Origin of the sequence: Paenarthrobacter sp. NPDC089675 (genome assembly GCF_044749185.1) — a bacterium.
In the GTDB taxonomy this organism is placed as follows: domain Bacteria; phylum Actinomycetota; class Actinomycetes; order Actinomycetales; family Micrococcaceae; genus Arthrobacter.
On sequence record NZ_JBIVHM010000005.1, the window covers coordinates 111,816 to 169,188 of the forward strand.

Here is a 57,373-nt window from a genome sequence, read left to right on the forward strand (position 1 = left end):
TACGACGTCGGCACCCGGCTGGGTGCCGACGTCGGCCTGGGCTACACTTTCGGGCAGGTTCTGCCGGGTAGACTGCAGAATGCGCAACGAGTCGCGCCTCGAGGAACATCCGAAGGAATCAACCCATGGCCCAGCCCGACATACCGTGGCCCCTGCTGCGCTCGATAGCGGCGCTGGGAGAGGCGCCACTCGCGGACATCGCCGAACGGCTCCGGGAATCCCTCCTCCCCTACGTTGGCAACAGTGCACTGGTGATTTTCACCGAGGACTGCACCGGACGACCACAAAAGAAAGCCGGGGCGGAAGAGATCACTTCGCGGGTTTCGATTTCCGAACTCGATCGGCTGCGCGCTGACCTCGCAGATGCCGGGCCGCACGTTACTGAGGCGGTGGTGGCCCGGGAGACCCGGAGGATCCTCGCCATGAAGCACCTGCCCAGTAACGCCCTCCTTGTGCTCACGGACCCAGCGCCTGCGGATTCTGGCGAAGAGCCTGGCATGGAGTTGTTGGCCTACCTGTGGCGGATCACCGCCACGCGCATCCAGGAAAAAGTCTCGGATGCACCGCCGTCATACTTGCTGGAGTCCCGCGCGGCCTCAGCCGAGCGCATTCGCGTGACGGCCGAATTGACCGACCTGCACTCCACCACGCTGGAGACGTTGCTGGCGGCTTTGCGGTCGCCGGGCCTGGACGACAAGACGGCCCGGACAACAGTCACGGACCTCGCGGCCAAGGCCTTGGTTGGCCTCCGCAGCCACAGCGACAGGACCACGGACCTTGTTGAAGAACCGGTGTCGAAAGCCTTCGAGCGATTGCGCGAGGACCTTCGGCCCCTTACGAACTTCAGCGGCATCGAAGTCCAGTTCATCGAACCGCCGCTGAACGGCAGGGCCCTCCCCGGCGAGGTGGCCCATGCCGCCCGCGCCATTGTCCGCGGGCTGGTCCTGGTGATGATGGAACAGCCTGAAGTCCGCCGCATCCGCACCCAGTGGGACTGCGACGGCGAGAACCTGTTGATCAACGTCCGCGACGACGGCGGAGGCGCCGTCACGCCCGACGAACCGAGCATCAGCCGCATGGATAAGCGCGTCCAAGCGTTGGATGGGCAGTTCCGAATGGACGTCATGTCCGGGTGGGGTGCCGACGTCTTCGTCTCGCTCCCGCTCGACCCGCCAAACCCGCCCGCAGGCGACGTGACGGGATGGAACCTGGCTGCGCGGGAGCTTGAAGTCCTGCAGCACCTGGCCGCGGGGCAGCGCAATCGAACCATTGCCTCGTCCTTGGGAATCAGCGAGAACACAGTCAAGTTCCATGTGCGGAACCTTTTCAGAAAGCTCGACGTCGGCTCACGCACCGAAGCCATTGCGCTGGCCCACAGCCACGGGTTCCGGCAGGGCTAGGAGATCGCCGCGCGGAGTTTCTTGGCTGCCAATGCAGGGTCTTCGGCACCGTAGATAGCGCCACCGGCTACTGCGACGTCCGCTCCGGCCTTCTGCACATCCGCAATCGTTTCAAGCTTTACGCCGCCAGCAACGGAGAAGGGAACCTGCGACTCGGCTCCGGCCAGGAGGAGCCCGTTGAGGTCGAACCCGGGCTTGGCCTGCTCGTCCAAACCGGCGTGCATTTCCACGAACTTTGCACCCAATGCCCGAACTTCCTTGGCCCTGCTTACCTTGTCTTCTATACCGATGAGGTCAACTACAACGCCCTTGTTATGTGCCTCACCGGCTTTCACTGCGCCGGCGATGGTGGAGTCATCGGCAGCACCGAGGACTGTGACCAGGTCGGCGCCGGCCTTGAATGCGATGTCGGCTTCAAGCTCCCCGGCATCCATGGTCTTGAGGTCGGCGAAGACGATCTTGTCCGGGTGGGCGTTCTTGACCGCGGTGATGACCGGCAGGCCCTCAGCCTTGATCAGGGGCGTGCCGAGCTCAATGATGTCGACGTATTCGGCCACCTGTCCAGCCAGTTCCAGGGCTGCTTCAGTGGTGAGGAGGTCAATGGCGACTTGGAGTTTCATAGTGCTGCTTTCTTTCTGTAGTGAACTGCCTGAAAGTTGGATCCGGGTGTTGCTACTCGAGGTTCGCGTGCCGCAACCACAGCTCTTCGGCCGGTTGTGGGTCGTTGTCCCAGAGCGACTGGAAGATGGCTTCGGTAGCCAGGAAGAGCGCCTGCTCGAATAGTGATCCGGAGTACTGGCGTGTTACGGATGAGCCATGATCGGTCTTCTGCGCGGCCGGTACGACTACCAATGAATCGGCGAGGCCGGCGAGTGGCGAATCCGGGTTCGTGGTGAAGGCCGCCACCCTGGCTTCCACCTTGGTGGCCGTCTCCGCGGACTTGACCACGCCGAATGTGGTGCCTGAGCCCGAAGCGACCAGCAGGAGGTCGCCCGAGGTGATGGCCGGCGTCGTGGTTTCGCCTGCAATATGGACGGTGAGGCCGAGGTGCATGAGGCGCATCGCGGCCATCCGCAGGACCAGCCCGCTGCGCCCGGCGGCCGCAACGAAGACGCGCCTGGCGTCAAGGATTTCTTCGGCAACGCGGACAAGCTGCTGCGGGTCAATCTTGGCTATGGCACCACTGACTTCGTCCCTCACAAGGGAGAGATTGCGAACGACGTCTGACGCGTTGGCGTAGGCGGCCGTATTCACGCTGGCAGTCGGATTCACGGATCGTTCCCTTCTACTTCCGTCCGGTACCTGCGTTGGCAGCGGAGTGCTTCGGTATCCACAATGTTTCCGGAGGGAAGGGGGTAGGGGAACGCTGTTTTCTGACGGTTGCTACCACCCATAAGGATGGGTGGGGTTCAGGGGTCGCGCCGGTTCAAGGGCGATGTGCGGTCACCAGCGCATCGGCGTACGCCATCCGAACGCCGGACGCGGTTTCCACGGGTAAGCCATTCCGGATCCAGTACTCGATGCCACCGATCATTTCCTTCACCGCATATCCCAATTCGGCGAAAGCAAGAGCGGCGAATGTACTCCCGTTGCAGCCCGGCCCCCACGAATAGACCACTACTTGCGCATCTCCCGGAATCCGCTGTTCCGCAAGCTTCGGAATTTCGGCGGTGGGAAGGTGCAGCGCCCCAGGAATATGGCCGTGGTCCCAGGATGACTGCCGGCGGGTGTCCACCAGGACCAGGGAACCCGGGGGCGCGTCGGCCACATCCATCACGTCAATCTCGAAATTCAGTTTGGAGCGGAAGTAGGCCGCTGGGTCGTTACTGCCGGAATTGTTCTTTTCCTCGCTGCTCATGTCCAGAACTATACCCCCGGGGGGTACTTGCGGCATACCCCCCGAGGGTATATGTTGATTTCATGAGCACGGTAGATTTCAACCACGCTGGTGCGGACCTTCCGATCGTCGAGGTCGATCTGGAACAGGCCGCACCGCACGGCTACACCAGCAACAAGGACGCCTACCTCCGCCGCCTCAAACGCATCGAGGGGCAGGTCCGCGGCATCGCCCGAATGGTGGAAGAAGATAAGTACTGCATCGACATCCTTACGCAGGTCGCAGCAGCCACCAAGGCTCTCCATGCCGTAAGTCTCGGGCTTGTCGAGGAGCACATCGGCCACTGTGTGGTCGGCGCCGCCTCCGAACCCGATCCGGCGCTTCGCGCCGGGCAGATTGACGCGAAAGTGAAAGAAGCGACCGACGCCATCGGGCGCCTGCTGCGGTAACTACGCGAACACACAAGCCCCAAACCCACACCAAGGAGCACATTATGGGCCAAACCATCCAGACCAACGTCAGCGTTTCGGGCATGACCTGCGGTCACTGCGTCTCCAGCGTCAGTGAAGAGCTTGAGGCCCTCAACGGCGTTGAGGAAGTCTCAGTCGATCTAAACCCCGGCGGACTCTCCACAGTAACCATCACCTCAACTAATGAGCTGTCCCCGTCCGAAATCGGAGAAGCAGTCGCAGAAGCAGGCTACGTAGTGGTAGCCAACGAAGCATAGGAGTCCTTTTGACCAGCCAGGAGATCTTCAACCAACCCGGAACCCGGGTGGTTGAGCTGGATATCGAGGGCATGACCTGCGCCTCATGTGTCCAGCGCGTGGAACGGAAACTCGGCAAGCTTGAGGGCGTCGAGGCCACCGTCAACCTTCCCCTGGAATCAGCCCATGTCACCGTCCCGTCGACCGTCACGGATCAACAACTCGTAGATACGGTCAACGCCACGGGCTATAAGGCCACAGTCCGACCCAACCCAACCGCGCATGCCCACCACCACACCGTGACTGCAGAGGACGCCGAACCTACAGGGCACGGCACCGGCGGGACTGAGCATGCAACCCACCAAAACCACATGGAGCACGGCCCGGCGGCATCCACGCTGCTCCCCCGACTGATCACAGCAGCGATACTTACTGTCCCGGTCTTCGCCATTTCAATGGTTCCGGCTTTGCAGTTTCCCAACTGGGGCTGGGTTGCAGCCGCCCTGGCCCTGCCGGTGGTGAGCTGGGCTGCATGGCCGTTCCATAGGGCCGCAGCCATCAACGCCCGCCACCTGGCCTCCACCATGGACACCCTCGTGTCCATCGGCGTGATTGCCGCGTACCTCTACTCGGCCTGGCAGTTGTTTGCTGACCCGCAGATGACCGAGCACCCAGGCATGGAAGGGATGTCCGGCGGCCTGTACTTCGAAGTGGCCGCGGTGGTCACCACGTTCCTGCTGCTGGGCCGGTACCTTGAGGCGAACGCCAAGGCCAAAGCAGGCAACGCACTTAAGGCCCTGCTCAACCTCGGCGCCAAGGACGCCACGGTCCTCGTGGACGGACAGGAACAGAAGATCCCCGCCGATCAGTTGTCGGTTAGCGATGTCTTCGTGGTCCGCCCCGGCGAGAAGATCGCCACGGATGGCGTGGTCACCGATGGCGCCTCAGCAGTCGACGCTTCCCTGGTGACCGGCGAGTCCGTGCCCGTGGAGGTCGGTCCGGGGAGCCAAGTCACCGGCGCCACGATCAACACCTCGGGCAGGCTGCTGGTCCGCGCCACCCGCGTCGGAGCCGACACCACGTTGGCACAGATGGGTCGGCTTGTCAGCCAGGCCCAGACGGGCAAAGCCCCCATCGCGCGGCTGGCAGACCGCATCAGCGCAGTGTTTGTGCCGATTGTCCTGCTGATCGCATTCGTTACCTTCGTCCTTTGGCTCTTCTTCTCGGGCGACCTCAATGCATCCTTCACCGCAGCAGTGGCGGTCCTCGTCATTGCGTGCCCATGCGCCCTTGGTTTGGCCACTCCGGTGGGGCTCCTCACCGGCACGGGTCGCGGCGCGCAGTTGGGAATCCTCATCAAAGGCCCGCAGGTCCTTGAGGACACCCGGCACGTCGATACGATCCTGCTGGACAAGACCGGTACCGTCACCACCGGGAAGCTGGCAGTAGACCACACAGTGACGCTCAAAGGACACACTCCCGAGGATGTCCTTACGCTGGCCGGGGCCGTCGAGGCGGCGTCCGAGCACCCCATTGCCCATGCGATTGCTGCGGCAGCAGGCAAAGCCTTGGCCGACGCCGGAACCTTACCGGCAGTGGAAGGCTTCACGTCCGCACCCGGCGGCGGAGTCCGCGGAATGGTTGCGCTCAACGGCACCCCCAAAACAGTGGTTGTTGGCCGGTCTGGATGGCTGGAAGAAAACGGCGTGAAGCTCCAAGCCACGCATCGGAGAACCCTGGAGGATCAGGAACAGGGCGGCGCGACTGCGATTTGGGTTGCAGTGGATGGCGAACCCGCCGGAATCATCAGCCTGAGCGACACCATCAAGCCGGGGTCGGCCGCCGCGATCCGGAGGCTCAAGGAGCTCGGCATCCGCCCCATGCTGCTGACCGGCGATAACGCGGCCGTTGCCGCGCAGGTAGCTGCCGCCGTCGGGATTTCACCGGACGATGTCTTTGCCGGAGTCCTGCCGGAGGGGAAGGTCGAGGCCGTGAGGAGGCTTCAGGAGAAGGGCGCCACGGTTGCCATGGCCGGCGATGGCGTCAACGATGCTGCCGCCCTGGCACAGTCGGATCTCGGGATCGCCATGGGGTCCGGCACGGATGTCGCGATCGAAGCCTCGGACCTGACCGTCATGGGCAACGACCTGAATCAGCTCGTCCAAGCGATCGAGTTGTCCCGGAAGACCTTGTCCACCATCAAGACAAACCTGTTCTGGGCGTTCTTCTACAACGCAATCGGAATCCCGGTGGCAGCACTCGGCTTGCTCAATCCGATGATCGCCGGTGCGGCCATGGCGGCGAGTTCGGTGTTGGTCGTCGCGAACTCCTTGAGGCTCCGCTCGTTCGGCAAGTAAACCCAACCAAGTAGCAGCAGATGCCGGTCTAATAACGCCATCTGCTGCTACCAGGTTCTGAAGTAAGAACCTCAGCGCAGCTAAGCCGCTCCGAAACGGACAGCCGCCCGGGCTTTCGCCTTGGCTGCCTCCTCATCGCGGTTCTTCGCCGGTGCATGGCTCACCAACGAATCCAGCAAATGTTGAGTGATGTGGGCGATCTCGTGAACGGCCTCGGCGAACGCTTCCTCGTTGGCCTTGGACGGCTTGGTGGCTCCGCTGATCTTGCGAACGTATTGCAACGCAGCGGCCTCCACCTCCGCCGATGTGGCACGAGGTTCAAAGTTATGCAGGGTCCGGATATTGCGGCACATAGACCCATGCTAACTATGGGCAGACCTCTATGGGGAGGGGTGCCCATCGACGGTCTTTGGAATCCCGGGATAGGTTTTAGTCATGGATCTTCCGGATGAGCCGGAGGCCGCTGGGGATGCCGAAGAGCTCGGGTCCGATGAATTGAAGGAGATATCTCATGGCTATTTGGGGTGCAGACGTTGATCAGCTTCGCCAGCTCGGTAACAAGCTGAAGGCCGGTGCCGAGAGCATCGAACAGCAGCGCTCTCAGCTGAAGGGCGCCCTGGACGGCACCGACTGGAAGGGCCCGGACGCTGACAAGTTCCGCAGCGAGTGGGACAGCCAGCACGCTTCCAGCCTCAAGAAGGTCGCCGACGCTCTCCGCGACGCCGGCGCACGCGCTCAGAAGAACGCTGAGCAGCAGCAGCAGGCTTCCAACTAGGTCAGCTGGGAATGGCCCGGACACCACGGTGTCCGGGCCATTCGTTTTAAGAACCCACTGTGAGGCCCGCTCTGCGCCCCATCCCCCAAGAATCGAGCGTAGAGCGGGCCTCACAACGCGTCAGGTGCGCGGCACTTCGGTTATCGACCCGGAGGCGACGGGCCCCGACGGGACAGGTTCGACGTCGTTCGCGTGATCGAGGACGCGGGCGGCCCCGGCAGCCGCACCCCGGCGGTCCCCACGCAATTCGTCCACGCGGACCAGGACAACGCCGCCAACGATCAGCACGCCGCCCATCAATTGGATGGGGCCGGGCAGTTCACCGAGCAAGAGCCAGGCCCAAAGCACGGCGAACAGCACCTCGGTAAGCGATACGAACGAGGCAACCTTGGAGCCAAGGCTTCGCGCGGCCATGATGCCCGAAACGTAGGCGAGCACCGTGGCCAGGATGATCAGCCCCGCAGCGGAGACCCACCAAGGCGTAATCCACGGCCCCAACGAGGTGTTGTCCGTGCTGAACGTCATCGGCAGCAAGCCCATGGCCCCCACCAGCCACATGACGGCAGCACCCACCACCAGGCCACCGGATGCGAGGACCAGCGGGGGGAGGGTGTCGTTCTCCTTGGCTGTGATGAAGAAGTAGATCACCAGGCAAACGGCGGCTGCCATGCCCCAGAGCACACCAATAAAGTCGACTTTGACCGAGCCGGTCAAATCCAAGACCAGCACCAGTCCACCGAGCGACAGCAGGGCACCCAGCGAGGTGAGCGCCCGGGGCCTGCGGCGACTTGAGATCCAGAGCCAGAGCACAATCATCACCGGCGCCAAGTACTCGAGAAGCAAGGCAACACCGACGGACAGACGTGCCACGGCATTGAAGTAGAAGAGCTGGCAGCCGGCGACGCCAATGAGGCCGAACAGCAGGATGGTCAGCCAGTTGTCCTTGAGTTGGTGCCAGCGGCCTCGAAGAACCACGACGGCGGGAATCGCCAGAATGAGCGCGGCACCAGTCAGGCGCACGGCAACAGCCGCGCCAGGAGACCAACCGGTCTCGAGCATGGACTTGGCGAACGAGCCTGACGTGCCGAAAACCGCGGAGGAGATTACGGCGATGCCGAGTCCCGACGCCATGAATCCCTTTGCGTCAGCCATCGTCTTTGTTGCTGACACAGCAGCCTCCTGTCAGGAGTAAAGTGGGCTTATGGTCATGACAGTACTCCCCAAACTTGTAAGGAGTCAAAGTGCTTTTTGCGCCTGACACCGAGGTTGCGCTGCGCAGCGTCGTCAATTTGATCAACACTGCGGCCAATGGCGACGAACACCTGGCCACTATGGACCACCTGGACGCCTTCCTCGCCGCAGAAGGCTTCTCCGGTTCGCGCACCAAAACCCCGGCAGAGCTGCGAAGCGTCAAGCGGCTGCGCAGCGAATTGGCTGCACTCTGGGCTGCAGATGAAGACACCGCCGCCAAGTCCGTCAACAAGCTCTTGTCCGACGCCAAGGCCTTGCCGCAACTGGTGAAGCACGACCAATGGGACTGGCATCTCCACGCGACCACTCAGGAAGCTCCCCTGGCCGACCGCATGGGCACGGAGGCGGCGATGGCGATCGTCGACGTCATCCGCAGCAAGGAAATGGACCGGATGCGGGTCTGCGCCGCGGAAGACTGCGACGCCGTGGTCCTGGACCTCAGCCGCAACCGTTCAAAGCTCTACTGCGACACAGGTAACTGCGCCAACCGCACCCACGTGGCAGCGTACCGGGCAAGGAAGGCCGCGGAGGGAGAGTAAACAAAAGCGCTCCCCCACGAAGGTGGAGGAGCGCTGGACACTAAAGACCGCCGTCGCGCGTTTCCGGCTCATCAGGCGAGCCCGGCGAGGAAGCGCCGCCGTGCGGGCGCTTGGAACTGAGGTTCACGCCCGAGCCCTTCCCCAGGTGCTCGGCGTTTTCCTTGTAGCTCATGGAGAGCATGGCGGCCACCACGAGGCTGACGATGAAAGCGATACCGGCGCCGGTGAACGCGAGGTCGAACCGGGGCGTGTGCGCGCTGCCGCCGGAAGCGAAGATGAGCACGGCGAAAAATGCCAAAACACCAAAGAATGCGGAGAATACGAGCGGTCCCTTGACCGAGGTCCGCATCTTGCGCGGCTCTCCTGGTTTCTGGTCTGCCACGGTCATTCCTCCAATAATGGCGGGCCTCATGGGCTCACCGCCGGTCTGCAAAAGTTCTACAAGGAGTAGAACGTCCAGCTACTAGTTTACGGCCTCCGGCGAAGCGCCGGGAGCAGAGGCGCCGGTGGCCGCCCGCGCATCGTGACGCAGGGTCAGGCCGGAGAGGATCCACAGCACCCCCGTGATGATCGCGCCGCCACCAGCCACACCCAACAGGGCATGGGCGCCGAGCGGAATGAAGAACGGCAAGGCGATGGCCGTGCCCACGGAGATCACCCCGGAGATCAGCCAGTCGCGGGAAAGCGAATCCTTCTTCTGCACTCCGCGGGTGAGTTCGGACGCGCCCAGGACCACCAGAGCCACCAAGGCGGACAGCCCCGCACCGGCATCCGACTGGGTCACCAACGCGCCGACGCCACCTAAGGCGATGACCACGGGCACAAAGACCGGCAAGGCCCGCCAAACAAAGACCGCAGCAGCAGTTGCCAGCAGGTAAAGCCCCGTGGCCCAGGCCAAGACTTCAACCGAGGGGCTGCTCCAGAACGCCGTAACCACCCCAAACACCAGTGCGACCGCAGCACGGATCAGCACGGGTTTCCAGAGTTCAACCACTCGGGCAGAAGGAGTCAGGGCGGAATCAGCTGGGAGAGTCACGCATACAGTTTAGTGCGAACCCAGGACCATCCACCGATCGGTCCGCGCCCGGAGCCCCAGGGTCACCCCGCGCGCCAGCATGTAGCCCAGCGCAAACGCGAGCCACAACCACACCAGCCCCGCCGCGCCGTCGGGCCTTGCGAGGTGGACGGCCAGCAGCAGCGGCAGGTACACCGCGAGATTTACGACGCCGGCAATCGCCAAGTAGCGCGCGTCGCCGGCGCCGATGAGAACACCGTCGAGGACGAAGACATAACCTGCCAACGGCTGCCCGGCGGCGAGGACCCACAAGGCAGCGGTGAGGGCGGCGTGGACTCCGGCATCGGACGTGAAGATATACCCGACCCAGGGCGCGGCCACGGCCAGAAGGACGCCCGTGATCACACCGAATCCAAGCCCCCAACGGACCATGGTGCGCGTCAGTTCACGGGCACGCCCAGCATTTCGGGCCCCGAGTTCCTTGCCAATCAACGCTTGGGCAGCAATCGCGAGCGCGTCGAGAGCGAAGGCAAGGAACGAGAAGATGGTCATCGCCAACTGGTGTGCCGCGAGGTTCACGGCACCCTGGGCGGTGACCACAACCACCGTTGCAAGGATGGCCAGGCGGAGGCTGAGGGTACGGAGCATGAGCCACGATCCCACCTTGGTCATGGCCCGGATTCCGTGCCAGTCCGGCCTAAGGGAAACGCCGTGGTTCCCGGCATTGCGGCCCACCATCACCAAGTACACGGCAGCCATGGCCCACTGCGCGATGCTGGTGCCGATGGCCGATCCAGCCACGGACAGATGCAGGCCATAAACCAGGAACCAGTTAAGGGCGATGTTTAGCGCAAATCCCGCAGTCGCCACGACCAGTGGAGTCCGGGTGTCCTGCAATCCGCGCAGTACACCGGTCCCGGCGAAGACCAGCAACATGGCGGTGAGGCCCGGCATGGACCAGCGCAGGTAATCCACTGCGAACCCTTGGACGTCGCCGCTCGCGCCCATGAGACCCACCAGCGGCTCGGCAAAGATGAACCCCGCAACGGCGAGGGCCACACCGAGCAATAAGGCGAGCCAGACGCCGTCGCGCCCTGCCGCGAGGGCCTTGCCGAGCTTCCCGTCGCCGATCGCGCGGGCGACTGCCGGCGTCGTTGAATATGCCAAAAAGACCATCAATCCAACTGCGGTGTGCAGAACGGTTGAGGCAAGCCCCACGCCGGCGAGCTGATCAACTCCAAGGTGCCCCACAATGGCCGAGTCAGCCAGGAGGAACAGGGGCTCGGCGATGAGAGCGCCGAAGGCGGGAACAGCCAGGCGCAGGATCTCGCGGGCGTTCGAACGGCTGGGAGCGGTTGTGGTTTCGGGCACTAAACAAGGTTAGTCCGCCCGCAGCCGAGTACATTTGAGGCCGTGTCACACGAGCAACCCATCACTGTTTCCGTTGCCCGCACCATCCTCCCCGGATACACGCGGCAAGCCAACGCGTGGGCGCATGCCGGCCAGGAGTTGGCCCGTGAGTGGCCGGGCTATCTGGGCTCGGGATGGGTTCGGAACGGTGCCGACTCCAATGAGTGGCACATGCTGTACCGGTTTGCGGACGCGGAATCGTTGCAGGGCTGGGAGCAGTCCGAGGAGCGCCGGTGGTGGATCGACAGCGCCCGGGACATGATGGAGACTACGCGCGTGGAGCGGCACACTGGCATCGAGGGCTGGTTTTCGCAGCCGGGCGACGTTTCCCTGGTGGTTCCGGAGACGGTGGTGCCGCCGCGTTGGAAGCAGGCCGTCAGCATCTTCCTACCCTTCTTCCCGCTCAGCCTGCTGGCCAATTTCCTGCTCCACCCGCTGACGCAGGAGTGGCCGCTGGTGTTGCAGGTGCTGCTCAACATCGTCATTCTCACGCCGTTGATGACCTACGTTTTCCTGCCGATCACCACGCGGCTGCTGCAGCCGTGGTTGCAGGCAAAACCACGACGGCGGTAAGCGGAACCTTGCGCTGGTCCGCGCGCAGCTCCGAGAGAAACGTCACGAAATGTAGCGATTAGTTGACTCTTCAACTTAATTTCGCAAGGGTTGAAGGCATGAACAAGTCCAGCTTGACCACCACAGCCCTGACCATCCTGCGCGTCATTGCAGGATTTCTCTTCGCCGCGCACGGTTGGCAGAAGTTCAACGAATTCACCATTGCAGGAACGCAAGCGTCCTTCACCCAGATGGGAGTGCCCGGCGCTTCTGTCGTAGCCCCGCTCGTCGCAACCCTCGAGCTCGTGGGCGGCATCGCCCTGATCCTGGGCCTGCTGACCCGCGTATTTGCGGCACTGTTGGCCATCGACATGCTCGGCGCACTCTTCCTGGTCCACGCACCGGCAGGCGTCTTTGCTGCGAACGGCGGATACGAACTGGTCCTGCTCTTCGCAGGAGCAGCCCTTGCCTTGGCGTTGGCCGGAGCAGGCAGGATCTCCGCCGACAACGCACTCTTCGCCCGCCGAGGATCCAAGCTCCGCGTCCTCGCCTAGCCCCACCCCCGACCCTCTCTCACCAAACACCCCCTTCACCCGGACGCTCTATCACTCCCTTGGAGGGAGTGATAGAGCGTCCGTGGTTAACGGGTGGAAAGTGATAGAGGGTCCAGCGTCCGTGGTTAACGGGTGGAAAGTGATAGAGGGTCCAGCGCCTGCAGTCGAACCCGGAGGCCACTGTCTGTCCCCACGAGAACGGCGACGTCCGCCAGCGTGGTGATGACGGCGTCGGCCTGTGGCTGAAGCTCCGCGGCGGTTGCCGTTCCAACCACGCCAACCGCAAGGCAGCCCGCCGCGCGGGCTGAACGCAACCCGGCGACTGTGTCTTCAAAGGCAACAGGCGGCACGCCGTCCCGCGCCCAGCGTGTGCCGGCGCGGTAGGGCTCGGGGTGCGGCTTTCCATAAGCCACGTCGTCACCTGTTATCAGCAGCGCGGGCGGCATAATTCCCCCAGCGGCCAACCTGGCCAGGGCTACCAGGCGTGCTGCAGAGGTCACCACCGCACATCTGTCGTCAGGAACTGCGGCCAATAACTCGACCGCCCCCGGCAGCGGCGTTACGGGGGCCCGGGGATTTTGCTCAATTTCACCGAGCCGCAGGAGGGCCGCAGCTATGCGTTCTTCTGGAACAAAGGCCGCGGCCAGGTCCCGCGAAGTGCGTCCGTGAAACGACTCCCCCTCAGGAATAGCCACTCCTTCCTCGACGGCCCATTCGTGCCACGCCTGTTCCACCGCCGCGATGGAGTCCAGGAGCGTTCCATCCATATCGAAGAGAAATTCGCTGACTTCCCATTCGATAGTCCTTTTGTTGTCAATCCGGTTCAAATTGATCGTCCTGCTACTGCTTTGTCTGCGGGCCGGGGATGACCATCGTTTTGATCGCCAGGGGGTCCTTCTTGGCTTTCATCAACGACTCTTCAACGTCCTCAAGCCCGTATCGTCCCGTAACGATGCCTTCCACATCCACAGCTCCGGAAGCCAACAGCGCAATGGCGGTTGGCCACGTGTTCACGTACCGAAAAGTCCCTGTCAGTGTGATCTCGCGGTGCTGAATCATGGCGATGGGAACAGTCAGCTCATCCCCTCCCATTCCGACCAGACACGCAGTTCCACCCCGCTTGACTGCGGGAAAGGCCGGCAAAATGGCCCGTGCGTTTCCCGAAGCGTCGATGTAAACGTCGAAGTACTCTGCGTACTCGTCCAAACCGCTTGTGGTGGGATCCAAAGCAATGTCCGCCCCGTGCGCCAAGGCAAACTCACGCCGATGCGCGATCGGGTCGCTGATGACCACCTCACTGGCACCGAGGGCCTTGGCGACCTGGACATTCATGACACCGATCGGTCCTGCGCCGGTGATAAGGACTTTGTCACCGGCCTTCACACCCGCCCGCCGGGCCGCGTGTACGGCGACTGAAAGCGGTTCGAGAAGGGCTGCTTGTTCATCGGAAATCGACTCCGGAACAGCATGTGCAAAGTCGTCATCCACGATCACGTACTCGGAAAAGGAGCCGTCCACGGGCCAAGCGCCGTAAAACAGAATATCGCGGCAAAGGTGGTAACGGCCTGTCTTGCAGTAATCGCACTTCCGGCATGGGGTCTGCGGCTCAACCGCCACTCGCGTTCCTACGCGGCTGCTGTCCACACCAGGTCCAACGGCGACAATCTCACCGGCCGTTTCGTGCCCCAGCACGATCGGGCCTTCGACGACAATGTCACCAATGGAGCCGGTCTCATAAAAGTGGGTGTCCGAACCACAGACCCCCACGGCCGTCACACGTACCAGCACCTGGCCCGCCTGCGGTTCCGGAACTGCGACTTCCTGCAGTTCGATGGTCTTGGGTGAGGTCAGGACGCTGGCGCGCATGGTGGTAGGGATTGGCATGTGAATGTCCTTTCGATTCGGGAAGTATTCAGCCCTTGACCGTGCCGGCAGTAAGACCACCGACGATCCAGCGCAAGGAGAAGAGGGCAAAGAGGATGCCCGGGACCATGGAGACGACAGTGGCAGCCGCCATCGGGCCCCAGTCGATGGACTGGTAGGCGATGTACTGCTGAATGCCGGTGGTGATCACCTGAGTGTTTTTGCCGCTCAGAACAAGGGGCAAGGTGTAGCTGTTCCAGGCCCAGATGAAGGAAAGCATCAGGCTGGCGCCAAGACCCGGGGCGATCAACCGGAACAGCACGTGCCGGAACGCCGTCCAACGGTTTCCACCGTCCATGGCCACCGCTTCTTCCAGCTCGACAGGCAGATCCTCGATGAAGGATCGGAGCATCCATACAAGCATCGGCAGCGTTACGAGCTGGTAAGCCAGTATCAGCCCCAGATAGTTGTCGTACAGGCCGATCTTTTGAAAGATCAGGTACAGCGGCAGGATGATGAGCAGCTCTGGAGCGAAACGCAGGGACAGGATGCTGAACGCAATGTTCTCGCGGCCCCGGAACTTGAAGCGGGCCAGGGCATAGGCGGTCGGAAGGCCAACCAGCAAGGTCAGCACCAGCGATCCCAGCGTGACGATCAGGGAGTTCACAAACGGTGTCATGAACGCGCTGCCACTGAGCACCTTCACATAGTTGTCCAAGGTTGGAGCAAAAAAGAACTTGGGCGGATAGACCACGATGTCGCCTGGCGTCTTGAAGGACATCATCAGAATCCAGACAATCGGCGCCAACGCGAACACGGTCCAGAGCGTCAGAACGGTGATTGCGGCCGCGCGTCGAAGTTTTTTGGACCTTTCCCGGCGGGAAGTGCCGGGAACCGGAGGAGCCCCTTGGGCACGTGCCGCAGGCTTCACAACTGTGCTGCTCATGAAAATGCCTCCTTACGACGGGCCTTGAGCAGGAAAAAGGAGATGAGGTAGCAAAGAAGCCAGAGGACGATCAATGCTGCCATCGCGGCACCGAAGTTCAGGTTGCGTATGCCGTCCAGGTAGGCCATGACGTGAAGGTTGGTAGTTGCGTCTACAGGGCCACCCTTGGTGGTGGTGTAGATGATGTCGAACATCTTCAGCGAGTCAATGCCCCGGAAGGTGACGATGACCACCAGGACGGGCATGAGCATCGGCAGCGTCACCGAAACGAAGTTCCGAACCGGTCCGGCCCCATCCATAGCGGAAGCCTCGCTGAGCTCTTTCGGAACGCTCTTCAAACCTGCTTGCGCCAGGAGCATGACGAAGGGGGTGAAGATCCAGACATCGATCAGGACTACGGACCAGAGGGCACTGTCAGGTCCGTTGAGCCAGAGCAGCTTCTGGGACCCGACCGACTCCAGCAGCCAGTTCACAACACCGTTTTCGGTCAGCATGACCTTCCACATGAGAGCCGCGACCACCGGAGGCAGGAGCAGCGGAAGGACAATCAGCAACCGGAAAGAGTTTCCAATCCGGCCTACGTAGTTAAGGAGCATCGCCAGACCTACGCCGAACAGGCATTCAAGAACCACGACGACGACCGCGTAGCCGAGCGTTATGGCGATTGCATGCAGGCCCTCCCCGCTTGAAAAGAGATTCAGGAAGTTCTCGCCCCAATTGGGCACGGGAGCGCCCCGGTTGAGCCGATACGAGGTAAACGACCACCACGCCCCTGTGAGGAACGGGTAGAGAATGGCCACCAGCAACGCCAGGGCGGGTAAGAGCAAAAGGTAGGGAAGAGAAGGTTTGTGTTTCATTGGTTCCCTTGGTTGATGCAACTCTGCCCGGCGGTCGACGCGGCAGTGCGCCTTCAGGGACCGCGGGAAGCGTCGGCAGGGTTACTTGATGACGGCGTCGATCTTCTTGGCAGCGTCGTTGAGGGCGTCTTCCACGGACGCCTGTCCCAAAATTGCGGACTGGATAGCGGTGGCCCAGATGTCGCCTGCGTTCGTCCAGCTGGCCGACGGTGAATAAGGCCAGGACGCGTACTTCGACAGGATTTCCGTCCACGTCTTGTTGTAGTCACCCCAGCCGGCGGTGGCTTGGACCATCTCCGGGCTGTTGGCCACTGACACACGCGTTGGGTTCATGTTTCCAGCTGCGATGGCTGACGTAAGGAGCTCTTTTGAGGTGGCCCATTGCATGAACTGCCAGGCCGCCCCCTTGTTTTTCGACGATGAGTTCATTCCCAGCGACCAGAGCCACATGCTTGAGGAGCGGCCCTTGGGACCCTCAGGTGGCAACGCGTAGCCCACCTTGCCGGCAATGGCACTGCCCTTTTTCTCAAAATCGGGGGCCATGTGGTCAGCGTCGATATAGAACGCCGAAGTACCGGCCAGGAAGTCCTGCTGTGCCTCATACCAGGTGTAAGTGCTGGCGGCCTTGGGCGCCGTCTTCATCAGTTCCACCCATTTGCTGGTTGCCTCGATGCCCTCCGGCGAGTTCACGGTGGCTTTTCCATCGGTGATGTCCTTGACCCCGTAGGCGCCGGCGAAGGTGGAGAAGGGGTTCAGCGTGGGGTAAGTCTTGTCGCCACGGCTGACGAAGCCTGAGATCTTCTTCCCACCGAATTCGATTCCGTTGAGCTTCTGGGCGGCGGCGATGAGTTGATCAATGGTTTGCGGCACTTCAACGTTGTTGGCCTCAAGAATGTCCTTGCGATAGAAGAGCGCGTAGCCTTCCTCGTTCGCAGGGATAGCCCACAGGCCGCCTTTGCCGGCACCGCCGAAGTTGGTCTTGTCCCAGCGTTCAGCGCTCAACAAGGCCGGAAAGAAGTCGTTGATGTCGTAGTCCGGAGCAGTGTGCTTGGAGTTGTCCACCCACGGCTGCAGGTCTTCGATCCAACCGGCGGCGGCGTACTGGTAGTTCATGGGCTGCGAGGTCATGAAGACGTCGTAGGCGCCGGATCCGGACTGAAGTTCGGTCAGGATCTTCACCATGTAGTCAGATTCACTGAGGGTTTCAAGGTTCACCTTGATTCCGGTCTTGGTCTCAAAGTCATTCAGCTGCGGCTTGATCGCTGCGGAGAGCGGGTGCTCGCTCATCAAAAGATTGAGGCTTTTTCCTTCGAAGTTCCGCCAGCCGAATGAATCGACATCGGCGGTGGAATCCGCTCCGCCTCCGGGCGAGCAGGCCGCGAGCGTAGCCGTGGCGGCTACCGCAGTCACTGCCATTTGCACAACGGTGCGACGGCTGGGGCGGAAACGCTGGACTTCCATCATCTACTCCTTGGACTCGCTGCAACCCGGCGGCGTCGGTGCCACGGGGTGTAGATGAAAGACTAGTGAGAGCGCTCACAACTTGTTCTATGATGCTCAGGTGAGCAAGGAATTGAGCATGGAAGATCAGCTGCGCCACGTCTACGCGGCCATGCAGCACCTGAAATTCGGCCGCCCAACAGTGGATATAGCCGAGGAGTTGGGGGTGTCCCGCTTTGCCGTGGGTCGAATGGTGAAGTACGCCCGCGAGCAGGGACTGGTGGAAGTCACACCCCGCCTCCCCGACCCCATTGACGCCACACTTTCCAAGGCGCTGGCCTCCAGCTACGGCCTGGAGTCGGCCGTTGTCTGCATTCCCGCGGCTGAGGGTGACAAGGCCGCACGCGCCGCCATCGCCGCCGTCGCCTCCAAGCTCCTCTCTGAGCTCATCGAAGAAGACGACATCTTTGGACTGGGCCCGGGCAGAACCATTTTGGAGACCTGCGCGCGTATCCAGACCGCGCCGAACTGTGACTTGGTACAGCTGACGGGCGTCGCATCGACAGACGATGACAACCTGGAGGTCATCATGGAGTTGCGCCGGGTGGCACAAGGGCGGATGTACCCGCTTCATTCGCCTGTCATTGCGACTGATCACGTCGCCGCGCAGGTCATTCGGAGCCAGCCCGGGGTTCGCCAGGCTTTAAAGCGGATGGACCTACTGGACAAGGCAGTTTTCACCGTGGGTGGGTGGCCCCACAGCTCGCTCCTTGCCGGCCTCCTCGAGGAGGCGGGAGAGCTCGGCCCATTGATGGAACAGGGCGTCGCGGCGGAAATCGGCACCACCCTCCTCGACGCCCAGGGCAAGGAGCTCCACCTTCTTGACGACCGCATGATCGGCATCACCACACAGCAACTGGCTTCCGTACCGCTCAAGGTGGCCCTCGGAGGCGGGCCTGGCAAGAAACACGCTGTGATCGCAGCACTGAAATCAGGACTTGTGGATACCCTCGTCACCGACGTGGGAACCGCCAGGGCTGCATTGGCGGCCGTCAAGAGGTGAAGCGCCCCTAACCAGTCACGCCCGTGAGTTCGTTCGGCGTGTGCTCAAGCTTCGCCGACTTGGTCACCTTGCCTGCCTTCAGGTCCACAGCGTGAAGTGACTGCGTCGCAGGTTCGGTGACGAACGCCGTCGTACCCTGCACGAACAAGGTGGGCCGCGGGTCCTGCCACGTCTCGGACTCTTCCCATGCGGCAACCACAGGAACAGTTGCCGTGACCGCGCCGCTCAGCGGGTTGATGATGCGCAGGCCGCCGTCAGTACCCAGCACCAGAGCTTCACCAGCAGGTCCGCGCCCCAGAGAGCGGAACGAATAGCTGGTTCCAAGGTCCACCAAATGCAGGCTGGCAGTCTCAGTGTTCACCAACGAGATCCGTGTGGGCCGCTCCAGTTTGGCGGCCTTGTCTACTTTGTAGTCGCCAAGGATCACGGGCGACTTTTCCGAACCGGCCTGGTTTCCCATTCGGCCATACGAGTCGGGGCTGGCCACCTTGGTTATCGCACCGTCCTTGTAGACCAACATGCCGTTGGTGCAACCGACCACTACGGCACCACCGGCCGCAACGGCCTCGCCGTGCACGCCCGGGCAATCCTCATTCCGGGCGATTTCCGTCCGGTCCTGCCCCTTGCCGGCGGAAAGGATGGCAATCCCCGTACGGCTTTCCTCATTCCCAAGTGTCACCAACAGCTTGCCGTCCTCAAGTTCGACCGCCACGCCGTGGTGCGCTTCCGGCGTCGTGTAGATGTCCGTTGCCGGCAGCTTGCCATCGTCGACCGCTGCAGCGAGGGCTGAGGTGTCGAAGGATTCCACCTTGCCCGAACCGTCGTTGAAGAGCACCGCCTTCCCCGCATGGAGCACCACGTGGCCGGCCTTGTCGGCGACAAACTTGAGGTCGGTCAGCGCTGGGGCCGTGGTGTAGGAGTGGCTGTGGTCACCGTGAGGTTCGGTCCAAGCGCCGGAGTCGAACAGCCGGAAGGAGTCTCCCGTCGAGACGAAGACGTGGCGCCCGTCGCCCGCCGGGTTCAAGCGGTTGAAGCCCTCAAGGCTTGCCCCGCCCACGGCCTCCAGGCTTTTGGCATCCAGTACGGCTAGTCCACCGTCATAGGTGTAGACCAGTCGAGGCGTCGGAGCGCTTGCCTCCTTGGCAGAGGCAGTGCTCGACGATGGGGCGGACGCGACTTGATTGCCTGGCGCGGCGCAGGCGGTCAGGAGGACGGCTGAAAGCCCGACGGCGGCTGCGGGCGGGCACGGGAGGGTAAGGTGCAGTGAGTGACATGGCTTAAATGATATTGATTCTCATTTATGTGGCAAATTGCGGCTCGCACTGATGACGTCTGGGCACCGGGACAGGAAGGCCAGGACTTACTCACGTAACAGAAACACGCCGCCAGTAAACTGCCAGCATGAGCGAGTCCCCCGCTAATTCCGTGACCCTCCGCTTCCTCGCAGCCCCCATGGACGTGGGCCACAGCGGCTCAGTTGATGCCGGCACCGTCCTTGAATGGGTGGATAAGGCGGCGTATGCGGCAGCCGTGGGTTGGGCCAAGTCCTATTGCGTGACGGCGTACGTGGGAAACATCCACTTCGCGGACCCCGTGAACAGTGGCGACATGGTTGAGGTCACCTCCACCATCGTCTACACCGGTCGCTCCTCGATGCACATCCACACCGTGGTGAGCTCCCGGAACCCCAAAGGGGGCCCGGAGACCATGCACAGCCAGTGCATGGTGATCTTCGTGGCCGTGGGTCCTGACGGCAAGCCGATCCCCGTCCCGCAGTTTGAACCGGAAACACCGGAGGAGATCGAAGCCCGCGACCATGCCTTGGCGCGCATACAAGTTCGCGAGCAGATCGTGAACGCCATGAACGCCCAGGAATATACCGACGCCGGGACGGCCGAGCGCGTGACCCTGCGGTTCATGGCATCGCCGACGGATGTAAATTGGGGCGGCAAAGTACACGGCGGCATCGTCATGAAGTGGATAGACGAGGCAGCATATGTTTGTGCTTCGCGATACTGCGGCCGCGATACGGTCGCCGTATTTTCGGGCGGCGTACGCTTCTATCGCCCGCTCCTGATAGGCCACGTGGTGGAGGTGGAAGCAAGGCTCGTCTACACAGGCGCCAAAGGTATGCACATAGCGGTACATGTCCGCTCAGGTGATCCCAAAACAAAGGAAATGAACCTGACCACGTACTGCCTGACAGTCATGGTTGCCCGCGACGAGACGGGGACAGCGGTCCCGATTCCAGCTTGGGAACCCGTATCGGACGAGGACCGGAAGCTCCATGCCCACGCCCGCGAACTGCTTGAGATCCGCGGTCGGGCACCTGGCAACCGCCTTCCGGACCACCTCCTGAAAGCGGGCGGGAACTAAGCTTCACCGTGGAGGCGCGACCGTCTTGGGGCGGAGAGTCACTGCTGCTTCTATGAAGGTGCTGATGCTGGGCAGCATTTCGTTGGTCATAAGTTCATACGCCTCATTGCCCAGTCCGTAGGGATCCGTGACGTCGTTCAGCAAAGGATCGCTGACAGTTGCCGCGTGTCGTCCACGGTCAGCGTCAGCCACTACTTGCGTCCAGGAAGCGCCACGGTAGGACTCCAGCGGCATGCGTTCCAAAATCCTCGCGAACTCGCGCAGCGTGAATGTCCGCTTCAGCGCGGACGGGGCAACCGCCAGCACTTCGGGTCGATGCGCTGCTGCAAGGACCAGGACGAGGTGGGCACGGGCCACATGGTCTTCTGTAAGCTGCCTGGCACGGAAGTGGTCAAGGCTGGCCCCCAACAGGTTCGCAACGTCCCGGGAACCAGGTTGCGCGGGTTTTCCCGCATGGGCAAAAGTGCCGGCGCTGGATACGGAGAAGTATCCGGGCGAAGCCTCGTCCAGTCCGGCTTGGAGCACGGCCTCGGCCAGTGGCGAGCGGCAAATATTGCCGGTGCAAACCACCAAAACCCTGAAGGTGTCCGCGTTCAGGTCTGACGCTTCAAGCGACCTGTCGACGTGATTCACGATTTCTCCCAAGCGATGAAATGAAGAAGATGGACCCGACCCGCCGTGACCGATCCATTCCACAGTGTTCACCACACTGGAGGCCTTGCAAAATCGCTTCCGACCGGAAGCGCTTGTAATTGGGAGGCCGTACGTGGGGAGTCCCTTTCGCCCGCATCTGGAATGTGGGCCTTTTTGCGACACGATTGCCAAGGGGCACCCACAAACCCAATGCAGGAAAAGCTAGCGACATGCAGTGGGGAGCAGTCAATTGCATAACGAGAATGTTGATCGCGTGCTGGGATACGTTGCCAAGGGATTGGGTGTCAGGATCGTCGGCGCACCGGGGAGCGGACGGACCAGCCTGGCCAAGAGCCTGGTAGCGAAGCTGGAGGATGAGGGCGTCGACGTCTACGCCATGTTTGCCGCGCCAGCACTGGCCTCAGTACCCTTCGCCGGTATTCTTTCGCTCGGCCTTGACCTCCGCTCTCGGACAATCGGCATCCTGGGTATCGCGGATCTGCTCTCCGCCCAACTTGCCAGGACCGATACTCCTCTGATCGTGATCGACGACGTCGAAAACCTTGACCGGGAATCCTTGGCGGTAGCCAACATTCTCCGCACCCGGGCCAATGTGCCGTTGGTCATCACCATGAACGACAAACCGTTTCAGCCAAAAACACCAGCGGGTTTATTGGCGAGCCTCCCAGAAGCAACCATCGCACTTAATCCGCTGGGATATGAACAGATCAACAAGCTCATCATCGATGTGCTTGGAGCCCCCGCTGACGTCGATGTCGTGGCTCATGTGCTGAACAAGTCCGGAGGGAATCTTCGACTGGCTGTGCGGATCCTTGAAACCGCTGTCTTGAGCGAGCGTCTGGTCTTTAAAGACAGCCGTTGGTGCATGGGTGGCGGCGGGCTGATGAACGAGCACCTCCACGGCTCCGTGGAAGCCCTCCTCCACGGTTTGCGCTCCGACGAGGTACGCGCGCTCAACAAGCTTTCGCTCCTCGGCCCGACGCCGGTTGGCGGGTTCCTTGCCTCCGTTGGGGAGGATGTCCTGGACAACCTTGAAGTCAGCGGCTTGATTTCAGTGGTCAACGGGCAGGACGGCGCACCGGTAGCTACCGTATTCCCACCGATAGTGGACGACTACCTCAAAACCCATGCCGCGGGGTCCCGACGGGTCCTCCGAAGCGCACTGACAGGACACGTGGACGCCCCCGCACTGGACGCCCCAACCCCGGATGCAACCGATGATCTGTTGTCCGCGGCCGTGTCAGCACTGCAGACGGAGATGAGCAGCAATCACGCCGCTACTACCCGCTATTTCCAACAGCGGCTGGAAACCCTGGAAAGGCAACATCTTCAAGCATGGGAAAGCGACAAGAGCCTGTCCAATGCCGTCTCTGTCCTGGCGCTCTACTGGGGAGCACCCGCAGATCCGCAGCGGGTTCAGGAGATCTTCCGGCTGACCCGGACACAGGAGGATGCGCCCGCAGACCTCTTCTTTTTCACCATGACGCTCGCGTGGTGGAAATACTCGGCAGAAAACGACCTGCCGGCGGCCGTCGCCACCATGGAGTCCATGGCCTCCCGCGAGCCCAGTCTCCGCCCGGAAGCGGAAGCCTTCGTGGAGTTCCTCAAAGCAAGCAGCGGACAAGCAACTGCGGCTGCCGCCACAACGCCCGTCAATAGTTCCATGCACGCAATCATCCGAGGAATGCTGGCGTTGTACCGACTCAAGCCGGACGAAGCTGTAAAAGACCTCGACGCCGACGCCGTCCCCGGGCATCTGCAACGCTTCGAATCGTTCCTGCGTGGAATGGCCATGTTCTCAAGCGGGCGTGTCGAGGAGGCCCTCGTCTCATCCCTTGACTCCCGTCAGCAGGCATTGCACGATCTCGACCAATTCTCCTTTGTGGCCCAAAGCTACATAGCAGCCCTTTCGCTGCTGCATCACGGACTGTTCGACGAAGCCGAGTACTTGATGGGTCGTGCTTTTTCGCTCGGCAAGCCGGGTTTGCCGGTGGCCGCGCTGCACGGCAGCATGATGCACCTGTCGTCCCTTAGGGACGTAGGTGCGCGTGCGGCGCTGGAAGCGAACGCCACACCGTCCGACGTCGGACCGCTCCCCGCAATGGGCACGGAACTGCTGGAGCTGGCCGCCTCCCGTCCCGTCAGCGCTAAAGCATTCGACGAGCTGGCGTGCCGTATCGTGGACCGTTTCCTGGCCCACGGTTTTGAACTCGTGGCCATGCACACCGCGATTTTCGCACTTGGCCTCCTGCCCGGGCCCCGGGTGAGGAACTTACTGACCCGAATCCTGACAGAGCGCGGAATCACTGCCCACAACCAGCTTCTGGACATTGCAGATGCCGCCATCCAGTGCGAACTCAGCCGGTTGCAGCATTTGCTGGACACGTATGTCCTCGACGGCGACACTTACCAGATTTCGATGGTCCTTCGTGGAGCCGAGCAACGGTGGCAACTGAGTGGTGAGCCGGCGGCTGCCGCAGAGATACGACGAGCCGCCAAGGAGTTCATGGCGCGCTTCCAGCCAATCGGTACCCTCCTCAATTTCAGGTCGGAACCGCCCGGTTCTTCTCTCACTTTGCGGGAAATCGAGGTCGCCCTCGTCGCCGGACAGCAAAGTAACCAGGACATCGCTGAACAGTTTGGAATCAGCATCCGAACAGTGGAGAGCCATATCTCCAACGCCCTGCGCAAAACGGATACAACCACCCGCAAGCAACTTGCCGACTTGATACACAGCGCACCCAGGGCCCTCCTTTCGGGGGCAATGGGCAGCTTCCACAGCCATCATCAGAACACCCTCGACAGCGTATAGGAAGGCTGAATCGTCAACGATGCCAAAGACTCATCCGCACCACTGGGCCGGCTTTCGTTCTTACCCACGCCAGGAGGCAGCAGACAGGACCCACCTCCACGTGGAAAGCCAGAACCGTCAGTTCACGGCCGTTGTTCAGTGGGCTACGAGCTCGTTCAATGGCCGCCTGGCTGGCACCATCGCCGTCCTTGATGGAACTCTGCCCGACGTCGAGCAAAGAGCTGTCTCCCTCGTCAGCGATGGCAAGCGGGTGCTCGTCTACGGGGGCGTTCTGCACAGCTCCCGGGTCCTCCGCCTGATAAGTCTTGGGGTTCGGGGATACGTACCCGAGACAGCAACGCTGAGCGTCCTTCTGTCGGCAGTGAGGAACATTTCCGACGACGGCACCCACCTGCCGTTCGATCCGGACCCCGGGCGCGAATACATTGCCTTGACTGCGGCGGAGCAGGTGGCCGCACACGCCTACTTCGTCGAAGCACCGGGACTTCCCCGCGTTGAAGTTGCACGACGACTTGGTATCGCGGACGCGACCCTCCGGAACCATTTGGCTTCCGTCCGGCGCAAATTGGGCGTTGCTCCACGGACAAGCCGTGCGGCAGTGAGCCGCCGTTACCAAGCCGTTCCCAGATGACGCAGGGGCAACGACGGCGGTGACGCCGGCCGCGCCCCACCGGCCGGGGTCACCTTCACGTTCACGGGACCGAACCCGAACTCACCTCCAGTTGGGCGGCATCCTGGCTTGGCACGTTCCTCGCTGGCCAATAACGGCGGCCGAGCGACCCAATGGACCATCCGGCGTCGTCCCAGATTGAGTGCTCCAGGATGTTCCGCCCGTCTATGATCTTCCGGGCGGGGGTCAGGGCCGCCAGGCTCTCCGGCGTCAAGGCTTTGAATTCTTCCCACTCGGTAAGTACAAGGACAAGCTCCGCGTTCTTCACGGCATCCCGCAAGGACCCCAGGTAATTCAGGTGTGGAAACCGCCTGTGCGCGTTGGCGTTGCCGGCAGGATCGTACACGGTGACCTCCGCGCCGTCTTCAAAGAGTTTGTTGGCAATATCCAAACCCGGTGAATCCCGGACGTCATCGCTGTCCGGTTTGAAAGTGATACCCAGAACGGCAATATTCCGCTGGGACAGCGAACCAAGCATTGACCGGGACAGCCAAACCACGCGTGCCCGCCGCCTGAGATTGATCTGGTCCATCTCTTGAAGAAACCGCATGCTCCGCTCCAAGCCCAGCTCACCAGCACGCGCCTGGAGGGCACGGATATCTTTCGGCAGGCACCCACCACCGAATCCCACTCCTGCGTTCAGGAAGCGCCGCCCGATCCGCTCATCCAGGCCAATGGCATCCGCCAGGGTCCGAATATCCCCTCCTGCGATTTCGGTCAGTTCCGAGAACGCATTGATGAAGGAGATCTTCGTGGCAAGAAAAGCGTTCGCGGCTACCTTGACCAGCTCGGCCGTTTCGAAGTCCGTGGCGATGAGCGGTACTCCATCGGCTATGGCTGCTGCGTAGACCTGCCGCAAAACCGATTCGTGCTCGGGCGAAGCCACGCCGATAACAAGCCGGTCGGGAGCCAAAGTATCCGCTACAGCGAAACCTTCGCGGAGAAACTCAGGATTCCAGGCAATATCCACGGAAACACCAGGGCGTTTGTTCTCCCTGATGATCTCCCTCAATCGCCTGGCTGTTCCCACCGGAACAGTGGACTTTCCAACAATCAAGGAATCCTTGCTGATGTTTTGGGCAAGGGACAGAACGGCGGATTCGACGAAGGACATGTCGGCTGCGCCGCTGCCCGGTAGCTGTGGTGTTCCCACGCCAACGAAGTGGACGTCTCCCCAAGCCCCGGCTTCCTGGTACGACGTGGTGAAACGGAGCCTGCCACTCTCCACGTGCTTCTTAAGGAGTTCAGGAAGGCCGGGTTCGTGGAAAGGCAGCCTGCCCTGCGAAAGTGAGACCACTCTCGCGGGGTCCACATCGAGTCCGAGCACCTCGAATCCGAGTTCGGCCATGCAGGCCGCGTGAGTGGCACCAAGGTAGCCTGTGCCGATGACGGTAATGCGCATGATTCCTCGCTTTGGGAAGTATCAACGATGATCAGGTTTGGCGGGTTTGCCTGGACCGGAAGTGTGTGACTATTTGGGGATGCGGGACCGGATTTCGCGCACTTCCTTCAGGATGTGGAAGCCGTCGCCCAAACTCCGCCAGATTCGCAGCAACCTGTAGGGGGACTGCTGCCAGATGCTGGTGTCCCGAAGCCGTAAATCGTGCCAACCAATGGACTCCCGTGAGGGAAACAGGGCCTGCCACAACACGGCAGGCTTCTTCCGCCACGGGGTTTCCAGCAGGTGGAAGAGTCGGAGCGTCGCCGATCGTCGGGCCGTGGTCCGCAGAACCCAATCCGTTGGCGGCTCACGGAGGTCCAGGGAACGTGTCTCTGGCAGACTGGCAAATACGGGGCCCAAAGGACCGAGTGCCCCCAGCTCCGCAGCCCTGTCATAGTGGGCCAATGCCGCCGTGGCGATCTTGCTGCGGCAGAAAGATACGTCATTCAGGAGGGCACCGATCCCGGGGCTGCGCAGTGCGTGGAGGAGGGTGACAAGCAGGGCATCGTTGTACGAAAGGGTCCACACGGGACGCCCTGCCAGCTCAATGGCCTGCCGGGCCCGCCAGAGGAATTCGAAGACAACCGACTCATCTGCGTAGAACCCCGGAAACCTCCAATGAACGTCGATATCCGAGGGCCATTGCGGATTCAGGAGGGTCTTCGAATGCTCGGGAAAGGCTTCGGAAACTTCCTGGATCCTCGCCTCCCAGCCTCGTTGCTCCAGCTCATTCAGCAGAACCGCCATGTCTGAGCGATGGACCAGAACGTCCAGGTCGCTGGACGTCCTTTCCGGACGCGCTCCGACAATGGTCGCTGCCGGCCCTTTTATGAGGAGGACCCGGATATTGCATTCTTCTGCAATATGGGACACCAATGCGCCGGACAGCAGGACAGACTCGGTGACGCCAAGAACTTCCATAGGGGACGCGGCCACGGGTCAGTTCCTGAAGCCGTTCCGGTTCTCTTTGAACCACTCGTACGTTGAGGCGATTCCATCGCCCAGTGGAATCCGCGCTTTCCAGCCCAGGGATTCCAGCTTGCCCACGTCCATGAGCTTGCGGGGAGTCCCATCCGGCTTGCTGGCGTCCCACTCGATGGATCCCTCGTAGCCCACTGTGGCAGCAACTATTCCGGCGAGCTCCTTGATGGTTACATCCATGCCGACACCGACGTTCACGTGTTCCGCTCCGTCGTAGTTCTCCAGCAGGAACAGGCATGCCTCGGCCAGGTCATCCACGTGGAGGAACTCTCTCCGCGGCGAACCCGTGCCCCAATTTGTTACGGACTCCGCTCCGGCAACCCTTGCCTCTTCATAGCGGCGGATCAGTGCCGGGAGGACATGGGAGCCGCTTGCGGAGAAGTTGTCTCCGGGACCGTACAAGTTGGTTGGCATCGCCGAAATCCAAGGGAGGCCGTGCTGCTGGCGCACGGCCTGTACCTGCAGGATGCCGGCGATCTTGGCTATGGCATAAGCCTGATTGGTTTCCTCCAGCGGGCCGCTAAGCAGGTACTCCTCTTTCAGGGGCTGCGGAGCCATTCGAGGGTAGATGCAAGACGAACCCAGGAACAGCAGGCGGCCCACTCCATACTTTTGGGCTGCGTCCAGGACATTCACCTGGATTTGGACATTCTCACTGAGGAAATCAGCCGGATACGTGCTGTTGGCGAGAATCCCTCCGACCCTCGCCGCTGCGAGCACAACGTACTCGGGCCTTTCCTTCTCGAAAAAGGCAAACACCTCGGAACGGTTGCGGAGATCGAGTTCCTGCGAAGTCCTGCCGATCACGTTCGTGAATCCCTCGGCAGCGAGGTTCCGCCAGATAGCGGAGCCTACCAAACCACGATGCCCTGCCACATAAAAGGCAGCAGACCGGTCCAATCGGCCAGGAGTGAAGGATGTCATGAAGCGTGCGCCGTCCAACTGGGAAGCCTTACAGCGTCGATCCATGGGTTGCCCGCACTTTGCAGGGCCTCCATGTCTGCATCCACCATCAGGCGGGCCAGCTCGGGCGTCCTCACCGTAGGCTCCCAACCCAGCTTGTTCTTTGCTTTCGAATAGTCGCCAATGAGTGCCTCGACCTCAGTGGGCCGAAGGTAGCGTTCGTCGAAGCGGACATGGTCTTCCCAGTTCAAGCCCGCGTGCTCGAAGGCGTAGCCCAGGAAGTCTTTGACGGTGTAGCCCTCATTGGTCGCCAGTACGTAGTCGTCAGGCTCGTCGGCCTGAAGCATCCTCCACATGCCTTCCACGTACTCCGCCGCGTAGCCCCAGTCGCGGACAGCTTGGAGGTTGCCCATGTAGAGCTCCGATTGCAGGCCTGCTTTGATCGCGGCAACAGCACGGGTGATCTTGCGCGTCACGAAGGTCTCACCGCGGCGGGGGGACTCGTGGTTGAACAGGATGCCGTTCACTGCGAACATCCCGTAAGCCTCGCGGTAGTTCTTGGTAATCCAATAGCTGTAGACCTTCGCGGCACCGTAGGGAGAACGCGGGTAGAAAGGGGTCGCTTCGTCCTGCGGCGGGGGTGTGGCGCCAAACATCTCGGACGAGGAGGCCTGGTAGAAGCGGGTTTCAATGCCGGCCATGCGCACGGCTTCGAGCAACCGGATGGTCCCGATCCCAGTGGTGTTGCCGGTGTGCTCAGGTTCGTCGAAGGATACCCGGACATGCGACTGGGCTGCCAGGTTGTAGACCTCGTCCGGGCGGATCTCCGCCAGGAGGGTTACAAGGCGGGCACCGTCGGACAAGTCCCCGTAATGCAGGAAAAGGCGTGCTTTGTTGTTGTGCGGGTCTACGTAAAGATGGTCAATACGGGCGGTATTGAACGTGGAGGCGCGGCGTATGAGGCCGTGGACCTCGTAGCCCTTCGATAGCAGGAGTTCGGCTAGATAGGATCCGTCCTGCCCCGTGATTCCTGTAATAAGCGCTTTCCTGGCCAAGGGTTTCTTCTTTCTTGTCAGTGCAAAAGTGGATTTGAAAAATGTCGATCAGTTGGAGTTGGCCCGGAACGCGAGATCACTGAGCCAAGCAGCGTAGCTTTGAACGGCGGCCTCTTCTGAAAGGACTTTCTCGCTGTACTGCCGTGCTGCAGCCCCAAAGTCTTCGGCGGAACCAGGGTCTTCCTGGAGCTGTTCGATTGCGGCTACCAAGTCCTCGGGAACGCCGGGGTCAACTCGAAGGCCTGCGCCCGCCGCCGACATCTCGTGAGACGTGGCACTGCCGGTTTCCGTCGCGGCGACTATGGGCCGGCCTGTGACGAAATAGCTGGTCAGCTTGCTCGGAACAGACATGTCCTTCACACCAGGACGTTCATTGACAAGGAGTACGTCCGCCGATCGCAGCGCCTCCGAGTAGGCACGGTCCGGCAACGGCTCAAGAAACTGCAGCCGGTCCGCGCCGCTGGCCTTGGATTCCAGGAAGCCGCGCTGGTTGCCGTTGCCCAAGAGGACAAAGCGGACGTCGCTTCCGTTGCGACTTGCAAGATGGGCCGCATCGATCACGTTCTCCAGACCCTGCTTGACGCCCATGTTGCCCGCGTGAAGGGCAATAAAGTCCTCGGGCGCCCAGCCCAGCCGGTCGCGCGCCGAGCTCCTGTCGAAGCTCGGATGGTGATTGACATGGGTCCAGTTCCGAATCACCCGAACGCGGTCTCCGGGAACGCCAAGCTCGTGGACGACGTGTTCCCTGAAACGATCGTGAATTACGCTCACGCCATCCGCAGCCCTGAGAATGAGGGCTTCAAGGCGTTTCATCAGGGGAGCAAGCGATGATCGTCCGTCGGACGTTTCTTCCATGCCCTTGCTGTAGAGGTCCTGGACCCAGATGCCGACCGGGATACGGAAGAGCCTTGCCCGAAAAATGGCGAAGGCTGCCGAGAAAAGGGCCGGACTTACCACCAGCACAACGTCCGGCCGGGGCCAGCGCTGAAGAACTGTGCGGGCTCCGAACGTCACCTCCATGAGCAAGCGCCCCAGACCATTCGGGTGCTTGGGAACCGTGGAACGCAGTCGTTTAACGGTCACCGCTCCGTGCCGCTCGTCCATGGAGAGACCCTCGTACCCCTCCGCGATTTTCCACTCGGGGTAGTGCGGGTAGCCAGTGATGACATTCACCTGAACCCCGCGATCAGCCAGGCCTTGCGCGAGTTTGCTCGTGTAGGGGGCGTTCCCGCTGGGTTCCGGTGCGTAGTTGAGTCCGATGAGCAGTGCTTTCATCAGCCCACTAGCCAGCGGCTTAGGAGCAGGGGGCCAAAAAATGTGACCACGTGCCCCAGAACGATTCCTGCAATCAACGCAACGCGTCGTCCTTTGTTGCTGGGTGCAAACACGGGCGCGACCGGGGTCTCCGATACATTGCGTGAGGTTTGCCGCTCAGGCGCACTGTGCTGCGCCGGCGTTGGTTCGCGAACTGTGATGGTTGGTGAGCGATCCAGCACGGTCGTGGTGATGTCCATGGGTCCTCGTCATTCTTTCTTTCGGATACCACTCGATTCTGTTGGCAGCCTTGCGACCCGTAGATGATGGGGCGGGCAACTTCTCCGTAGTGGAATGCGGTCCCCGGCCGCCACGGCGCCCCTGCACCGCCCAGTGCGAAGACCACATCCCGGCGGGGTCTCACAACCCTCCGTGGAGGCCTCCCGGCTCCATGCGTATGGCCCGCGCCGACATCTGCGTGTAGCGGCCCGGCGTCCGGGGCTGGCGGTGTGCAGGAGCCGTTTTGCTGACACGCAGGGGAAACCGGCACGCACACTTACGGCACTGGGCGCTTCCACGGAGGACCCGCAGCTGATTGGAGCCCTGCTGCCGCCCGGGGGCCAACCGGGGTGGACCCGGGTGTTGGATTTTGCTCAGTGATTCGACCGGGCGGCACCCCAACACGGACATCGTCACCGATTGCCCTCTACGGGTTGCCGCGGTGGACCCAGAATCTAGGGGTTACCCAAATGACCAAATGACGAGGAGTGCCATGAAGCTTTCCGGGTTCACCGGCGTCGGCTACGACAAGGGCCGTGGCCTGCTCTGGCAGGCTGCCTGGTTTGCCGTGCAGAATCTGGTCTTTCGTGCATGGTGGTGCCCGTCACCGCTGAGGGTCCGTATTCTTCGGATCTTCGGCGCCTCGATCGGCCAAGGGGTGATCATCCGCCACGGCGTTACAGTTCACTGGCCGTGGAAGCTGGTTGTAGGAGACAACGTTTGGATAGGCGTTGACGCCTGGATCCTCAATCTGGAACCTGTAACGGTTGGATCGGATTGCTGCATCTCTCAAGGGGTCCTCCTGTGCACGGGAAGCCACTCTTTCGACTCGCCAACGTTTGAATTCGACAACGCGCCGATTTCGATTGGGGACGGAACCTGGATTGGCGCGCGGGCTACCATCCTGCGAGGGGTGGACGTGGGCCGCGGGGCCCTTGTGGGAGCTTCGGCCTTAGTGGTCAAAGACGTGCCCGCGGGAGTGAAGGTACTTGCCTCAATCAGTAATCCGCGGGACCTGCAGGAACCACTGGCCGGCGGGATGCCTTGACTATCCTCTTCGCATGGATTGGGTTCTGCCTGGTCTTCAGTGTTGTGTGCCGGCGCCGAATGCACCTGGTCCTTGCCGGCGTCGTTATCTCAAGAATCCTGGTTCCCGGCGTCGTCCAGAACGAGGTGATGCCAGGGCTTCATCCCTCAACCTACCTCTTCTTGGTCTTCGTCCTCGTCCAGGCAGCATTCGCTCCCCGGACCTTTGTCCGGGCCATTCGTTCCGCAGGCGTGTGGCCGCAGGTATTTATGGCCGCCATAGCCGCGGTGATGATGACCGACGTCGGAAATCCGGGCGGGCCGGGGCTTCTTGATACAACCATGTTTGTTCTTGGCAATATGTGGGCGCCGTTCTACGTGTTTGTTTTCATGCGCTTTTCGATTCGCCGGATACCGGGAGCGGGACGTCTCTTCCTGACAACCTTGGTGCTGCTCGCCATCGCAGAAGCTGTTTTGGCCCAAGTCCAAGTCGCGACCGGCCAGCCCATTGTTTGGCAGGAGGCGTTTTCCCGAATCTGGCTCGAGGGGTCAAAGACCGAGCTCGGCGCCGCAATCGGTACTTTCGGCCACGGGATCCAGGTGGGCGTCTTCTTCGCTGCCGTGATGCCACTTCTCTCACTTATCCCCTCCTTGATTCTGAGGTACTCCATCGCGGCCGTCATCCTTGCCACGGTCCCTCTCGCCTATGGGCGAATGGGCCTGATCCTCACGATTGTCGGCTTTGTCTTCCTGATCACTGTCGGCAGCCGCCACATCATCCGCAGCCTGTTTTTCGGAGCGGCCGCGGTCGTGGCCCTTTTGCTGAGCATTCAAAGCGTGGCCGGTGGGAAACTCCTGCTGAAATTCGAAGACGACAACGGTTCGGCAGCATTAAGGGTGGCCGCGTTCGATTGGTTCTGGGCACACACTGACGAGTTCCTGGTGGGCGGCTATCCGGGAAACCGCGACCTTAAGGGGGTCGGCACGCTTGGATCCAGTTTGGAGAACGGCTACTTCATGGTGGCCCTGATGTTCGGCATTGTTGCTGCCTTGGCACTTGTAGCCTTCATGGTCTTCATGCTTGCGGGCCAGATGAAGCTAAAGGAGCGGCTCAGTTGGCCCGGAGTCGCATCCGCGGCCATGATCGTCGTCTCGATCAACGGCTACAGTTCCATCGGCGGCAACTCCATCGATGTCCACCTGTTCTGGTTCGTTCTGGCCATGTCCAGCTTTGTCCCGCGGCCCCGCGGAACCAAAAAGAACAGTCCTGGACGAAACAATCTGAAGGCCCACTCGCCAGCACGCAAAAGGGCGGGCAATCGTACAAGGCAGTTTGCCGTAGGAACACAGGCAGGCTCATGACATGACAGCTATGGACACTGACCAGAAGGAGAACCACGGGAGCCGCATATTTTATGCAGTGGCCGGAACAGCCATCACTCCCCTTATGTCGCTGGCGACGGCTCCCATACTGGCGCAGTCACTTGGCGTCGCCGGCCGTGGACAGCTTGCCGCGGGCATGGCTCCCATGCTCTTTGCCGTCGCAGTGGGTGCCTTGGGGGTCCCTGATGCGCTCACTTTCTATGTAGCCAGGCAAGCCCGCGGTGCGCGAAGGGCTGTTCGGCGGGCATTCGGCATCCTGACGCTGTTTGGATCGGCTGCGGCTGCGCTCGTAGCCGCCTGCGCACCGCTTCTTGCGGAAGGTAATTCCGAGATCGAACAACTCGTCGCAGTGACGGCGGTGTTGACCATCCCCACCTTCTGGGCCGCAATCCCCAACAGCGTCCTGGCCGGAACCCACGCATGGAAACGCTCCGCGATGATGGACTTCGGCGTGGCGGCCCTGCGCCTGGCCATCTTGTCCGGCTTGGCCCTCACCAACTTCCTGATCCCCTTGACGGCGACCGTGGTCATGCTTGGACTGCCCCTGCTCAAAGGAATCCTGACCCTCCCCTACCTGATCCAGTACCGCCGCGGAACGCAGAATGCCACAGCGACCAGGGTCCGCCTGCTCAATTACGGGAGCCGGCTCTGGGTGGGCTCCTTGGCGGGAATAGTCCTTCTCCGGCTGGACCAGCTGTTGATGGTTCCGCTCGCGGGGCCGGTGCAACTTGGGCTCTACGCCGTAGCAGTCAGCCTGGGCGAAATCCCGGCGGTGCTGGCCGGCGCAGTGCGCAACGTCGTGTTCTCCTCCGACGCCGGCAGCACTCATGACCGCGAGAACATGAGGCGCCTCCAACAAACCGCCCGCTTGACCGCGGCTGCGTCCTGCTTTGCGGGCCTTGGAATCGGCATCATCGTGCCATGGGGCATCCCACTCCTCTTCGGGGGCGCCTTTAATGATGCGGTCGCGGTCACTTGGGTAATCCTCGCAGGAGTTGCGCTGGGAACTACCGGTTCCGTGGCTGGGGCAGGCCTGAGTGCCAGGGGGCGGCCAGGCCTGCGGAGCTGGGGAATGGTCATCGGAGCCATAGTCAACTCGGCGATCCTGCTGCTGACCGTTCCATGGCTAGGGGCAATGGGGGCTGCACTCTCGACGCTGGCCGGGAACGTCGTGTCCGGAACCCTGAACGTCGTGTGGCTCCGCACGCATTTCGGGATGCATATGCGGGGCTTCTACGGCCTTAGGCAGCAAGACCTCCAACTGGTCCTGATGACGATCGTAAAAACGACGGGAAAGAAGAACACCAATGCCGTTTCCATCTAGGTCGAGGCGACAGCTTGCCTTGGACTCTCCACTGCCCAGGATGCCGCGGCTTGCCTTCAAGGCCGGGCTCATCCTCGGCCTCAGGCTCCGCAACCGCCTCGTCCGGCAGAGAGCAACGGGTGGAGCCCGCGTGGCTGTGAGCATGACGTCCTATGGCCGGCGGTTGGACATCGTGGCCCATGCACTGGAGTCCATCGCGGCTGGATCGGTCAGACCCTCGCGCATGATTCTGTGGATCGACAGTCCGGACTTTGACGTGGCGGCGTATCCAATGCTGCAGCGCCTCCAGAAACGGGGATTGGAGATCCTGCCCTGTGAAGACTTTGGCCCATATAAGAAGTACTTCCCCTACTGCCGTGACTTCGCCCACGAAGGTCTGTCCCTCGCACTTGCCGATGATGACCTGATGTATCCACGCCGCTGGCTGGAGAGGTTGATTCAGGCGTCGGGACATTCCGGCGAAATTCCGAGCTACCGTGCGCACCGCATGACAACCGACGTCGGTGCCGAAAGCCTTACGCCCTACAACTCATGGCAGCCGGCACCGGTGGGTTCGGCCAGTCACGCGAACTTCCTGACGGGAGGGGCCGGCGTGCTTCTCCCTGCGCCTCTTCAGCATGCCATCGGCAAACAAGGGACGGCTTTCCTTGAACTTGCCCCGCGCGCAGACGATATCTGGCTGAACGCGATGGCCATCCGCTGCGGATACCGGCCACAGGTGGTCGACGCCGCAGGGCAACACCTCACGCTCTACCCCCGATCACAGGAGAACGCCCTGCATAACGAAAATGTCAGCGGAGGCAAGAATGACACCCAATTGGCTGCCGTCCTCGGCCCTGACGACATCGCAGCCATCGCGACCGACATCGCCGGGCGTCCATGATGGGAGTGAACCGTGGCGCATCCGGCAATCAATTGAAAACGCTTCTCGTCCACCCCTTCGGGAACGAGAACGTCAGGCAAACCCTTACGGCATTGAATGAGCACCATCTCCTCTCTGCGTTCGTGACCTCCATTGGCTGGACTTATCCTGACGCCCTGTCCTGGCTCCCTCCTGCAAAGTCCTTGGTTGAACGACGACTTTTCTCCATGATCAGGAACGAGCAGCTGCATGTCGCCCCGACGCGTGAGCTGGTCCGCAATGTTCTCCTGCGGTCGCAGCCGTCTGCCCTGCGGCGCCTTGGCGCGGCATCAGGCCCGCTTTCCGCCCATTGGGTTGCCGAACGAGTGGAATCGAGGGCCATCGAGGCCCTCAAACGCGCGGACGCACCGACTGCCGTTTATGGATATTCGACTTTCGCTTCGAGGGTCTTCAGCGCTGCGAGGTCGCGCGGCCTGGAAACCATCCTCGAAGTCCCCCACGTTCATTGGGATACAACCAGGCACTGGGCCGAGCGACTGGTGGATGAAGCGCCAGGCTGGGCAGTGACTGCACGCCAGGATCTGGCCAAGGCCAAGGTTCATTCCTTGGAAACGCGTGAAATCGAACTTGCGACCCGGCTGATTTCACCATCCGCCCAAGTTACCGAGAGCCTGCGGCGCGTCGGTGTGGACGGCCGGATTGTCGAGATTCCCTACGGCTGCCCGGATGTCGCGCCCGGCAGCATGCCGCTGTCCTGGGACGGCGTGGGTCCCCTGAAGGTTCTCTTCGTGGGCCGGATTGTCGGCATGAAGGGAATAGCGGACGTGGTGTCAGCGGCAAAGACCCTGCGTTCCTCCGCGCAGTTCACTGCGATCGGCATGCTGCCCGGAGAAACTTTCCCGGCCTTGGAAGGCATGTTCGAGGTCATCGACTACCGCGGCACCATGCCCAGAAGCGAAATCCTCCGGGAGATGCGGAAGCATCACGTGCTGGTACTCCCAAGCCTGGTCGAGGGCCGCTCCCTCGCTGCCCTGGAGGGCCTCAGCCAAGGTCTGCCCGAGGTTGTCACCCTGGGTAGCGGCGTGGATGACCTCGTGGTCCAGGGTGCGGGCGCAGTTGTTGACCGCTTCTCCCCGGACCAGATAGTCACTGAACTGCAGCAGTTCCTGGATGATCCAGCACTGGTGGAACAACGGAGCGCCAAAGCACTGGAACTTGCCGCCGCATCGGGATGGTCTTCATTCCGCGCCGGGGTCGCAGGGTTCCTCCAGCAAGTCGGGAGTGATGTCAGTGAGAGGTAGTTCAACGGAGCAGCGGCGCTTAAGGATCGCCCTCGTAGCCCATGTCTTCTATCCAAGCATTGGCGGAGTGGAAATCACCGCCGACATCCTTGCCAGGGGATTCATTGCCAGGCACGGCGCCGAGGTAGTGGTCATAACGAACACCCACGAGGAAGACCACTCCAGGACCTTTCCGTACACCGTTGTCCGGCGTCCGTCGCCGCTGCGCCTGTTCACGTTACTGCGGCAGGCCGACGTCGTATTTCACAACAACCCGGCAATCTCGCTGTGGTGGCCGCTGGCGCTGATGCGCAAGCCCTGGATGGTGACGCTCAGGATGTGGATCACCATGCCCGGCCAAAGGCTTAGCCTGCCGGAACGGATCAAGTACGCAATCAAATACCGGATCATAGGCCGGGCTGATGTCATCGCCGCAAACAGCCGGGTCCTGGCCGACCATGTCACCCAAGACGTTGAGGTGATCCCCAACAGTTACCGGGATCAACTCTTCGGCGTGCTGGAGGACGAAATCCGTCATCCCATGGGCGTGGTCTATTTGGGGCGGCTAAGCGAAGACAAGGGGGTGGATCTGCTGATCAAGGCGGCATCGCAGCTTGTGGGAGACGTAGAGGGCTTCACGCTCACCATCGTCGGCGATGGCACTGAGCGCAAGCGGCTTGAGGACCTGGCCGAAACCAGCGGGTTGGGATCCGCGGTCAGGTTCACAGGATCCCTGGGACCACTGGAAGCCAACCGGATTCTGAACCGGAACTCGATTGTGGTCATACCCAGCCGGATGCCTGAGCCCTTTGGCACCGTGGCGATCGAGGCCGCGGCGTCCGGATGCGTCGTGCTTTACGCCGATCACGGCGGACTTCCGGACTCTGCCGGGCCGCAGGCTGTGGGCTTCACTCCCCTCGACCCTAATTCCCTGCATCATCACCTCCGCGCACTGCTGCGTGATCCGGGGGACGTTGACCGGCGGAGGAAGGAGGCCTTGGTGCACGCGCACCGGCACCGGGAAAGCATCATGGTTGACCGCTACTACGCAGCTATCCAGCGAACCCTGAAGGAGTCCGACCATGGCAAGCGACACTAGGACAACGCTGAGGATCGTCCAGGTGGTAACCCTCGTCAGTCCCGACGGCGCGTACGGCGGGCCGGTCAGGGTGGCCCAAAACCAGGCGCAAGCCCTTGCTCTCCGGGGGCATGACGTCCAGGTGTTCTCCGGCGTGCAGGGGGAGGTGGACGGAGCGTACTTTGGCGCGGGCGTCCGGACCAGGCTCTACAAAGCCGTGCGTTTGATTCCGGGCATAGGATTCGCCGGGATGGCCGCACCGTCAATGCTGGCTGCTTTATGGAAAACCCTCAAGGGCGCCGACGTGGTGCACCTGCACCTTGCACGTGACTTGGTGATGCTTCCGGCAGCGTTGCTTTGCCTGTTGCGGCGGGTTCCTTTCGTAGTCCAGGGGCACGGAATGATCGATGAATCCGACAAGAAGCTCGCAAAACTACTGGACAGGCTGATCACCATCCGGACCCTGCGTGCCAGCAAGAAGTGCTTCTGGCTGACGCCTGAAGAGCGGGATTCCTTGGGCTCGTTCCTCGGTGACCACGCCGCTTCGCTGGAATGCCTTATCAACGGGGTCCCGTCGTCGGACATTGTTGCGGCAAAGCCGTCCGGCTCCTTCGAGTTCCTGTATCTGGCACGGCTCCAGAAACGGAAACGCCCCTCCTTACTTGTCGAAGCAGCGAACCTCCTTCCGGAGGCAGTGCGTGCGCGGACCCGTGTGGCGCTGGTGGGGCCGGACGAAGGCGAAGCCTCCGAAGTTCTCAGGCGGATCGAGGCGCTGGGGTCTCCCGAATGGGTCCGCCTGGAGGGAGCGCTCCAGCCCAGCCAAACGGCGGCACGCATGGGACGGGCATCGGTTTTTGTACTTCCTTCAATCGATGAGCCGTTCCCCATGAGCGTCCTGGAAGCGATGTCGGTGGGCCTCCCCGTCGTTGTCACAGACAGTTGCGGACTGGCTCCATATATCAGGGAGTCGGGAGCAGGAGTGGTCTGCGACTCCTCCGTCGAAGGCCTTTCCGCGGCCCTGCGCCGGTTTGTGGTTGAGCCTGGGCTATGGGAGTCCTCGTCCGCTGCCGCCCTCAAAGCCAGTAAGGAAGTGTTTTCCATGGACAGCATTGCGACGCAGCTTGAGGACACTTACCACCGTGTTGGTCGTGCACTGCGCTTTCCGAATGGCTACTGACATTGACCACGTCGACCACTGAGAGAACATTGGCAAAAGACGCTCAAGCCGATTCTGTTGGCGTGTCCAGGGAGCCCGGACCATTATGACCAAGGAAACAGGTGCAACCACCGTGGAGCAGTTCTGGCACAGGGCACAGGCCGTGGCGGTGGTCCCGAGCCAAAGTGAAATGCGCGTCGCCCTTTTGAATCTTGAACAAGGCTCTCCCTTGGTGCTTCTTGGTTCGGCGGTGTTGATCTGGGACCTCATCGATGGAACCCGCACAGAATCCGACCTGCTCAGGGAACTCAACGCCGCCTTCCCCGGCGTCGGTGAAAGTGCAATGGAGGGGCATGTGCGGAGCTTCCTGGCCGAACTTTCCCACCACGGACTGGCTGTGTTGAGCGCATGGGCAGCACCCAAGCCGTCTGATACGGAGATAAGCAGCCCATGAAGCCCTCAGTGCTGCCGGGACTTCCCGAAACTAGGTCTAAAAGTCTTGGGCCGTTACGGACCTGGCATGCATCGAGAGGATCAATAATTGCTGCAGGACGAAGAGCCTCGTGGAATGTCAGGCAATGACCTGCTTTCCGCAATCCGCTCACATTGGATCGGTATCCTGCTCATCACAGTAGTTTCGATTGGGGGCTCACTGTGTTGGTATGCCGTTCAGCCAAAGGTTTACGCTGCGGAGTCGAGCGGCATAGTCGTAGCCGCCGGCGCGGAGAACTTGGGGATGTCCCTGGCAGGAGACAGCCTGGCCAAGTCAAAGGCCAAGGGGTACCAGTCCGTGGCCGAATCCATCAAGGTTGCCGAAGACGTCGTGGGGAGGTTGGGGCTCAAGGAAAGCCCACAGGACCTCGCCCGGACGATCACGGTGAGTGTCCCCCTCGATTCGGTGGAGATCCGGATCAGCGCCAAGTCTTCGGATGCGCAAACAGCGCAGAAGGTGGCTGATACGTGGGTGGACGCGCTGGCTGCGCAGGTCTATGCGCTGGATAAGGGAAATGCGGCCCCGGGTTCGGAACCTGTCACGAAGATCGTTCCCCTGGCGAAAGCGAGCCTTCCCTCCGCCCCTGTTTCACCCCTGATGACGGCTACCCTGGGGATCGGCCTCGCAGCAGGCCTGCTCATCGGACTGGCGTATGCGCTTGCCCGTAACCATTTCGATCGGCGGCTCCGCTCAGTGGCCGAAATTGAGCGATTGTTTGGCCTCGCGGTTGTGGGCACCCTACCCACGGACAAGCGCTTGAACGAGAAGTCGAGCGTCCTGGAGGAAGCCAATGGAAACAACCGCGTTCCCGGCGGACACGCCATGGCTGAGGCGCTGAGGGAGCTGCGCACCAACCTCACCTTCATCGATGTGGACAATCCTCCCCGTATCCTCCTGATCACCAGTTCCCTCCCTTCCGAGGGTAAAAGCACAGTCACCAGCAATCTTGCCGCCACGATCGCCGCGGCCGGCAGGGAGGTCATCGTGGTGGACGCGGATCTTCGCAGACCCACCGTCCACAAGGTGTTCGGTGTGGTCCCGGACGCCGGGGTGACCGACGTACTGACGGGCCGGGCGACCATCGATGAAGTCCTTCAGGTTTGGGGACCGAACCCGCGGCTCAACGTCATGACTGCGGGCCGCATCCCGCCGAACCCTTCGGAGTTGCTCGGTTCCCGGGCCATGGGCCAGCTCCTCAAGGATCTCTCCCAAAGGGCCATGGTTCTCATCGATGCACCACCGCTGTTGCCCGTCACGGATGCGGCGGTGCTCTCTCGCATTGCCGATGGGACGCTGGTTGTGGCGAGGGCCCATAAGACAACCAGGGACACCTTGTACAGGGCCCTCAGCAACCTCACCCGCGTGCATGGACGCGTTCTCGGCGTCATTCTCAACTGCGTAGCCACAAAGGGACAGGGCGCCCACAACTACGGCTATTACGCCGCATATGGCAGTTCCACGGAGGCCGCTGGGTCCGTAGCGTCCAGCAGCTCGCGCAATCCTGATGTCCGGTCTTCGACCACACCACTGACCCGCCCTGGCATCGCGCCAGCCGTCCCAACCCCGGTTCCCGCCCGGGCCGCGGACACCAACCACGCATCAGTCCCGTGGCCTGAAGAGTCACTTTCTGCTGTGTCCACGGAGCCTGCCCACAGCAGTACTCCCACAGCCTTGGATGCAGCGCGCAGGTGGCATCCGCCCAACAGCGGGCGAGGACGGCGATCAGCGCCGCCCGCTTGAAACGCGACAAGCAAGTTGCCGGTCCCGGTTGTTTTGGATCGGGATAAACCAAAAACCGTGGACCTGGTTTTCACCGGGTCCACGGTTTTTGCTTTCCTTGACGGGTTGGCAACACCTGGCGTCGGCGCACGCCGGCACCCGTCAGTAGGCCCCGTCTTTGCCCGTGACCGCCCTAAATGTCCGGAAGAGGTAGATGAGGTCCTGGACCATCGACCAGTTCTCCACATAGTAGAGATCCAGCCGGATTGAATCATCCCAGGACAGATCGCTTCGTCCGCTGACCTGCCATGGACCGGTCAGTCCGGGTTTTACCAGGAGGCGGCGGTAAGCCAAATCATCGTAAGCCTCTACTTCCACCGGCAGGGGCGGACGAGGACCTACCAGGCTCATGTCGCCTCGGAGGACGTTGACGAGCTGCGGCAGCTCATCAACGGAGTATCTGCGGATGAAGCGGCCGATGCGGGTGACGCGGGGGTCTTCCCTCATCTTGAAGAGGACCCCGTTCCCGTCGTCATTCCCCTTGAGTTTGGACAGTTGCTGCTCAGCGTCGACCACCATGGACCGGAATTTCAGCATGTTGAACACGTCGCCCGAACGGCCTATGCGCTTTTGCCGGAATATCACTTTGCCGGGGCTATCGAGCCTGATCAGCACGGCGACGAGGCACATGGGCACCGCGAGGACAGCAAGCAGTGAAACGGCCGCGAAGACGTCGAAGGCACGCTTTGCCAATGCCTTGGGACCCTCCATCTTGGGCGTTGTGACATGCACCAGCGGCAGGCCCGCCAGGGGCTGCATATGGATACGCGGCCCCGCCACGTCAGTGAGTGCTGGAGCCATGAACATGCCGACATCGCGGGAGGTCAGCGCCCAACCGAGCTGCCGGAGCGTTGGCGGGTCCACGTCGGCACCGTTCGAGATGGCAACTGTGTCCACAGCCGATGCATCCACGGCCGCCAGTATTCCTGCAAGGTCGCGTCCCATTCCGATAATCGGGAGCGACGCGCCTTTCACGGAGGATTCAAGCGTCTCCGACCCGGTGACATACGCTGCCACCGGCGCGTAGCCGGCAGCAGGATGGGCGCCGAGCTCCGTGGCGAGATGGTCTACGCTCTGGGCTCCTCCGACTACCAGCACACGGCGCACATGGAGACCGTTACGACGGCGGCGGATCAGGTCCTTGCGCAGGATCCAGCGCCCGAAGAGCAGGCTGGCGATACCCAAAGGAAGGGCGACGGCGACATATCCCCTGGCTGTGTCCAGTTGGAAAACATAGGAGACGATGGCCGTGGCGCCAAAAAGCCACAGAGAGGAAGTGGTGACCCGCCGGTACTCTTCCGCCCCGAAGCCGAGGATACGGGGTTCCCGGGTACCCAGGACACCCAAGCAAACCCACCACAGAACATCGATGACCAGACTGACCAACGGATATGGCGTTTGCACGGAACCAATACCCAACGAGGGGCGGTCCAATCCAAATCGGAGCAGTTCGGCGATCGCCACCGCCCATGTAATGAAGAAGAAGTCAACGAGCATGAGCCTAACGGAAGCATCCAGGCCACGTGCCGCGCGGCTCCCCACGATGTCCGGATCCGCGTTCAATCCTTGGGAGGCATTATTTTTCAACGTCAACCGTAGAGTCCCCTTAGGCTAGGTTGATTAATTTGATGAAACGTGGTCCACGGGAGCGAGGCCCAAAAGACCCTTGGCGCCCAGACATCTTTATTTCGGAACTAAAATGCGCGGACATCACTGATCAATTATGAGAGGGTGGCGCATAAACAATGTGCCAACTACTCATGAAGTACTACTTCAGTGAAGTGATTCGGTGAGAATACTGGCAATGCCATTCAACACTGAGCATTCGGAGCATCGGCCACGGATGCGGTTCAACCCCGGCGATAATTTGTTTGGGTGTCAGCTCACCGGCCTACTACTGTCAGAACAGCCGTGGACCCTTCAGGTCCCGCTATCCGGGAAGGGGCGGAACCAGCCGCACCCAATCCTGTGATCGACTTTGTTCACAGAAATCCCGTGCTTGGCAGCGCCGTTGCGTGGGCCTGGAAGAGACACACTGGTCCCGCAACGCTTGGGGAGGTCCACACATCGTGGGCACGGTTCATACTTCAGGATCCCTTGGAGGCGGCACCTTGGATCGCCTTGGATGCGTTTTCCGACGATTTGTTTCCCCTCCCCCTCAAGGTGCGGACGCTTTCCACAACGGGCCGCCACTGCATTGTGTTAGGGAAGCTGAGCTCCACCCAACATGTCGCCCTGGCGGCCGAAGGTGCGGTGGCCATCCTTGATGGCGACGCCACGCCCATCGAACTGCCTCGGCAGATTGAAGCGGTTATCTTACGCGGCGACGCCCGCCTCCCACAGCACACAAGCATCGGGACCATCCTCACCGGCAGAGAAATTCAAATCCTCGAGCTATACGCCCGGCGGCGCGCTTTGACCGCTTCAGCACTGGCTTCCGCCCTCGGCCTCCGCACTACTACCGTGCGAGGCCATCTGGCCCGCGGTCGGCAAAAGCTGGCAGAAGCGGGCTTGCCATGCGCCACACGTCCGGACCTGGCAATGACGCTCCAGGAAATCGGCTACAGCCACACCGACGCCCAATGGTCCGCTATCGGACGCTGGTAATCAAACCAATTTCAGGCCACCGCTGAGGCCGCTGGTAAATACCAATGAGCTTTGCCAAAGGCCCTCGCCGGCACAATTCCAGGCACCTGACAATGCGCAGAGTCAATCACTACGGAGTCAAGCAATGAACCTCGTCCAACCACCGGCAGCTACCCCTAAAGAAGGAAAGGATTCAGACCAAAGGAAAAGACGGACCGGGCGATATATCCTTCTGGGAGCTGCACTCCTTGTTGTGCTTGCTACGGTAGCGGCCGGTACCTTTCTCTTTGGCTTATCGGCTGCCTTCGAGTCGAAAAGCCAGAAGTTCGACAGCGCCTTTCCGGATGAATCAACACGTCCATCCGAATCTGTCCTCCCAGATGGATCCAGCCCACTCAATGTCCTGGTAGTCGGCAGCGACAGCCGGGGCGCATCGTCCGACCTTGCCGAATCCGGCGAGGCATCGGACCAGCGTTCGGACACCATGATGTTGGTTCACATCCCAGCCGACCGGAAGAAGATGTACGTCGTATCGGTGATGCGGGACCTCTGGGTGCCCATCCCAGGCCACGGCGAGGCGAAGATCAACGCTGCACTGGCCTTTGGCGGAGTTCCCCTCATGGTCCAGACAGTGGAGGGGTTCCTCCAGCAGCGGATCGATCACGTGGTCTTCATCGACTTCGACGGCTTCAAGAAGTTGACCAATGTTGTGGGCGGCGTCGATGTTGATGTCCCGCTGGCCTTCAAACCATCCGGAGGGCCGATCGACAATTTCACGAAGGGTCCCATGCATATGGATGGCGACGCGGCATTCTGGTTCGTCCACGAACGGTACGCCTTTGCCGACGGGGACTTCCAAAGGACCAGAAACCAGCAACTGTACTTTCGGGCCCTTTTCACAAAAATTGCGAGCCGTGACGTACTGTCCAACCCATTCACAGTAAGCAGCATGGTCAACGACTTCGCCCCGTACCTCACCGTCGACTCGGGGCTCGACGCGTCCACCATCGCATCAATGGCCTATGAGCTCCGGGAAATCCGCCCCGACGACGTGGTCTCGTTCACCCTCCCGACCAACGGCACAGGCTGGTCCGCCGACGGACAGTCCATAGTCCTTCCAAACCAGGCCGCGGCTGACGCACTTTCCCGGGCAATGGCGGAGGGCACCATGGCGCAGTACGTGGCTGAACAGGTAACGGTCACAAAGTAGGCGGGAGCGGCTTCCGCCATCCCTCTGGCGGGGCCTGCATGCAGCGTTGCAAACATGGGAGCACAACAAGAAGCCCCCGCTCCATTCAATGCCGGCCGCAGAGGCGGGCAGTGAACGGAACGGGGGCTTTGGCCGGCTTGTTAGTCCGAATCGGTCAACGTCACGTTGACAACCGACACGGTGGTGGTGCCGTTATACGTGACCGTGGTGGTGATCGTCCCGTAAGAGGGTCGTTCCCCAAGGCTCAGGTTCTGCGTGCTTATTGCGAACAGGACCTTGCCGTCTGCCCCGGTTACGGCCGTGGCAGTAGGGTGGGGCTCGTTCTCCGGGCCGCCGTTAAGGGGTGCCGGATAGACATAGGCCGCCAGGACGTCGCCGTCCCTGTTCGTCCCCGACGTCGTTACGGTTACGCTCGCCCCGACAACAGGGTTGCCGGCTGCGTCAGTGACCGTGATGGGGAAGTCGTAGTCCCTTTCAGTCGGGTTGGAGATTTCGCTCCCGTAGTGGTGGTCACCTTTCCAGTCAGTGATCACAGGCCCGGTCCCCGGCGTAATCACAACAGCGTCCGGCGAGACTGCGCGAGCCGGAGTGGCCATGGCGACAGCGATAACGGGAACGCTCCAGGCCGTACCGACAACCACCTTTCGGCGGTCAATTGTCCTATTCATGACTTTGCCTTTATCTAAGGCCATCGTTTGCTCCTTCAAGTCGGCACGGCGGCAGACTTAGGTAAATCTATGGTGGAATATGATGCAAACGGAATCTAACAGTCAGCCGAATTGGCTCACAACACTTAGATGGCCTGGTAACTACCACTGAGAGCGGTGACTTTCGTGCTATTCAAGAGCACTCAGGTCCCGTTAATCCCGGGATACACAGGCATTTACCTTTCAGGAAGCCACAATACCAACAGCCTGGAGGTCCTCAATTGCAGTCTGCAATTGGCTTGCATAACCCTCCGGAAGTCCTACCCGTGGAGCAATCCTGGCCGCGAGGCTTTCGAAGTCACAGGGTGTTTCGAGCGCCTGCCAAACCGCCGGGCCAACACCGCGCACACGGACTACCCCATCACCGGTCAAGGCAACGAGTTCTGTCCCCTGCCCGTTTTTCGTAGGCACCTCAACGGCATCAACCACCTCGCCCCGGCAGAGGAATCCTGCACCTGGGGTCCGTCCCCCTTCATGCGGCTCCGCTTCGACCGCCGATGTCCAGGTCTTGGCAACAGGGGCACGCTGCAAGAGCTGGGGCATGACACCGGCCAGGTCCCCCGCTTCCCGGTAGGTGACCCTCAGCGCGCCTCCAGTCGCATCCAGAATGCTGCAAAGCCGTTGGAGGGGGTTGGCGATGGAACCCAGGAAAGACGTCTGTGGCGCCAACGCAGTCAATGCTTCGGCATGGTCGAGCTCCGTGACCAGGGGATTAAGGGCGTCCGGATCCCGATCGAGGAGGACCACGGAGGCCAACGCTGGAGATTTCGGCGCCCGCAGCAATCCAAGCTCGTCGGGTCCCATCTGGCGCTTCGGAGCGGGAGGATCCTCCACAATGACAGAGAGAGGCTTGGCATATGGCAGGAGGGTGCCGTTTGCATCGAGTGCCACGGTCTCGTCCGTAACGTAGCCGAACTCGGTTCCGAGGCGCCTGGTAGCGGTCGTCTTTCCCATTCCGGACCGAGCTACCAGGGCAACCGTGCGGCCACTTTCCACGTCGGCGAGCCCGGCAGCGTGGAGCATCAAGAGCCCGCCTTCCCCGGCGTTGACACCTGCCGTGGTGACAGCGCTGGTGAGGGAAGACGCGAATTCGCCAAACGTGTGGCCCACCACGAAGGACGTCCCTGCAGTTGACGAGACGCGCGCCCGGAAAGGAATGTTTTCCAGTTGCTCCCTGGCCAGGGATGCAGGGAATCGCGGACGTACTGGGCGCCCTTCCGAGGTATCGAGGCACCGCGACCAGGACCGCTGCAGGACAATCCGCAGGTCATCTGTCACCCCAGCGTCAAAAAGTATCGAAACTGTGGTGCCTAAAACCCGGAGTCGGAGCTCATTGTCTTTTGTATTGTCCGATTGTGCATCTGGCAGCATGGCGTGCAAGGCCTTTCCGTGATCTGGCTCGCTTTAAAATGACACCTTGAAAGTGCTCCAGATCACGTGCCGTCAGTAGTACAAACCGATGCATACTCTGCCCATCAAAGACTAGATATTCCAAGCAAAGGCAACTGCAATTCCCACTGTAACTGGACGCTCAAACCGAGCATTGGGTCTGGATTTACCAATAATGCCAGAGAATTGCAGCTAACTTGTATGCAGGCCAAAGCCGGAGGCGAAGAGAGAGTCAGCCGACCAAATTCTCGGCAGCCCCGTTCATGTGCTCAATAATGGTTTCCCGCGCCTTGGCGGCGTTCCCGGTCTCAATCGCCGCAACAATATCGTGGTGCCTGCCGACGCTCATGTTCCGCGTCGCGCGTTCCAATCCGGCGAACATGATCGACATCCGGATCGACCCTTCCAGGGACTCCCACTGGTGCAGCAGTGTTTCATTCCCGGACAGCCGGCAAAGGGTGCGGTGGAACTCAAGGTCCGACTCGATCCGCTCCTCCAGTGAGGATTTCGCGGCTTTGTCCATATTTTCGACTGCGGCACGCAACTCTCCGAGCACGGCTTCCTTGTCCGGCATGTCGCTCAGGGTACGGGCGGCAAGGGATTCCAGGACGCCTCGAACAGCGAAAATGTCGCGGATCTCCTTGACGTCCAAGTGACGCACGGAAAGGCGCCCGCGTGCACCGGCTGAGACGAGGCCCTCCTGCTCCAATTGCCGAAGAGCTTCGCGGAGGGTGCCCCTGCTGATCTGAAGCATGTCGGACAGCTCCGTCTCAACAAGATGGCGCCCAGGTTCCAACTCGCCGCTGGTAATGGCACTCCTCAGCGCGACGAGTGCCTGCTCGCGCAGGCTTTTCTTCTCCAGTCCCAGCAGGGATGCGCTCAGGGCCATGATGATTCCTCGGTGTCAAAGGGCGACTGTTAACAGTCGATACTACGGGTTAGGGCGCAGGTCCGGGCAGTGCTGCCCGGTCCTGCGCCCCTGTTTTTGAAATCAGCCGAGTTCGGCCAGGACCTTCGCGACGATCCGGTCCACGGACAGTCCGTAGCGCTCGTGCAGTGTCGGCAGCGCACCGGCGTCGAGGAACTGGTCCGGGAGCGCGATGGGAACCACGCGCTTACCCAGGCCGGCACTGACGACGGCGGAGGCAACAGTTTCGAACAGACCGCCAACTACGGTGTGGTTCTCCAACGTGACGGCGAGGCGGTCGGTGTTCAGTTCAGCCAGTACGGTTGCCGAGTCGAAAGGCTTGATGGTGGGAGTGTGCACCACTGCCACGTCGACGTTGTGGGCAGCCAGGGCGTCCGCAGCCTGCAACGCACGCATGGTCATCAGGCCCGAGGACACGAACACGACGTCGTTGCCGCCGCGCAGGACTTTGGCCTTACCCAGCTCGAACTTGTAATCGTATTCATCCAGGACAGTCGGCACGTTGCCGCGGAGCAGGCGCAGGTACGTAGGGCCGTCCGAGGCGGCGAGCTGCGGCACGGCCTGCTCGATGTCCACGGAGTCGCACGGGTCAACGATTGTCAGGTTGGGCATGCCGCGGAAAATTGCCATGTCCTCAGTGGCCTGATGGCTGGGACCGTAGCCGGTGGTCAGCCCGGGAAGACCTCCCACGATGTTGACGTTCAGGTTGGGCTCGGCAATGTCCAGGCACAGGAAGTCGTAGGCACGCCGGGCTGCGAACACCGAGTAAGTGGAAGCGAACGGAACCAGCCCGGTCTCGGCCATGCCGGCGGCAGCACCGAACAGGAGCTGCTCGGCCATGCCCATCTGGAAGAACCTCTCCGGGAAGGCCTTCGCAAAGATGTGCATGTCCGTGTACTTACCCAGGTCTGCGGTCAAGCCGACAATCGCAGGGTTGGCCTCGGCCGCAGCAACCAGTGCGTGCCCGAAGGGAGCGGACGTGGTCTTCTGGCCCGGATCAGCGAACGAGGCGATCATGGCCGAGGTCTTGAGCTTCGGCTTTGCTGTGGTGGCTGTGCTCATGCTGAAGCCGTCCCTTCATATCCTGCGGTCAGCTGCTCGCGGCAGATCTGCCATTCGTTTTCTTCGATGCGCATGAAGTGCGCCTTTTCGCGGGTTTCCAGCAGCGGTACACCGCGGCCAACCTTGGTGTCGCAGAGAATCACGGACGGCCGCCCGACCGGACCGGAAACTGAGGCGATGTGGTCGAACGCAGCCAGCAGCGCACCGACGTCGTTCCCGTCCACCCGCTGCGTGTACCAACCAAACGATTCCCACTTCTCCGTCACCGGTTCGGTACGCAGCACCGTGTTGGTGGCGCCGTCGGCCTGGAGGGCGTTGATGTCCACCATGGCGATGAGGTTGCCCAGCTGGTGGTGGTGCGCGCCCATGGCGGCCTCCCACGTCGAGCCTTCGTCCAGCTCACCGTCGGAAAGGAAGTTGATGACGCGGGATGTGGAACCCTGCGCCCGCAAACCCAATGCCATTCCGACGGCGATAGTGAGTCCATGTCCCAGCGAACCGCCGGAGATTTCCATTCCCGGGGTGTAGGTGGACATGCCGGACATGGGCAGGCGGGAGTCGTCCGAGCCGTAGGTTTCGAGCTCGGACACCGGGACGATCCCGGCCTCGGCCAAGGCCGCGTAGTGCCCGATGGCGTAGTGACCCGTGGAGAGCAGGAACCTGTCACGGCCCTCCCAGTGCGGGTCTTCAGCACGGTAGCTGAGTTGGTCGGCGTAAACGGCAGCGAACATGTCCGCGGCGCCGAGCGCTTGACCCACGTAGCCCTGGCCCTGCACCTCCCCCATATTCAGGGCGTGGTGGCGGATGCGATAGGCAGCTGCGCGGATACGGTCAACGCGCTCGGGCGTCGGCAAAGCGGGCGCGGCCGTTTCAACTGATGAGAGAGACACTGGATTCCTTCCGGAGCCTGGCGCGTACCGATGGGGAGAACGCGCCCGACGTCGAGTGGTTGCTTAGGCGGTTACCGTCTGGGGAGTTTTGCTGGCGGCTTCTTCGGCGAGCTGGCGCTCACGCTTACCCCAGGTTTCCTTGGTGACCAACGCGGCCCAGAGCCCGATCGCACCGTAGATGCTGAACAGGGCAGCGGGACCCACCCATCCGAAACTGACGAACAGCAACGTGGTGATGAAGGGCGTGAAGCCGGAGACCATGGCGGAGATCTGGTAGGCGAGGGATGCGCCGGAGGAGCGGGTCTTGGCCTGGAAAAGCTCCGGGAACCACGCACCCTGGGCGCCGGCGAGGGAGTTCTGGCAGACGGCGTAGGCGATCACGATCGTGGCGATGATGAAGATAAAGAGACCGGTGTTGACCAGCAGGAACATCGGGACGCCGAAGACCACAGCGAAAGCGGTGGACCAGATGTAGACCGGTCGGCGGCCCACCTTGTCGGTGAGCTTGCCCCAGGCGTAGGTGGCAAAGATACCGATGGCTGCTGCGATGCAAAGGGCAACCAGCGTCTGGGTCTTATCGGCGAGCTTGGTGCTGTGGAGGTAGGAAATCATGTAGGTCACGGAGACGGCGTAGCCTGCGGTTTCTGCGATGCGGAGGCCGATGCCGCGGACGATGTTGCGCCAGTCGGTCTTGATGACCTCCACGATCGGGGACTTCACAATGTCACCCTTGGTCTTGACGTCTTCGAAGACGGGGGATTCCGGAACCTTGGAACGGATGATCAAGCCGACGGCCACCAGCAGGATGCTCGCGAGGAAGGGTACGCGCCAGGCCCATTCGCTGCCGAGGCCAACGCTGAAGAGGAACACCAGGTTGGCGAGCAGCAGGCCAACCGGGAAGCCGGCCTGGACAATGCCAGTGAACTGGCCCTTCTTGCGCCATGGTGCGTGTTCGTAGCTCATGAGGATGGCGCCGCCCCACTCCGCACCGAAAGCGAGGCCTTGGATGATGCGGACGATCACCAGGAGTGCCGGAGCCAGGAGCCCAACCTGCTGATAGGTGGGAAGCAAGCCGATGGCAAAGGTTGCCAGGCCCATGAGGATCAGTGAAGCCACCAGCACCGGCTTGCGGCCCAACTTGTCACCGAGGTGGCCGCCGATGATGCCACCCAGAGGACGGGCAGCGAAGCCGACGCCGAGGGTCGCGAAGGAGGCCAGGGTGCCGGTGACCGGGTCAGCGCCCGGGAAGAACGCCGTACCGAAGTACAGTGCGGCGGCGGTGCCGAAACCGATGAAGTCGTAGGTTTCAATGACTGCGCCGACGCCTGAACCTACGGCGACGCGCTTAGCTTCCTTGGTTCCATGAACCGGACCACGCATGGTCAGAGCTTCATTGCTCATTGCTTATTTCCCTTTCGAAGAGTGGGACGCTTCACCGCAACCCCACTGTCGACAGTCAACATAATACGTCAACTGTGACCGAGACCACCAGCAATGTCAACAGTCAACTTGGGAGGTTGACTGTTGACAGTTAACGTGGCTAACGTGGTGTCCATCACTACGGCCCTTCTCCGTCGAGGGGCCCAACTTGAGGATCAACGACGATGTTTCATCAACGACTGGGCTGTTCGTCCATCAGCTTCCGACACCAGGACCTGGCCACCGCACTGAACACCATGCGGGGACTCGGCTTCGAAGAGATTGACCTGGGCGCCCTCCCCGGCGTCTGCGACCACGTGCCTTACGTACTGGACGCGGAGGCAGTAGAGGCGGTTGCCGCCGTCGTGCGTTATTCGGGGCTCCGCGTCCGTTCGGTGAACGGCGACGTCGGCGACCTGAACGCAACGCTCGACGCCGGCGCCGCGGAAGCGCGCGAGCGGCACCTTGGGATGCTGCTCAACCTGGCGGCGAAGACCGGCGCGAAGGCACTTGTCCTTCCCTGTGGAGCAATCGACCATGAGCCGCTGCGGAGCGTGGAAGACGACATCGAAAGGGTGGCGGGGCAGCTGATCCACGCCTCTGCCCGCGCCAAGGAGCTCGGCCTGGAGCTGTGGACCGAGTCCCTCCACTACTTCCGGCTCTGCTGGAACACCGAACGCGCGCAGCTCCTGGCAGACCGACTCGCCGGCTCCGACGTCGGGATCGTCATGGACTTCAGCCACATCGTTGCCTCCGGCGGCGACCCTGCGGACTTCGTTTCGCGGTTCGGCGAGCGCATCACCCACGTCCACCTCCGCGATGCAACGGCTGCCACGGACACGCAGCCGGGGAACATCAATCTCAGCATCGGCAACGGGCAAGCAGACTTTGCCGCGGGGCTTTCAACGCTGCGGGCTGTTGGCTACACCGGCCACTTCTCGCTGGAACTCGAGACGCGCGACGTCACCCACGACGAGCGCCCGGCTGCCGCCGCCAAAGCCGGCAGCTACATCTCAGACCTCATCTAACAACCACAACTTTCAAGGAGCATCATGACCACCATCCAGCGCACCGCCGTTCTCACCGGAGCCACCTCCGAGCGCGGCATCGGCCTCACCACTGCCCGCCGCTACGCCGCCCAGGGTTGGGGCGTCGTCATCCTGGACCTCGACGGCGAGAAGTCCGCCAAGGTTGCCTCCGAAATCGGCAACGAGTTCAACGTCCCTGCCTTCGGTTACGAGATCGACGTCGCCAACGAAGCTTCTGTTACTGCCGCGCAGGCGGCTGTTGCCGCCGAGGTTTCGGGTGGCAACCTGCCTCCCGTTGGCGCCTTGGCAAACATCGCAGGCATCACCTCCCCTGTCCCGTTCCTCGAAACCACCCTGGAGCTGTGGCACAAAGTCATGGACGTCAACGCCACCGGCACCTACCTGGTGACCAAGGCATTCCTGCCGGACATGATCGCCAACGGCTGGGGCCGCATCGTGAACATGTCCTCCGTTTCCGCGCAGCGCGGCGGCGGCGTGTTCGGCAAAGTCCCTTACTCCGCAGCCAAGGCAGCCATCCTCGGCTTCACCAAGGCCCTCGCCCGTGAAATCGGCGAAACCGGCGTGACCGTCAATGCCATCACCCCCGGCGCCGTGGACACCAACATCCGCGTGGGCAGCACTGAAGAGCAGGAAGCCGCCATCAACGCAGGCATCCCGCTGGGCCGCAACGCCACCACGGAGGAAGTTGCCGCCGTCATCACGTTCCTCTCCTCGGAGGACTCTGCATACCTGACCGGCACCACCATCGACATCAACGGCGGCAGCCACATCCACTAGTCCTTTCCCACAGAAAAACCAGGACCCCGCCATGACCAGAATCTTCAACGATCCCGCCGACTTCGCCGACGAAGCCCTCGCCGGTTTCTGCGACGCCCACTCCGACCTTGTCCGCCAGGTCGAGGGCGGCGCGGTCCGCCGCAACAGGCCCTCCATGCCCAAGGTCGCCGTCATCACCGGCGGCGGTTCCGGCCACTACCCCGCATTCGCCGGAATCATCGGCCCGGGCTTCGCTGACGGTGCCGTGGTGGGAAACATCTTCACCTCCCCCTCCACCCAGCAGGCCTACTCTGTGGCGAAGGCGGCCAATTCCGGCGCTGGCGTCGTGTTCACCTACGGCAACTACGCCGGGGACGTCCTGAACTTCGGCATGGCCAGCGAACGGTTGAATGCCGAGGGAATCCGGGCGGAAAACGTGCTGGTCACGGACGACATCGCCAGCGCTCCTCCCTCCGAGCTGGAGAAGCGTCGTGGCATTGCCGGCGACTTCGTCGTCTTCAAGGTCATGGGTGCTGCCGCCGAAGCCGGGCAGGACCTTGAATCAGTGGTCCGGCTGGGACGGAAAGCCAACGATCACACCCGGACCATCGGGACCGCCTTCAGTGGCTGCACCTTCCCGGGTGCTGACCAGCCCCTTTTCAGCCTTCCCGAGGGATACATGGGCCTGGGCCTGGGTATCCACGGCGAACCGGGACTGTTCGACACCGAGCTGCCCACTGCCGTCGAACTTGGGCAGGAACTGGTCCGCCGCGTCCTCGCGGAGGCCCCCGCTGCCGCGTCGGGCCGTGTTGCCGTGATCCTCAATGGACTCGGCTCCACCAAGAACGAGGAACTGTTCGTCCTGTGGCGCACGGTGGCTCCGTTGCTCCGCGAGGCGGGCTTCACGCTGGTCATGCCCGAAGTCGGCGAACTGGTGACGTCTTTGGATATGGCGGGCGTTTCGCTGACACTCACGTGGTTGGACGGGGAACTCGAGCAGTACTGGACGGCTCCGGCCTTGACCCCGGCGTTCCGCCGCGGTTCGGTGGGATTCGAGGTTTCCCCGGACGGGCAGGCCGTGGACGACGCTGCCTTCGTGGACGCCGTCCACTATTCCTCCACAGAGGCCTCCCGAGCCTATGCCGGGCAGTGCCTGCGCGCCCTTGAAGAGACATCGTCCCTGCTGCGCGCTTCCGAGTCGATGCTGGGTGACATGGACGCCATCGCGGGCGACGGCGACCACGGCCGGGGCATGGTCCGCGGATCTGCTGCCGCCCTTGAGGCCGCAGCCACGGCCTTTGCTGCGGGCGCAGGTGCTGGTTCCGTGCTGATCGCCGGCGGCGACGCCTGGGCCGACAAAGCCGGCGGGACCTCCGGCGTCCTCTGGGGTGCCGGTCTGCGCGCCTTTGGCGAGCGCCTCGGCAATGAAGAACGCCCGACGCCGGACGTCCTCGCTGCCGCTGTCCGCGCCTTCGCCGACCGCATCACGGGGCTTGGCAAGGCCGACCTCGGCGACAAGACCATGGTCGACTCGCTCCTGCCGTTTGCATCATCCTTGTCGGCTGGTGTCAGCTCCGGTTCGGCTATTGAGGAAGCCTGGGCGTCCGCTGCTGCTACGGCAACGGATGCTGCCGCTGCCACGGCTGACCTGCGTCCCCTCAAGGGCCGCGCCCGTCCCCTCGCCGAGAAGAGCATCGGTACCCCGGACCCCGGGGCGACGTCGCTCGCCATGGTGTTTGCCGCCGTCGGACCCCACTTCACCGCAGTTCCCGTAACTGCCGCCATCAACTAGGAGAATGACCATGCGCATCATCGTGGGCGCCGACGAAGCCGGCGTTGACTACAAGGACCGGATCCTCGCGGACCTCCAAGCCGATTCCCGGATCACCGAGGTGATCGACATCGGAGTGAACCGTGCCGACGAGGACTTCACCAGGCCCTACCCGTACGTGGGCATTGCGGCCGGCGAAATGATCCGCGACGGCAAGGCCGACCGGGCCATCCTCTTCTGCGGAACAGGGATCGGCGTGGCCATCGCCGCCAACAAGGTCCCGGGCATCAGGGCCACCGCGGCGCACGACTCGTTCTCCGTGGAACGCTCCATCCTGTCCAACGACTGCCAGGTGCTCACCATGGGCCAGCGGGTGGTGGGCGTTGAGCTTGCCCGCCGCCTGGCCAAGGAATGGATCGGGTACGCCTTCGATCCCACGTCCGGGTCCGCCGCGAAGGTGAAAGTGCTGAGTGACTTCGAAGGCTGCTAGTTCCCCGCTCCGAAGGCCAGGGCCCCGCGCGATGCCTCGGGCCCTGGCCTTCTCTTTTTCGGGTTCTTGAGGGCCATTACCAGCGGGCGTATCCTTCACGAAAACAGCCGGATCGGACATGGCCTGGAGGACGCTCATGAACCTCGTGATGGTCCGAAGCGAGGACCGGCTCACTACACTTGCTTCCATGTCCTGCCGTGTCAGCGAACTGGTCCTCAATTGCACCGATCCGGAACTGCTTGCATCGTTCTGGAGCGAAGTCCTTGGCTACGTCGAACTCGGCCGCGAGGACGGCGCCATCGAAATCGGTCCTCCCGACGCCGGCTTCGGCGGCCTGCAACCAACCATCATTCTCAGCCCAAGCACCAACCCGCGAACAGGGCGCCTGCCGCTGCACATCGACGTCAACCCTGTGGACCGGGACCAGGCAGCCGAGCTGGAACGCCTGCTGGCCCTCGGAGCCCGGCCTGCCGACGTCGGGCAGACCGGCGAAGAACACTGGCACGTCCTGGAGGATCCGGAGGGCAACGAGTTCTGCCTGCTGCGGAGGCGGCTCTCCGCCCCTTAGAACCCGCCTCCGCCGCCCGAATCACCGGCCATGTTTGCGAAGCGCGAATAGTGACCTTGGAACGCCACCACGATGTCCTTGGTGGGGCCGTTACGGTGCTTGGCGATCAGGATATCCGCCTCGCCCGCGCGCGGCGACTCCTTGTCATAGACGTCCTCGCGGTGGAGCAGGATGACCATGTCCGCGTCCTGCTCGATGGATCCTGATTCACGGAGGTCGGACACCATGGGGCGTTTGTCCTGGCGCTGCTCGGAACCACGGTTCAGCTGCGAAAGCGCAATGACTGGAACCTGAAGTTCCTTTGCGAGGAGCTTGAGTGCACGGGAGAACTCGGAAACTTCCTGCTGGCGGGACTCGACCTTCTTGCCCGAGCTCATCAGCTGCAGGTAGTCAAGGACCACCAGCTTGAGGTCATGCTGCTGCTTCAGGCGGCGGCACTTCGCCCGGATCTCCATGAGGGACATGTTGGGGCTGTCGTCAATGAACAGGGGAGCATCGTTCATGCGGCCCATGGTGGTTGCGATCTTCGACCACTGCTCGTCCTTGATGGTTCCCTTGCGGAGATCCTGGAGGCTGATCGTTGCCTCAGCGGACAACAGACGCATGGCGATCTCGTTCCGGCCCATTTCCAGGGAGAACATAACCGTGGCGAGGTTGTTCTTGATAGCCGCCGAGCGTGCGAAGTCCAGTGCGAACGTGGACTTACCAACGGCAGGACGGGCGGCAATCACGATCATTTGGCCGGGGTGCAAGCCGTGCGTGAGCTCGTCGAGCTCGTAGAAACCCGTGGGCACGCCCACCATTCCTTCGCCGCGGTGACCGGAAGCCTCGATCTCGTCCACCGTGGACTCCATGACGTCCTTGAGTGCCACGTAATCTTCGGCAGTGCGCTTTTCCGCCACGGCGTAAACCTCGGCCTGCGCTTGGTTGACCAGGTCCTCCACCTCGCCGTCCTGGCCGTAACCCATCTGGACGATCTTGGTGCCGGCGTTGACCAGGCGCCGCAGTACTGCACGTTCCGCGACGATCTCAGCGTAGTAGCCGGCATTGGCTGCCGTGGGAACCGTCTGAATGAGCTCGTGAAGGTAGGCGGGGCCGCCGATCCTGTTGATCTCTCCGCGCTTGGTCAGTTCATCGGACACCGTAACAGCGTCGGCCGGTTCACCGCGCCCGTAGA

General features: G+C 61.9%; 56 protein-coding genes (1 of these 56 running past the window's edge). 28 read left to right on the forward strand and 28 right to left on the reverse strand.

Features of this window, described 5'->3' with window-relative positions:
• Positions 1–125: 125 nt before the first annotated feature.
• Entirely contained in the window at positions 126–1,400 is a 1,275-nt protein-coding gene (locus tag ACIPY2_RS12465) for a LuxR C-terminal-related transcriptional regulator (RefSeq protein WP_400266701.1), read from the forward strand.
• On the opposite strand, the gene hxlA is transcribed toward ACIPY2_RS12465, so the two are convergent.
• From hxlA to ACIPY2_RS12480, 3 genes are all read right to left on the reverse strand, one after another.
• A complete protein-coding gene (gene hxlA, locus ACIPY2_RS12470) occupies positions 1,397–2,020 on the reverse strand; it encodes a 3-hexulose-6-phosphate synthase (RefSeq protein ID WP_400266702.1) in 624 nt (207 codons plus the stop codon). The two genes, ACIPY2_RS12465 and hxlA, sit on opposite strands and share 4 nt — an antisense overlap.
• A gap of 52 nt (positions 2,021–2,072) precedes the next feature.
• Positions 2,073–2,672, reverse strand: coding sequence for a 6-phospho-3-hexuloisomerase (hxlB, locus tag ACIPY2_RS12475; RefSeq protein ID WP_400266703.1), 600 nt, complete (start codon positions 2,670–2,672; stop codon positions 2,073–2,075).
• A 154-nt stretch (positions 2,673–2,826) separates the two neighbouring features.
• Entirely contained in the window at positions 2,827–3,258 is a 432-nt protein-coding gene (locus tag ACIPY2_RS12480; protein ID WP_400266704.1) for a rhodanese-like domain-containing protein, read from the reverse strand.
• Positions 3,259–3,320: 62 nt separating this feature from the next.
• Between ACIPY2_RS12480 and ACIPY2_RS12485 the strand changes: the two genes are divergently transcribed.
• The 3 genes from ACIPY2_RS12485 to ACIPY2_RS12495 are packed head-to-tail and all read left to right on the forward strand — an operon-like array spanning position 3,321 to position 6,300.
• Positions 3,321–3,686, forward strand: a complete 366-nt coding sequence (locus ACIPY2_RS12485) for a metal-sensitive transcriptional regulator (protein WP_400266705.1) — start codon at positions 3,321–3,323, stop codon at positions 3,684–3,686.
• Positions 3,687–3,730: 44 nt separating this feature from the next.
• Positions 3,731–3,964 carry a heavy-metal-associated domain-containing protein gene (locus tag ACIPY2_RS12490; protein WP_400266706.1) on the forward strand — a complete coding sequence of 78 codons (234 nt, stop codon included), beginning with the start codon at positions 3,731–3,733 and terminating at the stop codon, positions 3,962–3,964.
• A gap of 8 nt (positions 3,965–3,972) precedes the next feature.
• Entirely contained in the window at positions 3,973–6,300 is a 2,328-nt protein-coding gene (locus ACIPY2_RS12495) for a heavy metal translocating P-type ATPase (RefSeq protein WP_400266707.1), read from the forward strand.
• Between the two features lie 80 nt (positions 6,301–6,380).
• On the opposite strand, the gene ACIPY2_RS12500 is transcribed toward ACIPY2_RS12495, so the two are convergent.
• The gene (locus ACIPY2_RS12500; protein WP_400266708.1) at positions 6,381–6,653 is read right to left on the reverse strand and encodes a DUF2277 domain-containing protein; all 273 of its coding nucleotides are present in this window, start codon (positions 6,651–6,653) and stop codon (positions 6,381–6,383) included.
• A 158-nt stretch (positions 6,654–6,811) separates the two neighbouring features.
• On the opposite strand from ACIPY2_RS12500, the gene ACIPY2_RS12505 reads away from it, so the two are divergent.
• Positions 6,812–7,075, forward strand: a complete 264-nt coding sequence (locus tag ACIPY2_RS12505; protein ID WP_347108993.1) for a WXG100 family type VII secretion target — start codon at positions 6,812–6,814, stop codon at positions 7,073–7,075.
• 120 nt (positions 7,076–7,195) lie between these two features.
• Here ACIPY2_RS12505 and ACIPY2_RS12510 read toward each other — a convergent pair whose 3' ends face one another.
• Complete coding sequence (locus ACIPY2_RS12510) at positions 7,196–8,245, reverse strand: EamA family transporter (RefSeq protein ID WP_400266709.1); 1,050 nt, start codon at positions 8,243–8,245, stop codon at positions 7,196–7,198.
• A gap of 71 nt (positions 8,246–8,316) precedes the next feature.
• Between ACIPY2_RS12510 and ACIPY2_RS12515 the strand changes: the two genes are divergently transcribed.
• Entirely contained in the window at positions 8,317–8,865 is a 549-nt protein-coding gene (locus ACIPY2_RS12515; protein WP_400266710.1) for a CGNR zinc finger domain-containing protein, read from the forward strand.
• Between the two features lie 40 nt (positions 8,866–8,905).
• Here ACIPY2_RS12515 and ACIPY2_RS12520 read toward each other — a convergent pair whose 3' ends face one another.
• From ACIPY2_RS12520 to ACIPY2_RS12530, 3 genes are all read right to left on the reverse strand, one after another.
• Positions 8,906–9,253, reverse strand: coding sequence for a hypothetical protein (locus tag ACIPY2_RS12520; protein ID WP_400266711.1), 348 nt, complete (start codon positions 9,251–9,253; stop codon positions 8,906–8,908).
• 75 nt (positions 9,254–9,328) lie between these two features.
• The gene (locus tag ACIPY2_RS12525; RefSeq protein WP_400266712.1) at positions 9,329–9,901 is read right to left on the reverse strand and encodes a hypothetical protein; all 573 of its coding nucleotides are present in this window, start codon (positions 9,899–9,901) and stop codon (positions 9,329–9,331) included.
• Between the two features lie 9 nt (positions 9,902–9,910).
• Entirely contained in the window at positions 9,911–11,251 is a 1,341-nt protein-coding gene (locus tag ACIPY2_RS12530) for an MATE family efflux transporter (RefSeq protein ID WP_400266713.1), read from the reverse strand.
• Positions 11,252–11,293: 42 nt separating this feature from the next.
• Here ACIPY2_RS12530 and ACIPY2_RS12535 point away from each other — a divergent pair, with 42 nt between their 5' ends.
• Entirely contained in the window at positions 11,294–11,863 is a 570-nt protein-coding gene (locus ACIPY2_RS12535; RefSeq protein ID WP_400266714.1) for an antibiotic biosynthesis monooxygenase, read from the forward strand.
• 98 nt (positions 11,864–11,961) lie between these two features.
• A complete protein-coding gene (locus tag ACIPY2_RS12540) occupies positions 11,962–12,396 on the forward strand; it encodes a DoxX family protein (protein WP_400266715.1) in 435 nt (144 codons plus the stop codon).
• Positions 12,397–12,521: 125 nt separating this feature from the next.
• On the opposite strand, the gene ACIPY2_RS12545 is transcribed toward ACIPY2_RS12540, so the two are convergent.
• The 5 genes from ACIPY2_RS12545 to ACIPY2_RS12565 form a co-directional block, all read right to left on the reverse strand.
• Positions 12,522–13,223: an HAD-IA family hydrolase gene (locus ACIPY2_RS12545; RefSeq protein ID WP_400266716.1), complete on the reverse strand. Its 702-nt coding sequence runs from the start codon at positions 13,221–13,223 to the stop codon at positions 12,522–12,524.
• A gap of 13 nt (positions 13,224–13,236) precedes the next feature.
• On the reverse strand, positions 13,237–14,280 hold the full coding sequence (locus ACIPY2_RS12550; RefSeq protein WP_400266717.1) for an NAD(P)-dependent alcohol dehydrogenase: 1,044 nt from the start codon (positions 14,278–14,280) through the stop codon (positions 13,237–13,239).
• 28 nt (positions 14,281–14,308) lie between these two features.
• Entirely contained in the window at positions 14,309–15,205 is an 897-nt protein-coding gene (locus tag ACIPY2_RS12555) for a carbohydrate ABC transporter permease (protein ID WP_400266718.1), read from the reverse strand.
• Positions 15,202–16,062, reverse strand: a complete 861-nt coding sequence (locus ACIPY2_RS12560; protein ID WP_400266719.1) for a carbohydrate ABC transporter permease — start codon at positions 16,060–16,062, stop codon at positions 15,202–15,204. The genes ACIPY2_RS12555 and ACIPY2_RS12560 overlap by 4 nt, the downstream gene beginning before the upstream one ends.
• An 81-nt stretch (positions 16,063–16,143) precedes the next feature.
• Entirely contained in the window at positions 16,144–17,526 is a 1,383-nt protein-coding gene (locus tag ACIPY2_RS12565) for an ABC transporter substrate-binding protein (protein WP_400266720.1), read from the reverse strand.
• A 115-nt stretch (positions 17,527–17,641) separates the two neighbouring features.
• Between ACIPY2_RS12565 and ACIPY2_RS12570 the strand changes: the two genes are divergently transcribed.
• Positions 17,642–18,565 carry a sugar-binding transcriptional regulator gene (locus ACIPY2_RS12570; RefSeq protein ID WP_400266721.1) on the forward strand — a complete coding sequence of 308 codons (924 nt, stop codon included), beginning with the start codon at positions 17,642–17,644 and terminating at the stop codon, positions 18,563–18,565.
• Between the two features lie 7 nt (positions 18,566–18,572).
• Here ACIPY2_RS12570 and aztD read toward each other — a convergent pair whose 3' ends face one another.
• Entirely contained in the window at positions 18,573–19,853 is a 1,281-nt protein-coding gene (aztD, locus tag ACIPY2_RS12575) for a zinc metallochaperone AztD (protein ID WP_400266938.1), read from the reverse strand.
• A 113-nt stretch (positions 19,854–19,966) separates the two neighbouring features.
• Here aztD and ACIPY2_RS12580 point away from each other — a divergent pair, with 113 nt between their 5' ends.
• Positions 19,967–20,941: an acyl-CoA thioesterase gene (locus ACIPY2_RS12580; protein WP_400266722.1), complete on the forward strand. Its 975-nt coding sequence runs from the start codon at positions 19,967–19,969 to the stop codon at positions 20,939–20,941.
• Between the two features lie 3 nt (positions 20,942–20,944).
• On the opposite strand, the gene ACIPY2_RS12585 is transcribed toward ACIPY2_RS12580, so the two are convergent.
• Positions 20,945–21,574: a low molecular weight phosphatase family protein gene (locus tag ACIPY2_RS12585; RefSeq protein WP_400266723.1), complete on the reverse strand. Its 630-nt coding sequence runs from the start codon at positions 21,572–21,574 to the stop codon at positions 20,945–20,947.
• 250 nt (positions 21,575–21,824) lie between these two features.
• Between ACIPY2_RS12585 and ACIPY2_RS12590 the strand changes: the two genes are divergently transcribed.
• A complete protein-coding gene (locus ACIPY2_RS12590; protein WP_400266724.1) occupies positions 21,825–24,407 on the forward strand; it encodes a LuxR C-terminal-related transcriptional regulator in 2,583 nt (860 codons plus the stop codon).
• 100 nt (positions 24,408–24,507) lie between these two features.
• Positions 24,508–25,038: a hypothetical protein gene (locus ACIPY2_RS12595; protein WP_400266725.1), complete on the forward strand. Its 531-nt coding sequence runs from the start codon at positions 24,508–24,510 to the stop codon at positions 25,036–25,038.
• A 61-nt stretch (positions 25,039–25,099) separates the two neighbouring features.
• Here the strand turns inward: ACIPY2_RS12595 and ACIPY2_RS12600 are convergent, their stop codons facing one another.
• From ACIPY2_RS12600 to ACIPY2_RS12620, 5 genes are all read right to left on the reverse strand, one after another.
• A complete protein-coding gene (locus tag ACIPY2_RS12600; RefSeq protein WP_400266726.1) occupies positions 25,100–26,479 on the reverse strand; it encodes a UDP-glucose dehydrogenase family protein in 1,380 nt (459 codons plus the stop codon).
• Positions 26,480–26,548: 69 nt separating this feature from the next.
• A complete protein-coding gene (locus ACIPY2_RS12605; protein ID WP_400266727.1) occupies positions 26,549–27,454 on the reverse strand; it encodes a nucleotidyltransferase family protein in 906 nt (301 codons plus the stop codon).
• 3 nt (positions 27,455–27,457) lie between these two features.
• Positions 27,458–28,423 carry a GDP-L-fucose synthase family protein gene (locus ACIPY2_RS12610; protein WP_400266728.1) on the reverse strand — a complete coding sequence of 322 codons (966 nt, stop codon included), beginning with the start codon at positions 28,421–28,423 and terminating at the stop codon, positions 27,458–27,460.
• The gene (gmd, locus tag ACIPY2_RS12615) at positions 28,420–29,457 is read right to left on the reverse strand and encodes a GDP-mannose 4,6-dehydratase (protein WP_400266729.1); all 1,038 of its coding nucleotides are present in this window, start codon (positions 29,455–29,457) and stop codon (positions 28,420–28,422) included. Before gmd ends, ACIPY2_RS12610 begins: the two co-directional genes overlap by 4 nt.
• A 48-nt stretch (positions 29,458–29,505) precedes the next feature.
• On the reverse strand, positions 29,506–30,732 hold the full coding sequence (locus ACIPY2_RS12620) for a glycosyltransferase (protein ID WP_400266730.1): 1,227 nt from the start codon (positions 30,730–30,732) through the stop codon (positions 29,506–29,508).
• A gap of 751 nt (positions 30,733–31,483) precedes the next feature.
• Here ACIPY2_RS12620 and ACIPY2_RS12625 point away from each other — a divergent pair.
• The 9 genes from ACIPY2_RS12625 (at position 31,484) to ACIPY2_RS12665 (ending at position 41,332) form a co-directional block, all read left to right on the forward strand.
• Positions 31,484–32,038, forward strand: coding sequence for a DapH/DapD/GlmU-related protein (locus tag ACIPY2_RS12625; protein ID WP_400266731.1), 555 nt, complete (start codon positions 31,484–31,486; stop codon positions 32,036–32,038).
• Positions 32,035–33,378 (forward strand): hypothetical protein, encoded by a 1,344-nt coding sequence (locus ACIPY2_RS12630; protein WP_400266732.1) that lies wholly within the window; start codon positions 32,035–32,037, stop codon positions 33,376–33,378. Before ACIPY2_RS12625 ends, ACIPY2_RS12630 begins: the two co-directional genes overlap by 4 nt.
• A 1-nt stretch (position 33,379) precedes the next feature.
• Positions 33,380–34,723, forward strand: coding sequence for a lipopolysaccharide biosynthesis protein (locus tag ACIPY2_RS12635; protein WP_400266733.1), 1,344 nt, complete (start codon positions 33,380–33,382; stop codon positions 34,721–34,723).
• Positions 34,724–34,763: 40 nt separating this feature from the next.
• Entirely contained in the window at positions 34,764–35,606 is an 843-nt protein-coding gene (locus tag ACIPY2_RS12640) for a hypothetical protein (protein ID WP_400266734.1), read from the forward strand.
• 92 nt (positions 35,607–35,698) lie between these two features.
• A complete protein-coding gene (locus tag ACIPY2_RS12645) occupies positions 35,699–36,886 on the forward strand; it encodes a glycosyltransferase family 4 protein (RefSeq protein ID WP_400266735.1) in 1,188 nt (395 codons plus the stop codon).
• A gap of 67 nt (positions 36,887–36,953) precedes the next feature.
• Positions 36,954–37,964 (forward strand): glycosyltransferase family 4 protein, encoded by a 1,011-nt coding sequence (locus tag ACIPY2_RS12650; RefSeq protein WP_400266736.1) that lies wholly within the window; start codon positions 36,954–36,956, stop codon positions 37,962–37,964.
• Complete coding sequence (locus ACIPY2_RS12655; RefSeq protein ID WP_400266737.1) at positions 37,948–39,120, forward strand: glycosyltransferase; 1,173 nt, start codon at positions 37,948–37,950, stop codon at positions 39,118–39,120. Before ACIPY2_RS12650 ends, ACIPY2_RS12655 begins: the two co-directional genes overlap by 17 nt.
• Before the next feature lie 85 nt (positions 39,121–39,205).
• The gene (locus ACIPY2_RS12660) at positions 39,206–39,553 is read left to right on the forward strand and encodes a PqqD family protein (RefSeq protein ID WP_400266738.1); all 348 of its coding nucleotides are present in this window, start codon (positions 39,206–39,208) and stop codon (positions 39,551–39,553) included.
• Between the two features lie 114 nt (positions 39,554–39,667).
• On the forward strand, positions 39,668–41,332 hold the full coding sequence (locus ACIPY2_RS12665) for a polysaccharide biosynthesis tyrosine autokinase (RefSeq protein ID WP_400266739.1): 1,665 nt from the start codon (positions 39,668–39,670) through the stop codon (positions 41,330–41,332).
• A gap of 141 nt (positions 41,333–41,473) precedes the next feature.
• Here ACIPY2_RS12665 and ACIPY2_RS12670 read toward each other — a convergent pair whose 3' ends face one another.
• Positions 41,474–42,964 (reverse strand): sugar transferase, encoded by a 1,491-nt coding sequence (locus ACIPY2_RS12670; protein ID WP_400266740.1) that lies wholly within the window; start codon positions 42,962–42,964, stop codon positions 41,474–41,476.
• A 504-nt stretch (positions 42,965–43,468) separates the two neighbouring features.
• Here ACIPY2_RS12670 and ACIPY2_RS12675 point away from each other — a divergent pair.
• Together ACIPY2_RS12675 and ACIPY2_RS12680 are read left to right on the forward strand one after the other, a co-directional pair.
• Complete coding sequence (locus ACIPY2_RS12675; RefSeq protein ID WP_400266741.1) at positions 43,469–43,978, forward strand: hypothetical protein; 510 nt, start codon at positions 43,469–43,471, stop codon at positions 43,976–43,978.
• 232 nt (positions 43,979–44,210) lie between these two features.
• Positions 44,211–45,167, forward strand: coding sequence for an LCP family protein (locus tag ACIPY2_RS12680; protein ID WP_400266742.1), 957 nt, complete (start codon positions 44,211–44,213; stop codon positions 45,165–45,167).
• Between the two features lie 140 nt (positions 45,168–45,307).
• Here the strand turns inward: ACIPY2_RS12680 and ACIPY2_RS12685 are convergent, their stop codons facing one another.
• The 6 genes from ACIPY2_RS12685 to ACIPY2_RS12710 form a co-directional block, all read right to left on the reverse strand.
• Positions 45,308–45,835, reverse strand: a complete 528-nt coding sequence (locus ACIPY2_RS12685; RefSeq protein WP_400266743.1) for a transcriptional initiation protein Tat — start codon at positions 45,833–45,835, stop codon at positions 45,308–45,310.
• A gap of 222 nt (positions 45,836–46,057) precedes the next feature.
• Positions 46,058–47,152 (reverse strand): hypothetical protein, encoded by a 1,095-nt coding sequence (locus ACIPY2_RS12690; protein WP_400266744.1) that lies wholly within the window; start codon positions 47,150–47,152, stop codon positions 46,058–46,060.
• Positions 47,153–47,495: 343 nt separating this feature from the next.
• A complete protein-coding gene (locus tag ACIPY2_RS12695) occupies positions 47,496–48,152 on the reverse strand; it encodes a GntR family transcriptional regulator (RefSeq protein WP_400266745.1) in 657 nt (218 codons plus the stop codon).
• A gap of 102 nt (positions 48,153–48,254) precedes the next feature.
• Positions 48,255–49,253 carry a transketolase family protein gene (locus tag ACIPY2_RS12700; RefSeq protein ID WP_400266746.1) on the reverse strand — a complete coding sequence of 333 codons (999 nt, stop codon included), beginning with the start codon at positions 49,251–49,253 and terminating at the stop codon, positions 48,255–48,257.
• Positions 49,250–50,143 (reverse strand): transketolase, encoded by an 894-nt coding sequence (locus tag ACIPY2_RS12705; protein WP_400266747.1) that lies wholly within the window; start codon positions 50,141–50,143, stop codon positions 49,250–49,252. Before ACIPY2_RS12705 ends, ACIPY2_RS12700 begins: the two co-directional genes overlap by 4 nt.
• A gap of 63 nt (positions 50,144–50,206) precedes the next feature.
• Positions 50,207–51,544: an MFS transporter gene (locus ACIPY2_RS12710; protein ID WP_400266748.1), complete on the reverse strand. Its 1,338-nt coding sequence runs from the start codon at positions 51,542–51,544 to the stop codon at positions 50,207–50,209.
• Positions 51,545–51,747: 203 nt separating this feature from the next.
• On the opposite strand from ACIPY2_RS12710, the gene ACIPY2_RS12715 reads away from it, so the two are divergent.
• From ACIPY2_RS12715 to ACIPY2_RS12735, 5 genes are all read left to right on the forward strand, one after another.
• Positions 51,748–52,590, forward strand: coding sequence for a sugar phosphate isomerase/epimerase family protein (locus ACIPY2_RS12715; protein ID WP_400266749.1), 843 nt, complete (start codon positions 51,748–51,750; stop codon positions 52,588–52,590).
• Between the two features lie 24 nt (positions 52,591–52,614).
• Positions 52,615–53,388, forward strand: coding sequence for an SDR family NAD(P)-dependent oxidoreductase (locus tag ACIPY2_RS12720; protein ID WP_400266750.1), 774 nt, complete (start codon positions 52,615–52,617; stop codon positions 53,386–53,388).
• A gap of 31 nt (positions 53,389–53,419) precedes the next feature.
• Positions 53,420–55,159 (forward strand): dihydroxyacetone kinase family protein, encoded by a 1,740-nt coding sequence (locus ACIPY2_RS12725; protein WP_400266751.1) that lies wholly within the window; start codon positions 53,420–53,422, stop codon positions 55,157–55,159.
• A 10-nt stretch (positions 55,160–55,169) separates the two neighbouring features.
• Positions 55,170–55,628 (forward strand): ribose-5-phosphate isomerase, encoded by a 459-nt coding sequence (locus ACIPY2_RS12730; RefSeq protein WP_400266752.1) that lies wholly within the window; start codon positions 55,170–55,172, stop codon positions 55,626–55,628.
• Between the two features lie 187 nt (positions 55,629–55,815).
• On the forward strand, positions 55,816–56,196 hold the full coding sequence (locus ACIPY2_RS12735) for a VOC family protein (protein WP_400266939.1): 381 nt from the start codon (positions 55,816–55,818) through the stop codon (positions 56,194–56,196).
• On the opposite strand, the gene dnaB is transcribed toward ACIPY2_RS12735, so the two are convergent.
• On the reverse strand, positions 56,193–57,373 hold the 3' portion of the coding sequence (gene dnaB, locus ACIPY2_RS12740; protein WP_400266753.1) for a replicative DNA helicase. 205 nt of this gene lie beyond the right edge of the window; the window shows 1,181 of its 1,386 coding nt (coding positions 206–1,386); its start codon lies beyond the right edge, outside the window; the stop codon is at positions 56,193–56,195. The genes ACIPY2_RS12735 and dnaB overlap by 4 nt on opposite strands.

Coding starts and splice junctions, on each gene's coding strand:
- ACIPY2_RS12730 (WP_400266752.1), top strand. CDS start 55,170: ATGCGCATCATCGTGGGCGCCGACGAAGCCGGCGTTGACTACAAGGAC.
- ACIPY2_RS12560 (WP_400266719.1), bottom strand. CDS start 16,062: ATGAAACACAAACCTTCTCTTCCCTACCTTTTGCTCTTACCCGCCCTG.
- hxlA (WP_400266702.1), bottom strand. CDS start 2,020: ATGAAACTCCAAGTCGCCATTGACCTCCTCACCACTGAAGCAGCCCTG.
- ACIPY2_RS12550 (WP_400266717.1), bottom strand. CDS start 14,280: ATGCCAATCCCTACCACCATGCGCGCCAGCGTCCTGACCTCACCCAAG.
- ACIPY2_RS12465 (WP_400266701.1), top strand. CDS start 126: ATGGCCCAGCCCGACATACCGTGGCCCCTGCTGCGCTCGATAGCGGCG.
- ACIPY2_RS12625 (WP_400266731.1), top strand. CDS start 31,484: ATGAAGCTTTCCGGGTTCACCGGCGTCGGCTACGACAAGGGCCGTGGC.
- ACIPY2_RS12710 (WP_400266748.1), bottom strand. CDS start 51,544: ATGAGCAATGAAGCTCTGACCATGCGTGGTCCGGTTCATGGAACCAAG.
- ACIPY2_RS12555 (WP_400266718.1), bottom strand. CDS start 15,205: ATGAGCAGCACAGTTGTGAAGCCTGCGGCACGTGCCCAAGGGGCTCCT.
- ACIPY2_RS12565 (WP_400266720.1), bottom strand. CDS start 17,526: ATGATGGAAGTCCAGCGTTTCCGCCCCAGCCGTCGCACCGTTGTGCAA.
- ACIPY2_RS12610 (WP_400266728.1), bottom strand. CDS start 28,423: ATGACATCCTTCACTCCTGGCCGATTGGACCGGTCTGCTGCCTTTTAT.
- ACIPY2_RS12490 (WP_400266706.1), top strand. CDS start 3,731: ATGGGCCAAACCATCCAGACCAACGTCAGCGTTTCGGGCATGACCTGC.
- ACIPY2_RS12685 (WP_400266743.1), bottom strand. CDS start 45,835: ATGAATAGGACAATTGACCGCCGAAAGGTGGTTGTCGGTACGGCCTGG.
- ACIPY2_RS12640 (WP_400266734.1), top strand. CDS start 34,764: ATGCCGCGGCTTGCCTTCAAGGCCGGGCTCATCCTCGGCCTCAGGCTC.
- ACIPY2_RS12660 (WP_400266738.1), top strand. CDS start 39,206: ATGACCAAGGAAACAGGTGCAACCACCGTGGAGCAGTTCTGGCACAGG.
- ACIPY2_RS12700 (WP_400266746.1), bottom strand. CDS start 49,253: ATGAGCACAGCCACCACAGCAAAGCCGAAGCTCAAGACCTCGGCCATG.
- ACIPY2_RS12580 (WP_400266722.1), top strand. CDS start 19,967: ATGAGCGAGTCCCCCGCTAATTCCGTGACCCTCCGCTTCCTCGCAGCC.
- ACIPY2_RS12505 (WP_347108993.1), top strand. CDS start 6,812: ATGGCTATTTGGGGTGCAGACGTTGATCAGCTTCGCCAGCTCGGTAAC.
- ACIPY2_RS12695 (WP_400266745.1), bottom strand. CDS start 48,152: ATGGCCCTGAGCGCATCCCTGCTGGGACTGGAGAAGAAAAGCCTGCGC.
- ACIPY2_RS12540 (WP_400266715.1), top strand. CDS start 11,962: ATGAACAAGTCCAGCTTGACCACCACAGCCCTGACCATCCTGCGCGTC.
- ACIPY2_RS12715 (WP_400266749.1), top strand. CDS start 51,748: ATGTTTCATCAACGACTGGGCTGTTCGTCCATCAGCTTCCGACACCAG.
- ACIPY2_RS12620 (WP_400266730.1), bottom strand. CDS start 30,732: ATGAAAGCACTGCTCATCGGACTCAACTACGCACCGGAACCCAGCGGG.
- ACIPY2_RS12485 (WP_400266705.1), top strand. CDS start 3,321: ATGAGCACGGTAGATTTCAACCACGCTGGTGCGGACCTTCCGATCGTC.
- ACIPY2_RS12635 (WP_400266733.1), top strand. CDS start 33,380: ATGACAGCTATGGACACTGACCAGAAGGAGAACCACGGGAGCCGCATA.
- ACIPY2_RS12520 (WP_400266711.1), bottom strand. CDS start 9,253: ATGACCGTGGCAGACCAGAAACCAGGAGAGCCGCGCAAGATGCGGACC.
- ACIPY2_RS12570 (WP_400266721.1), top strand. CDS start 17,642: ATGGAAGATCAGCTGCGCCACGTCTACGCGGCCATGCAGCACCTGAAA.
- ACIPY2_RS12500 (WP_400266708.1), bottom strand. CDS start 6,653: ATGTGCCGCAATATCCGGACCCTGCATAACTTTGAACCTCGTGCCACA.
- ACIPY2_RS12725 (WP_400266751.1), top strand. CDS start 53,420: ATGACCAGAATCTTCAACGATCCCGCCGACTTCGCCGACGAAGCCCTC.
- ACIPY2_RS12735 (WP_400266939.1), top strand. CDS start 55,816: ATGTCCTGCCGTGTCAGCGAACTGGTCCTCAATTGCACCGATCCGGAA.
- ACIPY2_RS12655 (WP_400266737.1), top strand. CDS start 37,948: ATGGCAAGCGACACTAGGACAACGCTGAGGATCGTCCAGGTGGTAACC.
- ACIPY2_RS12720 (WP_400266750.1), top strand. CDS start 52,615: ATGACCACCATCCAGCGCACCGCCGTTCTCACCGGAGCCACCTCCGAG.
- ACIPY2_RS12665 (WP_400266739.1), top strand. CDS start 39,668: ATGTCAGGCAATGACCTGCTTTCCGCAATCCGCTCACATTGGATCGGT.
- ACIPY2_RS12600 (WP_400266726.1), bottom strand. CDS start 26,479: ATGCGCATTACCGTCATCGGCACAGGCTACCTTGGTGCCACTCACGCG.
- ACIPY2_RS12480 (WP_400266704.1), bottom strand. CDS start 3,258: ATGAGCAGCGAGGAAAAGAACAATTCCGGCAGTAACGACCCAGCGGCC.